This is a genomic window from Dactylosporangium sp. CS-047395, from assembly GCF_050942185.1.
Classification (GTDB): domain Bacteria; phylum Actinomycetota; class Actinomycetes; order Mycobacteriales; family Micromonosporaceae; genus Dactylosporangium.
Genome location: NZ_CP192015.1, coordinates 4,180,710 through 4,238,380, shown reverse-complemented (window position 1 = coordinate 4,238,380; position 57,671 = coordinate 4,180,710). Strand labels below are relative to the sequence as shown.

Here is a 57,671-nt window from a genome sequence, read left to right as displayed (position 1 = left end):
CACACGTGGCCTGTTCGATGTGGTCTTCTGCTGTTCGCCGGCCAAGGCGCTGATCGCCAGCAGCGCGCCGGTGAGGACCGGGATCGACCACTGCACCACCCGCAACCGGCGTTGGGCCGCACCGAGATCGGACGGTGTGCGCGGGTCTGATTCAGTGACTCCCTGGACCGGCGCCCCGCCGGCCTTCTCGATCGTGCGGCCCAACACGCGGCTGTACGCGGTGGCAGCGAGTGCGGCGACCGTGAGGCCCGTCTTGGTCGCGCTCATCGCCGCCACACGCTTATCGCCGGCGACCCGGTCGGCGTTGCTCGCAAGCAGGCCGGCGGCGCCGACGAGGTGGCTACCGATCGCTGTGGCGTTGACTGGCGTCCAACGGCCCCACCCGGCAGAGGCGATCTTCAGCCGCTCGGTTGGATCGTCCGCTGTGGCGGCAGCTCCGTTGAGCCCGACCGCGCCCATCAACGACCCGCCGAACCAGGTAGCGAGCCCGGCGTCGTGCATCGATCGCAGAACCGTGTTGCGCTCAGACATGTGCACCCCCGTACGTGAAATCCGTTGCCATTGCCGGCGCCTACCCGCCCGGAGACGAACCATGCCCGCCACCGCCGATGACTACCCGTGCTCGCCGCGGTGGCCCCAACAGGTATGCGAGCTGCTAGGTGAGGGGACCGCGGAGAAGCACCGGCCTTGCGCCCAGCGAAGGACGTCGGCTCCGCGGTAGCGAACTCGGGTCCGGCCGGGGCCCGTCCGAGCCGGGCCGGATCTGCCGCCGGCGTCGCAGGGTGATCGACCAGCCCGGCCCACTAGGCACCAGCCCACCTCCGGACCGTTGCGCGAACCGGTGGACGAGCCGCAGCGATCTGCGCCATCAGTGAGGCCGCCGATCGGGGCTGATCACCGTAACGGAAAGTCTCGACAACCCCACGGCGGCGCGACAAATTGCAGCGCAGGACGCGATCGCGCACGACGGGCGACGGTCATCATCGACCTCACAGACCTGCAGGGTGCCGCGTTGTGCAGCATGCGTTGGGTGACGATGAGCTGGACGAGGCGGCAGCCGTCGGGTTCGGTGCGCTCGTCGGGACCTGCTGCCGGAGCGCGCTCGCCGCTGCACGGTGACGAAGTCGGGCAGTCTGCCCGGCTCTGAGCGCGGGCCGACTGTCTGCCTTGGCTGGTCCTTCATCGTATTCACGAAGCGTGGAGTGCTCTTCGGCGGTGCACAGTTGGCGCTTCATGGAAACGCCGCACGAGGGTATGAGTGCATCTCGAACGTGTGGCTGATTGTCGGCGCTCCGCCTTTTGGACATTGTCGTAGGACATGGGGACTGGTTGGCGAAGCAACTTTGAGATCGAGGTGTGGCGGTCGCAGGAAGCCGTCGCTCGATCTACTGAACTCGTCGGCCGTGCGGTAGCGGCGCGGGCTGACTCGGCGATAATTCGCGACGAGGCAACGGCCGGACGTAAGGATTCCAGTAGCCGTCGATGTGGGCCGTGCGCCGAGTCGGCGTGCTGAGCGCCAGCGCCGATTTGGTCGGGCGTTTGCGACAAGTTGTGGAACCGCGGATCGCTGGGGATGTCCCTACGGTCACCTCAAGCGGCAGCTTGGCGTAGAGGCCGTCGACGCGGCGGCGGGCGAGGCAGATGAGGGCGGCGTCGTGGCGCTTCCCGGCGGCGCGTTTGCGGTTGTAGAAGGCCAGTGAAGGCGGATGTGACAAGGACGCGAACACGGCCAGGAGGAACGCGAGTTGCAGCTTTTTTTTCCCGCCATTGGATAGGTGTTCACCGCGGGATGCTGCTGGATGCGGGATGCGGTCCTGACCCCGATGCCGGGCATCGGGGTCAAGGCTGAGGCAAGCGGGTGCGCATCAAGCAGCTTTTCGATGTCACGTGCGAGCTCGTCACGCTGGCGCAGCACCTCGCGCAGGCTTTCGGCGAGCCTCGGCCGGATCGTCTCCGCCGCGGCGGAGACGAAACACCACCGGCCTGCTGCGCGACTACTTCTCCAAAGACACCGACGTCAGCGACTACTTGCCGGCCAGAGTCGAGCACGAACTGAACCACCGCCCTTGAATGGCGTTCAACGAGGAGGCGCCGGCCGATCACTTCGCAACGCTGCCAGCCTCGAGAGGTCCGTCCGTGTTTCAACGTTCACTAGGACCCCAGCCGCTTCCAGGCCAGTTCAACTAAGGCGTGTTGGCAAGCCGGGCCGTCTGATCGCCGGTGTGACGGTGATCGAAAGTAGCGAGGTCTCCCGTTCCTTCAAGCCGGACAACGGCACTGCTGCCGTATTTCGCCGACGTACCTCACGCCGACGCGGGACTGCTCGCCGTCACACGGTCTACCCGTCCCGACCGTGCATGCCTGCGAGGGCATCCAAAACCCCCGCATGGCCGTCTGCTTGCGGAGCAGCTAAGGGTCTCGAGCTCGAAATCGACCGGCGGGTCAAATCCGGCTGAGAATTCCGGCTATCCGCGAGCAACGCTGGCGAGGACCTCGGCCAATACCAGCGGGTTGAGATAGTCGCGGTACGAGACAACCAGACCGTCCTGAATCCGCAGCACGGCAATGATCGTCTGGTGCAGCGGTGCACCTGTGGGGATGACGGTGCCGTACGCCTCGTACTCGACGATCGCCACCTGCGGATCGGTGGTCTCGTAGATGACGGTGTTGCGGTACTCGTCGAACTTGACGAGGGCGCCGGCTTGCCCTATGAGGAACTCGCGGACCTGGTCGCGACCCTCAAGGCGGCCCGGGACGCCATCCGGTCGGTATGGCCACTCGATGAAGCCGTCCGGCGCGAACAGGCTAATGAAGGTTTCCATGTCCTGCGCGAGGCTCGCGCGCAACAACTGCTCGACGACGACCCGTGACGTAACGGTCATGACCACTCCTTTCGTTCAACGCTTGTTGATTGAACGAGCGTAGAACGACCAGAGTCACTAGTCAACGTCCGTAGAATGCAGTTGTGACCGAACCAGGGCCGCGCCTGACCAGAACGCAGCAGCGCCAACAGAGCGAAGAGCGCATCCTCACCGCGGCGCGCCACATGTTCGCCGAACTCGGCTACGACCGGACCACGATCCGGGCTGTGGCCGCGGCCGCCCGCGTCGACGCCGGCCTGGTCATGCACTACTTCGGTAGCAAGGACCTGCTCTTCGCCCGCGCCGCCGAGGTGCCCGCCGACGAACTGCCCGGCGGCAGGTCAGGCGAGGTGGCCGAGGCACTCCTCACGTCCCTGAACCGGCGCCTGAACAGCGAGCCAACGGCTTCCCTGGCCGTACTGCGATCGATGCTCACCAACGCTGACGCCGCAGACCGCTACCGAGCCGCCGCGGAACCCCAGCTCAACCAGCTCACCGAAACCATCACGACGCCCGACGCCGACCTGCGCGCCAGCCTGCTCAGCGCGATCATCCACGGCGTGATCGCCGAGCGGTACCTGCTGCGCCTCACGCACCTCGCAGACGCCTCCCCCGAGCAGATCATCGACCTGCTACGACCGTGCTTCCAAAGCCTGACCACACCCCCACCTACATCAGCAACGTCGTCCAACTGAATACACGGGTGCTGAACGGTTGGCGGTACAACACGTCGGTGCGGAGGACAACAACGCCTTAGCGATGCTGTCGTCCCGGCGTCTGCGGGCAGCAGCCGATGTCGGCTGCGTTGCCAGTGTGATGCGCCGCGAGGTGCGACCTGGTTGCAACTCCGCAAAACCGTTCCGGATGCCGCCCAGGTTGTGTGCACGATCTCCGAGTGCAGCAGCACGACAAGGTGATCGCAGCCTTCCTGCAGATGGCACGGCAGCAAGTCCGGCTGTTGCAGGCAACGGTCCGGCGAATGCAAGACGAGCGTTACCCGATGGCATCCGTCACAGCGGCCGTCGCCGCCGTGGACCAATTACAGGCGGCGGTACGGGAAGCCGAACGCCATCTCAGCCCCGGCCACGTTGGTGTGTCACACCCAAGGCCTGAGGCAGGATGCATATCACGGCTGCGCAACCATGGGTGAGCAGCAATCAATCGGCGCGGTAGGCAGCACGTCGTGTATGGACACCGCCCCATCGGCGTGAATGTACCGTGTTTAGCTATCGCCACCAGCCCAATGGACTGCGTATCCTCCGCAGTTCCACGTTCCGGCCGGGCTTGCGCGGCACCTGCGACGGGTTCGGAGCCGACTGCAATATTCCGAAACCTTCCCTCCGCAAACCCTAAGGTCCGGCCAATGCACGCCGAACTGGAAGGTACAACTAAATATCTCTGGTCCGGATTCCTCATCCGGCCGGCTTTCATGACGCTGTGGCCCGTCTGGACGCAGACGGGCCACAGCGTTGTTTCCATTGCGGTCCCCGCTTGGTTCAGGCACTTGCCGCTTCACCAACGTGCGTCGCCGAACTCGACGCATCCCCCAAACCCGGTTGATGGAGGCCCCGTCCCGGACGACGACACGAGCGGGACGCGCCTTGCCAATTGCTGTTTCATGGCTCGCCGGGCAAGCCACAGCCAGCCGCCGCTTCACCGTCGCGGCGGACGAGTTCACCGCTCGGCTGTCTCCGCGCGTCACCCGCGCCGACCGTCCTGCGTGGGTTTCTCTCCTGGTACGGTGCGGCACTCGCCCGCCGCGTTAGCGGCCGATGTCGATCACACGCTCGGCGTCATACCGCCGGGCAGCGAGAACGTCGCGCTTTACTCCTGGCCCCGCGGCGGCGCCTGAGCCGATGCCATGCCCGGCACCGTCGAACTGCTGCAGCTCGCTGGGTACGCTGACATCGGCGATGCGCATGCCCGCAATACCTACCGACTCTGCGCGCGCCACGACGGCGCGTTGCTGCAGTGCGCCGATCGTGATGGCGCGTTGTCGGAGAACGGTGTCTCGCGGACTAGCATCTGGCTCCGGGGCCGCGCCTGGGCAATGTTCGGTCTCGCTCAAGCCGACCTGAACGATTTGGTCACCTCGACGGCCGACTCGTGGCTTGCCAACACCCCGGCCGACTGCGTGGCCTAACTGGGATTTCTCGTCCACTTCCGTTCGCGATACATCGGCCGCAGCCACCACGGCGGCCACTGTGGCCCGCCTCGGGGACCGTACCGACACGCAGCCCGCGCGACCGTCGATGCCTTGATGAATCGCCACCGCAACGCGGCTGGCATGCCTGGGTCGCAACGCTCCGCGCCTACGGCCCGACCGGTGGCCCCTTCCGCGACGCCGCACCGCTGCCATGGTAGCCGCTGCCCACTCGGGGTTCAGCTAGCTTCCCGAAGGTTTGGCGACGCGGCGGCGAACCTGCTTCATCAGCGCACCCGGGGTCGGCCCATGCACAGTGCGTCCGGTCCGTCCCTCGACGGCGAAGGCGGTCAGATCCCAGTCTGCACGGTGGAGCAGCTCAGCCATTTCGTCCCGGGTCGGCGCGATGGACGGGCCGGACCGCACCATTCGAGCACCCTACGCACCGGCGGCCTGCCGCACCTGAGCGACTTGCCGAACGTCCCCGGCGGCGCCGGATCGTGGCCTAGCTCCGGAGAGGAGCCGGGCGCCCGTACCCACTCGCGCCAGTCCCCCAGGCTCAGCAGCTGGCGCAAACTCCACGGTTACGTCGGCCAACCGCAGCCCGCGCGGGTGCAAAGAGCTGCGCAACTTGGGCTTCGGAGGTGACGACAGACATCAGCAGCCCAGCGTCGGCGTTGCCACGGCGCCCGTCCAGCGAGCGCCCGGCGCGCCGAACAGGAGCGTCTAGTGTCCTGAGTCGTTAAATCGTCGTCAGTGGGTACAGGTGTGTTATGCCGTTGCCGACAGCAGTACCGATCGTGCTTACTGATGACGAGCGAGAGCAGTTGCTAGCGTGGTCGCGTCGTCCCTCGAGTGCGCAGGCCCTGGCGTTGCGGTCGCGGGTGGTCCTTGCCTGCGCGGCTGCCGGCGGGGCCGCGAACGGGCAGATCGCCGAGGAACTCGGCGTTTCGCGTAGCACGGTGACGAAGTGGCGGAACCGGTTCGCCGGTGATCGGCTCGACGGCCTGCTGGACGAGCCGCGGCCCGGCCGGCCCCGCACGATCGCCGACGCTGATGTAGAGCGGGTGATCACCACAACCCTCGAGACGACACCGAAGGACGCCACGCACTGGTCGACCCGCTCGTTGGCTGCTGAGGTCGGTCTGTCGCAGACCGCGATCTCACGGATCTGGCGGGCGTTCGGATTGCAGCCGCACCGGCAGGACGCGTGGAAACTGTCGAAGGACCCGCTGTTCATCGACAAGGTCCGTGATGTCGTCGGGCTGTACCTCGATCCGCCGGAACGCGCCGTGGTGTTGTGCGTGGACGAGAAGTCGCAGATCCAAGCACTGGACCGCACCGCCCCGGTCCTGCCGATGCTGCCCGGCACCCCGGCCCGCGCCACCCACGACTACGTCCGGGCCGGCACCTCAAGCCTCTACGCCGCCCTCGACCTGGCCACCGGCCAGGTGATCGGCTCCCTCCATGCCCGGCACCGCGCGATCGAGTTCAAGAAGTTCCTCCAGACCCTCGACCGGCAGGTCCCGGCGGACCTGGACGTGCACGTGGTGCTGGACAACGCCTCCACCCACAAAACCCCGACCATCAAGCGCTGGCTGACCGCCCACCCGCGGTTCGTCCTGCACTTCGTCCCGACCAGCGCATCCTGGCTCAACCTCGTCGAACGCTGGTTCGGGGAACTGACCACCAAGAAACTCCAACGCGGCACTCACCGCACCGTCCGCGCCCTCAACACCGACATCCGCGCCTGGATCGAGGCCTGGAACAACAACCCAAAGCCCTATGTCTGGACCAAGACCGCCGACCAGATCCTCGAATCCATCGCCCGCTACTGCACACGCATTAACGACTCACGACACTAGCCCGCCTCGCGCACCAAAAGACAAGGCGCCACCGCCGGCGCGACAATGACGGTGCTCGTGGCCGACAGCACGATGCCGTTGCTGCCACAGCTCACCCCGTTACCCCCCTGTCATGAGCGGTACGTCCTCACGGTGGATCCCGTAGCCGGACTGGGTGGCGTGGCCGGCCACCCACTCTCGGCGCGATGTCCCTCGCCGCAGGCGGGATCGGCGTGAACCAAACGCAGCATCTGCCGCCCCGCCCCGCTTCACCAAATTCGTTTGATACGGCTGTGCCGAGACCGCGACGGCAGGACAGCGGATCTCGCTGAGGCCTGTCAACGCAGCGGCATCCCCCCTGTGTCAAGTGTTCGGCGACAGACGGGTGCGCCCTGCAACGATTCGCGCGCCACGTCCCCCCTGGCGACCTAGCCCATCGAAGGCGCCGCAGGTCTCGGCGCACCGCTGCGCGACCGGCTCGCCGCCGACAGCGTCGAGGCCCTGGACGTGCCAGCGAAACTGCCAGACGGGTGCGGATGCGGTCCACCGGTCACGGCCGCGAGACCTACGAAGCCGACGCGTTATCCGTCGGCATCGCGGCGCTGACCGCGACCCGCCTCAACAGCACCCTGACCGACGAGATCATCACCGCGCTGCGAGCTCTCACCGAATACCGCCACGACACGACCTCGTCCGCGCCCGGACCCAGACGTTCACCGGCTCCATGCACTCGTGGCAAACCTGGTCCCGGCAAGATCTCCGTTGACCGGGCCTAGATCGCTGCAATGTCGCGGATCCCGACGACCCGGCTCATACGTAGCCGGCATAACAAGTTGCCGGACTGGCTATTGAGCTGACCGTACGTCCCAGCCCCCCCGGCCGGGACGTAGCGCTCGGCGATCCGGGTCGCCCAGGTGATCAGGTCCGATGGTTCCTCGGCGATGGCGACGCCGCCGCGCACCGCAACGAAGTCGTAAGGGAACCGCTCGACGTCGACGGTCAGCGCGGCTCTGGGGTTGGCGCGCAGGTTGTGCCCCTTCACAGTGTCACGGCCGGTACTGAAGACAATGTCAGGGCCGTCGACGATGAACCAGATCGGCGCCACGTGCGGGTCGCCCGTCGGCCCAGCCGTGGCAAGTTTGCCAGTGTGAGGTTCCTCAGCGAGGAAGGCGATCGCTTCGTTCTCGGTCATTGCTGGCACGCTTGAAGTATGTCGCGACCGGCGGCGTTCACAGGATGAGTGCTGGCATGATGTGGTGGATGCCGGTCTGTTGTGTCCTCCGCCTCCGGGGGACCATCGTCGTCAATCGATCACGACGATGGACCGTCACTGGAGGCCGCTCTGTACCCCTCAAGCCCCTCGTTCTGTCTCATGTCCTCGCCCTCTTCACATCGCAGCGGGCTGCTGGGAGGATGAGGTCGGCGCTGGCTGGGCGCGCCGGCTCCGTACATTCCAACGTCGTGCTCCTCGCCTAACGGTGACCAACACAGCACGCCGCGGCCTTGTGACGCGGCGGCCGGTGTTCACCGCTTGCCGTCGCACACTACGAGCATCCAATCGATGATCTTCGTGGTGTGGAGAAGGATCTTCATCTCAGGTGGCCAGGAGGCGTTCCTGGAGGGCCAGGTCCACGCGTTCACCGCGCTCGGCGGTGTTCCCACCGGCAAGATCCGCTACGACAACCTGCGCGGCGGTCGCCCAGGTCCTCGGGTTCGCGCGCCAGCGGGTCGAAACCGCCCGCTGGACGTCTTTTCGATCCCACTTCGGCATCGAGGCATGGTATTGCCAGCCGGGACTGCAGGGCGCCCACGAGAAGGGTGGGGTCGAAGGACAGATCGGCTGGTTCCGTCGCAACCACCTCGTCCCCGTCCCGGATGTCGAGTCGTTGGACCAGCTCAACGCGATGGTCGACGCGTGGGACGCCGCCGACGGCGCCCGCCGCATCGGCACCCGGGCGCACACCGTCGCGCACACCGTCGCGCACACCGTCGGGGAACTGTTCGCGATCGAGCGGCCGCTGCTCGCGGCGTTGCCGGACGAGCTGTTCGAGACCGGCACCTGGCTCGGCCCGCGCGTCGACCGCTCCAGCCAGGTCACCGTCCGCACCAACCGCTACTCGGTGCCGATGCGGCTAGTCGGCCAGCAGGTCCGCGTCTCTGCACGCTCCCACCTGGTCGTCTATGACGGCCGCACCGAGGTCGCCCGACGCAAACGGCTGATGGCCAAGAGCGGCAGCCGGCTGGACCACGACCACTACCTCGAGGGCCTGCTCCGCAAACTCGGCGCGCTGCCCGGCTCCACCGCACTCGAGCAGGCCCGCGCCGCGGGCAAGTTCACTCCGGTCCCCGACGCCTGGTGGGAAGCTGTCCGCAGAGCCCACGGCGACGCCGCCGGCACGCGCCCTGATCGAAATCCTGCCCCCGCACCGGCGCATGCCCCACGAACACGTCGTCGCCGGCCTGGCCGCCGCGCTACGCGCTGACCGCCGACGCGGTCGCGTTGCAGGCCCGCAAGTTCGCCGAGACCGACGATCACCCGGCCTCTGCCGATCGACCCTCCCAGCAGGTCGGCAACGTAGTCTCGCTCACCCAACGCCGGCTCGCCCAGCTGCCCGCCGACACCCGGCCGCTGCCCACGGTCACCGCCTACGACAAGCTACTTCGCCATCCACGTCGCACCGCAGAGGGGAGCAGGCCATGACGACCCGCCACCGAGGACTCACCGAACACGCCGCCGACGCGGCGATCGACTCCGCCTGCCGGCTGCTGCGCCTGGCGACCATCCGCGGCCAGTTCCCCGAGCTCACTGACGCCGCCGCCCGCAACCAGATGACCTACCGCGGTTCCTCGCCGAGCTACTCATAGCCGAGTGCGACGACCGGGCCCGGCGCCGCTCCGAACGCCGGATCAAAGCCGCCGCGTTCCCGCGCGACAAGAGCCTGCGCGCGTTCGACTTCGACGCCAACCCGCACGTCGACCCAGCTGTCATCCATACGCTCGCCACCTGCGACTGGGTCAAGAAGGCATGCCGCTCTGCCTGATCGGCGACTCCGGCACCGGCACGAGCCACCTGCTCATCGCATCGGGCACCGAGGCCGCGATGGCCGGCTAGCTGGTCCGCTACGTGCTGGCGACGAAACTCGGCAACGAGCTCGTCGAGGCAGCCGATGACAAGATGCTCGCCAAGACGATCGCTCGCGACGGCCGCGTCGACCTCCTTTGCATCGATGAGCTCGGCTACGTGGACTCGACAAAGGCGGCGCGGAGCCGCTCTTCCAGGTGCTGACGGAACGCGAAGAGAAGGCCTCCGTCGCGATCCCGTCCAACGAAGCGTTTCCGGCTGGACGAAGACGTTCACCGACCCCCGGCTGTGCGCCGCGACCGTCGACCGGATCACCTTCGGCGGCAACATCATCGAGACCGGCACCGACTCCTACCGCCTCGCCCAAACCCCCGGCCAACTCGCCAACGCACACCAATGAACCACCCAGTCCCCGACAAGATGATCGTCTACGCCCTCAGCGAACCCATCGACGACTTCACCGCCCCAACCTCGCTGCCAGACTGAATCACCGCCGACCCCGTCCCGCACACCCCCTGGGCGCATCTCCCTGTTCCCGCTCACCCTGCTGTTCCTGACCGCGCTCGGCTTCGTCCTGGAGGCCAACCCGCACCTGCACCAGCAACTCGTGCAGACCGCGGTCGGGGACCTGCCGGTCATCGGCCCGGAACTCGAACGCAACGTCAGCGGGCTGCGCGGCGGCAGCACCCGTCTGGTCATCAGCATCCTCGGCGCCCTGTACGGCGGCCTCGGGCTACTCCTGATTCTTGCAGCCCGCGGTCAGGCGGCGCTCATGCCGCCAGCGACGTTGACGGTCTGGTCGGTCTCGGAGGCGGCATGCCCGCAGGAAGGCGTGCAACGCGGTCGTGTCGCTCACCTCGTCCGGAGTGCCCCAGCCCCGCCGACCCGCCGGTGCTCAGGCCGCCGGGTTGAGCGCCACCTTGACCCAACCGGGCTCGCGGCGGTCGAAGGCGCGGTAGGCGGCCAGGACATCGGTCATCGGTGCGGTCTCAGTGAGGAGCAGCGCCGGGTCGACGCCCCCGCCGGCGATCAGCTGCAGCAGGTACGGCATGTAATGGCGGTGATTGCAATTGCCGGCCTGCACGGTGAGGTTCTTGTTCATCACCTCGCCGATCGGATAGCCGGTAATTGTCTGTGGATAAACCCCGATGACGCCGATAGTGCCAGCCTTGGCCACAGCCTGCGCGGCCCACCGCGACACCTGGCTCGGGGCGTCGCCAGGCACCCACTGCCCGCTCTGGCCGTTGGACGCCGGCGCGGCTTGGCGCTGCTCGGCGTCGAACTGCTCGGCTTGCTCGGCCGGCACGCGGGTGGCAGGGCGCTGCGCGTCGACACCGACGGCGTCGATGACGCGATCGACCCCGACACCGCCGGTGAGCTCACGGATCGCCCCGACGGGGTCCTCGGTGTCGAAGTCCACGATCTCCGCGTGCTGCGCTTGGGCCAGCGCCAGCCGGTCGGCAATATGATCGACGGCGATGACTCGGCCCGCTCCTTGCAGATAAGCCGACAGGATGGCCAGCTGCCCGACCGGACCGGCGCCGAACACAGCGACGGTGTCGCCGTTGCCTACCTCGGCGAGCTTCGCACCGAACCAGGCGGTGGGAAAGATGTCGGAGACCATGATGGCCTGTGCATCGTCGACACCGGGCGGAACCGGGACGAGGCTGCCGTTGGCATACGGAATGCGTGCGTACTGCGCCTGCAGGCCGTCGTAGGCACCGGCTGCCTCCGGACCGCCGAAGAAGGCCGTCCCGGCCAGCTTGCCGCCCGGGTTGGCGTTGTCACACTGCGCCTGGTACCCGGCGCGGCAGTACGAGCAGGAGCCACAGGAGATGGTTGAGGGTACGACGACCCGGTCGCCGGTCGAGAAGTTGCGTACGCCGCTGCCGGTCTCGACGACCTCACCGACCGCCTCGTGGCCGATGATCGTGCCGTCGCGCATGCCGGGCATAGTTCCACGAATCAGGTGCAGATCGGTACCGCACAACGCGCTGGTCGTGATCCGCACGATCGCGTCGGTCGGCGCTTGGATCTTCGGTTCCGCTACGTCTTCGAGCCGGATGTCGCCGACTCCATGCCACACCACTGCCTTCACAGTTACTCCTCGATCGTCTCAACGTGCACGCGCCAAGAACCGCTACCCGCCATGTCGGCAGGTACGCGAAATGGCGTCGGAAATCTGAGATTTCGATGAGGTAGCCGGAAGACTCGATGAAGTAGCCGGAAGATGTGAACGTTCGCCGTGCGACCCGCCGTGTCGGCGGCGCGTGAAAACTCACCCCCAGGCGGCGGGGCGGATTCAACCGGTCGGCGCAACACCTCGAGTTTGGAGGTGTTGATGGGTCGGGGTGGCCGTGTCGATGAAGGCGTTGACGGGAAGGTAACTGATGAAGTCGCCGTGGGCGCCTGCGTTTCGACGGGAGGTGTCCCTATGTGTGTTTTGTCAAGCGGCGAGCGCAGCGTGGCGGGCCTGGTAGTGGGTCTTGGCGCGGAGCATGGCGTGGAGGGCGTCGATGCTGCGGCGCCTGCTGATAGGCCCTGATCGTCCCGTTCCGCCCTCAAAGGCCTGCCACTCCCCAGCTTTGAGGCTTCGCGCGACGACTTTGGTTCTGACCGAAGTCGTCGCTGATCGAAGGAGTTGAGTTATGTCCAGTGTGACGATCCAGCTGGCACAAGTGGCAAGGGGGTGGATGGAGACGCCCGCAATGCCTGGGATCGGGTGCGTCGGCCGGCGCAATAGACGGCGGACGCTATGATTCGAGAGATTCGCGGGTAGCCGCTGGCGAAGTCAAAGCCTCCGCCGGTTCGTGGACTGACAGTGATCGAATTCGGGTGGGTGGGCCGTAGCGGGGTGCGGGACGGACGTAGCAGCCGATGATGCCCGCGTTGCAGGCGCAGGTTAACGCGGCCGACCGGGCTCCGGTAGGGCGTCAGCGTCGGCTCCACCAGCGTCCGATTACATCGGCATCCTGCGGGCCCGCGGCGCCGAGCCGGACGACCGTGCGACGGGCCGGTCGCGAGGTGACCGGACCACGACGAGTGCATCTAATTAGCACGTGAACAGGGCCGCACGGCGTTGCCGATGCCGCCGACAGCGGAGTCTCGCAGGGGCAGCCCGCAGCACGTCCCGGACCCTGCAATCGCATCCCGGTCCCGCTTCCGGGTAGTGGCCGGACACGAACCCACCCGCACCGGGTTCTAGCCGACAAACCCTCCGCGGGACGGGCGCACCGGGGCCACTTAGCTCGACCGACGACGACACGGACGCTGTGTAACACCCGGCATTTCGGTCACAGCCGTAGCGTCCGAGAGGGCGGCTGACCGTAGACGCTGCGGTACAGCGCCGAGAACCGGCCCGGATTCGCGAAGCCCCACCGCTGGGCCGTAGCACGCACCGTTACACCGTCACGAGGACTAGCGTCCCGCAGTTCGCGATGGACACGTTCCACACGGACTCGGCGCAAGTACTCCATCGGGGTACAACCAACGTGCCGTCTGAACGCCACCTGAAGCCCGCGGGCGCCCACCCCGACCTCGCTCGCCACCTCAGCAACGGTCAGTGGCCGGTCAGGATGAGCGTCCATAAACGCGGCCGCCCGACGGACCACGGCCGGGACGACCCGTCCGGCACCTGGCAGGCGCGCGGCAGTCAGCGTGGTGTTTGGAAACACACTGAGCAGCGCAGTGGCACTGAGTCGGCGCAGGTGTTCCAACACCAACAGTGGCAGACTCACACCCGGCGAGGTGAGCTGGCCGCATATGAATGCGGCCACCCCCGCCCAGTATTGCTGCATCCGGTCCGTTACCGGTTGCATTCCTTCGAAGCGGAGGTCGGCGGCTGGAATGCCCGAATCGGCCTCGGCGACGCCAGCAACGTAAGACATCGGTAGCCCAAGCATGGCTAAGGTCGAGCCACCGTATTCACCTTCGATCGGTTGGCCCATGGGTAACAGCAAACCGTCATCGCGTCCGAGCGCATAGTCGCGCCCACCAGACCGCACAGCGATGGAGCCGCTCTGCACCGTTCCGGCGAACAGAAAGCCACCCGGATCATAACTCGCTGCGTAGTGCACCCCGCCGAGCCGGACGCGCAGCGCCTTTATCCCGTCATCGTTCATCGCGCGCACCCAGACATCGGCGTCATCGATATCCCCGAATTCGACACGGGCACGGTGGGGGATGATACGATTCAGTTCACTTGCCAGCGTTGCGCTGTCATGTATACGCAGGTCAACGACAACCGGCCGCGCCGGTTCAAATGATGAGTAATTCACGCAACACCTCCTGATACCAGAGATGTTAACTGCTCGGCGACCAAGGCGGTCCGAACAGGGTGATTATGCACCTCGCGAGACCCTTTGTGGCCACGAAGCGTAGCGCAACTTCCTCACGACCTGCGCAGCTTCCGGTTCGGTGGCGCGCCGATGACCGCGGGCAGCGCACTAACCCCGTCCCGCAGAACCCGTCCCGCGACGACCGCAAACAGCCGGACCTGGGTGGCCGGTGCGACACGCAAGAAGATGGCACAAACGACCCGGATCTGCCGCCCATGGAAGGCGGCGAACGGGAGAGACGGTGCCCATCAGGCGTATGCATCGTGACCGAGGACCGCCTGAGAGTACACCGAGTCTGGGCGGGATCCGCCGAGCTTGCGAACTGACCGAAGCGCACGCCGATTGCGGCCATCCCCGGCAGTGGCGGCTATAGAAGCAGCCCGACCACCAATGCAGCGGTGCCCGCCCCGCAGCCAGCAAGCTCCCCACCCACGAGGGAGGCGAAAAAACACGACTTCACCGACGGCGGCCGACAACTGCCACGGCGCGCCGCCAACAGAATGTGACGTGTCCACCAAGCGCCATCGCGCCGGAAAAGGCCATCCTCGTCAGTTCGCAGCGCCTCGGCAAGCGGACGGTCATAACCGATGGTTGACGTAGCGGTGCACTGGTCGCCTCACGCCGCCGTCAATCTCACGTGTGACCGAGCGACCGTCAACTTCGCCGCTTCACCGGTACAGACCCTGCTCCTCATCCGCAGCGAACCCACCCTGCCCGGATGGGGCCTGGTCTATGCCGATCGAGCAACCGTTGAGGAATACGAAGTCTGGTACCGGGTATCAACTCCTAGATGCAACGACTCATCCCCCAACGGCAGAGCCTCCAACCCTCAAGCTCACTCGCTCGTAAATGATGGGCTGATGGTGATGAGGTATCCGAAACCAACTGATCCGCGTATTCGGCTGACAATTGCAGCCGGGATTGAGCCTGCGACTGAGGCTGTCGACCGTGCGACGGGCGTCGCCTATCGAGCTCGATGGGCACTGCGACGGAACGGAGGCCGACCCGATCCCCGCTGGTCAACTCATGAGCAGTTGGCAGTAGCCCCGGTTCTCGACGATATCGACCATTCGACCGGCCTCGGCTACACGGTCCTGGAGGCTATCGAGACCGTCGCGGACAGTATGCGCTTCCCACCGCCAGGCATAACTGGATGGTTCTCCGACATCCGTGACCAACTCGGCGCATACCCCAGAGGGGGCGAAGCGGAACTGCCGACCATTGCGGACCTGCCGATAGCCAGCCACGTAGATGAACCTCACCAAACAACCAGGCGTAACGCCCATGCTGCGGCGGTTGCCGTCGGACCGCGGTCCCGGCCGCGAAAAGGGGACTAGACGTGCCTGGGTCCGATCGGTGCGGTATGGATAATTTGTAACCCCGTGCGGCTATCTCGCACTCTCTGCACGTTGTCCTCGCCCTCGTCACCGCCACTCGTGCCCTGCTGATCATGGGTTCTGCAGCTGACGCGCCACCGGCCGGTGCAGACGTCACCGACCTCGATGCCGGATTGGTCGCCGAACGACTTAACGGAGACCGCTGTCCATTAATCCACCGGCACACCGAAACCGGACTCGACGGGCGGCGCGGGTCAGCCGATGCGGCGGCCGTCGAGGAAGAGCGCGCCTCTCGGTCCGTCGGCGGGCAGGGTTGCGGCCTTGACGATCCAGCCGGCCGCCACCGAGGGCGGCAGGTCCTCCTCGTCGGAACCGAGTTCGGGATGCGTGTCGGCGCGGCCGGGGTCGACCGTGTTGACGAGGACCTTCGTGGTGCGGAAGGCGGCCGCGAGCATCACGGTGAGGGAGTTGAGCGTGTGCTTGGCGAACGAGTACGCCGGCGCTCCGACGTCGCCGGGGTGCTGCGCCAGATCGGTGATCTGCTGGTAGGCGCCGCTGGAGATGTTGACGACGCGGGCTGCGGGCGCCGCTTCGAGCAGGTGGCGCAGCGCCACAGTGAGTGCCCAGGGGCCGACGACGTTGACGTCGAACGCGGCCCGGATGTCGTCCATCGGCGCGTCGAGCGCGGTGGCGGTATTCATGTCGGGGAACACGCTCGCGTTGTTGACGAGGACGTCGAGGTGGCCGTGAACCTTCCGGATGCGCTCCGCCAGGCCCGGGAACTCCTCGGTCGCGCCGAGGTCGAGGCGGTAGCCCTCGGCGCTGTGCCTTCGGAGCGCAGTGTGCCTGCCTGCTCCTGCGCCTGGGCGTCGGTGCGCGCGGTCACGATGACGTGGAAGCACTGCCCGGCGAGGGCGCGGGCAGTGGCGAGGCCGATGCCGTGGGTACGGCCGGCGCCGGTGACGAGTGCGAGCTTCTGACTTATGAGCAGTTTCCTCTATTGGGTGATGGGTTCGAGCGCGCCGTGTCGCAGGATCCGCAGCAGCACACGACCTACTCGCGGTGCTGCTGGACGAGTTCCTCGTGGGGGTGACCGAGAGGAGGCGACCGGCGGTGCCGGTCAGGACGTGGCCGTAGCCAGCGATGACGAACGCCGCCAGCAGCCCCGCGTCGGCAGAGCATGCGGGACTGCCCCGGAGTTCGCATTCCCGAGAACTTTCAATATCCGCGAGCACGCTAGCAGCCCAAGTCGCTATGCGTTGCGCTGACGCCGATCTGCCTCACTCAGGGTGAAGCGACGCATGGCGAGCTAAGGCGTGTTTGGTAAGTCGCGTCAGAGCCACTCGTTGATCGCGCAGATGATGACGGTGGCCTGGTAGCGCACGGCAAGCTTGTCGAAGCGACTGGCCATGCCACGGTTGCGTTTGAGCTGGTTGATGCCACATTCCACGGCGTGGCGCTGCTTGTAGCGTTCGGGGTCGAAGGCGTGCGGACGGCCGCCTTTGGCCCCGCGCTTGCGCCGGTTCGCGGCGTGGTCAGCCTTGATCGGGATCGTCGCCCGGATGCCGAACCGGCGCAGGTAGGCCCGGTTGGCCTGTCCGGCGTAGGCCTTGTCGGCCAAGACCCGATCCGGACGGCTCCGCGGCCGGCCGCCACCCGGGCGAAGCACCCGGATGCGCTGCAAGACCGGCACAAACTGCGGGCTGTCGCCCCGATGACCAGCGGTCAGCAGCAACGACAACGCCTTGCGCCCCTGCTCGCACGCCAGATGAACCTTCGTAGTCCGCCCACCACGCGACCGGCCCAGCGCATGATCGTCCGGTTCGGTGTCCACGCCGCCCGGAGACTGCCGCTGGCCGGCGCCGTCCCGCCGGGCACCGGCCGCGTGCTGATGCGCCCGGACGCTGGTCGAGTCCACACTGACGTCCCACCGAACCCGACCCGCCGCGTCAGCGTGGGCCTGCAACGCCGTCAACACCAGCTGCCAGGTGCCGTCGCGCTGCCACGTACGGAACAACCAGTACAACGTCTGCCACGGCGCGTACTCGGCCGGCACATCACGCCACGGCGCACCCACCCGGATCCGCCACCGGATCCCGTCAATCAACTGCCGTCTGCTCCACTTCAGCGGCCGCCCACGCACCGACGCCGCAGGCAGCACCACGGCCAAGACCGCCCACTGCGCGTCGGTGAGATCGTGCCGCCTCGTCACCGCTACGCTGGCCACGAGGTCTCCGGTATGAAGGTTTGCTTGGTCGCTAACCCACTTACCGGAGACCTCCCCATCTATCGACCACCGCCACGCCGACGATCAGATGGCTTACCAAACACGCCTTAGCTTGGTCTTTAACCTGTGCGGCGTGGTCGGGGATTCGTCGATTTCTTCTTTCTGGGCCTCGGTTTGCTGGCTTCGTTGCTGGTGACGGTGTGGACGTCGTGGCGGCGGGTGGGATGCCGGTTCGGTTGGCCGGGGGGCCGTCCGGGTCCTGCCCGGGTGGGTTTCGGCGCGTTCGCGGGACAGGTGCTCGTCGCGCGGAGGTGCCGGAAGTCGCGTCGGACGCGGGCCGGGGTGAGTCGTTCGGGTGGTGCTGGCCGTTCCCATGGGCGGCGTAGGTCCGCGGCGATCGGGCGGGCCAGGCGGAGCTGGGTGTGCGCGGCGATGATCAGCCAGGTCCACCGGTCGGCGGCGGCCGGGTCGCGCAGTTTCGGCACGGTCCAGCCGAGGGTCTGTTTGAACAGCCGGAACGTGTGCTCGATGTCGAACCGGCGCAGGAACGCCTGCCATAACAGGTTCACCATCGCCGCGTCGGGTGTGGGGTCGTTGCCGATGCTGGTGGAGCACCACAGCCAGACCGGTTTCGCGGTGGCACCGGAGGGCAAGCGAGCCACCTCGAGGCGGATCAGGGTGCCTTCCAGGATCGGCAGGTCCGGGCAGTCGGCCCAAGCAGCTCGGCGGGTCAACCTGGGGTGCAGCCGATGCCAGGCGCGGGCGGTGGCGGTGCCGTAGCGGCGGGTCTCGGTCATGGTGGTGACGTCGGGGTCGTTCCAGCTGGCCGGGTCGCCGAAGATGAACTCGCCGCCGTGCCGGCGGGGCCGGCCCAGCATGCCGGGCTGCCGCGGTGGGGTGGGCCGGCGCAGTACCCGGTCCGACCGCAGGCGGGCCAGGACCCGCACCGGCAGGTCCCGCAGCAGCCAGGCCAGGCGGGCAGCGTCGTAGCCGGCGTCCATCACGACCCACATCGGCGGGTCACCGGCCCGCCAGTGCCCTGCGGCGATCAGCCGCGTGAGGACGTCCCGAACCTGTCCGGCGGTGACCGCGGCCAGGTCCGCGCCCGGCGCCAGGCGCACCGCGTCCAACGGCGCGGTCCACGAGGTGCGGCCGCTCTCCAACGCGACCACGAACGAGTAGGGCCAGCCCGGCACCCCGATGTGCTGATCCTTGGCCCGTCCGTAGGTGTGACACAGGATCCGCTCCGGCACGGTGTTCGCCTCCGGCCGCAGCCAGCAGGTGACGTCCACCGCGAGGACGATCCGGCCGTCAGCCGCGCGTGGCAACGGCACCGACGCCACCGCGGTCCGCAGCCGATCCACGTCGACCCGCCCAGCACCCAGGGCGTCATACAACGCGCCGTGCCCCCGACGGTGCTCCGCGACCAGCGACAAGGCCGGCAACGACCGCACCGGCCCATCCGCGCACAACACCGCATCCGCCAACTCGAACAACGCATCCCCGCGAGCCGTCAGACAGCGGTAGAACTCCCCACGGAACCAGCCCAGATCCCCGCCCGCCCCACCACACCCGCTATCAGGCACACTGATCCTCCGCAGCCTTTGATGCGATCTTCTTCCCTAGACAAGAGGAATGATCGATCAAGGGCTGCACCCATGATCAGCCGGGGTCGATGCCAGACGGCCCTAGGTTAAAGATCAAGTTAGGCCCCCGCCAGACCTCCTAGCTGCCGGGGGTCCGTCGAACGGCACCTTCTGCCGCGGTCGCGGCGGCACTCGTTGTGTTGCGGGATGCCGTCGTCGTGGATGGCATGGCCGACGTCGTGGCGTCGGCACCCGGCTGCTACATACAAAGGATTGCGGCTACTGCGCCGCGGGTTGTTCGGCCGAGCCCGGTCAATGGGCCTGCTCGACAAGCCGATTCACACAGAGTTTGCGCGGTCGCGGGCGGACCCGGCTACGACCCACAGGGTGAATGCGCAACGAACGGCCATCTCGCAGCGGGTCCGCCTCGACCATCTCCCCTGCCGTCGCCTGCATCGAGGGCTGTGCCGGCACATAGGTCGGCGTCGGCTGGCGCGGTCACAACGCCCATCTGGTGCGGCAACCACGGAACGCTGCCGGGCCAGGCCTCGACGAGTGTGACGATCCCGGTGAGCAGCAAGGCGGCTGCGCCAGCGAGCGTGACGGCTTGTTGTGTAGTCCACCGTTGCCGGGTCCGGCGTGTCGGGGCGAGCGGTGGCAGCGCAGGTCCGCGGAGGGTCGCGGTGGGCGGCGGTTCGGCAGCGTCCCGGCGAGACGGCGCAGGGTGGCCGCCGCGTGGCCGATGCCAGGCAGCGATGCCGGATCGGTGTTGGCCAGCTGATCCGCGAAGGCCAGCAATGCGCGGGGCGGACCGTGACTGTCGGCGCCACCGAGGCTGGCTGCCAGCATGACGCCGAGGGCCCACATGTCCGCGGCGTCGTGGACGTCGTGGCACACGTCGCCGCAGAAGCCGATTGCCTTGGCTCCGATGTCCGTCAGTAGGACTTTGCCCGGGCGAGGCGGACTTGCGTGGTGTGCCGGGAGTGGGCCTGGTGTAGCGCGGCGGCCACGTCCGCGCAGATGCGTACTGCGTCCTGCCCGCGACCGGTCTTGATCCGAGCCGGGCTGCCCGAGAAGATCCGTCGACGAACTCCGTCACGACATACGGCGTGGATCCACTCGCTGGGAAGTCGTAGACGCCGATGTTCTACACGGCGGTCACCTTGGGATGGATCACGTCGGCGCTCGCCATCCAGCCGCCAGGAACCGCTGCCATCCTGGATGCGGTCCGAGCACAGCAGCCGCACGGCGACCGGCCGCTGCAACAGCACGTCGTGACCTCGCCAAATCTGTGCCGGAGCACCCGTACCGATGACATGCTCCAGTCGGTACCGCTGTAGGAAACCCATGGGGCTGTCGTGTCCCTGCCGTCAGGATCGTTGAGCCATTTCGAGTGTGGGTGCGGATAGGCCAGCACACTCCGGAACGCGGAAGTGTCGCGTGATCGCCATATTCGGCGTCCGCGAAACCGCGCAGGCGCCGGTGCCGCGCCCGTGTTGCAGGGCCTTGAGAGTGCAGCGCCAGTAGGATGTGTCGACGCGCCGTCCAACTGCCGGCCGTTAGGAGCTGCGATAACATCTCCGTTACATGCGGATCCAGCCCGCCGGTGACGTTTCCGGTGCGCTCGACGTCGCCACTACCCCACGTCTCCGGCGCTCGCTTCATGCCCTGCTCGACGACCGCCATCGCCTTCCATCGACCTGACCGCGGTGGCATCCCTCGACTCCACCGCCCTAAGCGTCTTCGTCGGCATACATAAACGCCTACGTGGCCTCGGCACTAGCCTGGTTCTGGTCTCCCCGCACGAGCAGCTTCACGAATCCTCGGGCTGACGGGCACTGCATCGGTCTTTACTGTCATTGCCGACGTCAACGTGCCCGACGACTGACCGTCCGTGTCCGAAGCAACACGCCGACTCCGGAGAGTGCAAGGGATCGTCAACGCCACGCCGCGGCGTGAGTCATTGCGGAAGCGGCGAGCAAGCCCATAACACCGCGATCCGCCGCACGCCGCCACAATTCCTGCGGTCTCCCCGGCGCGCCACACCCCTGCTGGCCACCGGCGCCGCAGGTGTGGGGGTCGCCAGACCCCGCACCGGGCGGTCTCGCAAAGTCTGTGCCGTACGAGGGACCTGATGTCTGCGAAGTCAACGAGGGCGGTTCCGAGACCCCACGCCACAGCGACACACCAACGGTAGAAGTCAGGCATCTGCGGCGACTGCGGCGCCGACGGTCGGCGGGCGCTCGTGCAGCCCATACCCGAAATTGCAACCATGTGAACTCAGCATTCAGATCCTGCGACACAGTCTGGTCCGCTACACCTTGTGTATGTCCAGCAGCGTGTCAGGTGTCGGCGCCACCCACTCGGTCCACGTGGGACGCCAAGCGATCTACGACACGGCTGGCGATGTCGTAGCGTACGAGCTGTTGTTCCGACACGAACCGGACGCAACCGAGGCGAAGCAGCCCGACACACACGCAACTACACGAGTAATAGTCTCGACGTTCACGGAATTCGGCGTCGCCGAACTGGTTGGAGATCGCCCGTGCTTCATCAACGTCACTCGTGAGTTCCTCGTCGGCGAGCTGCCGCTGCCGTTCGACGTAGGACAGGTCGCCTTGGAGATCGTCCCTGAGGTGGGTGACGACCGCCGCGTCAGGACCGGCGTCGCTGCCCTGGCCGAACAGGGTTACACGTTCGCAATAGATCGATTCATGCAGAATGATGCACGGCAGGGGCTACTCGAATACGCGACATACGTCAAGATCGACTTTTTGGAGGCAGGCACTGAAGCTGGTGCCGCAGCAATCCGTCAAGCCGTTGCTCTTTGCAAATCCTTCCCCCACGTTCAGTTGATTGCCGAACGACTAGAGCGTCCGGAGGCACTCGACCTCGCCATGCACCTCGGCTTCGGGCTCGTTCAGGGACACCTCTTCGGCCGGCCCCATATCGTCAGTACCGAAGCCTTGAATCCCGCGCGGTTGCAGCGCCTCGCGTTGCTATGCGAACTCGCCAAAGATGACGTCGGTCTTGACCGCACGATCGACTTGGTCCAGACCGATCCGACACTTGCGCTGCAACTCCTGAAGGGCGTCAATGCAGCGAGCACCGGCCTACCACGACAGGTATCGTCGGTCGCCGAGGCCGTTGTGCTACTCGGATCCGATCGAATCCGCCAGTGGGTCACGTTGCTACTGGTTGACGACCTGGCAGAGGGCAACGCCAGCTACCTCGACGAGGTCCTCACATGTGCCCGTCTGTGCCAGATTCTCGCCGAACGCAACGGCATCTCCGGTCAGGTCGCGTTCACCGCCGGGATGCTCTCCACGATCGTCGAGCTGATGGGCCATCGGCCCTCAGACGTGATCGCAGGGCTTCCACTCACAGCAGATGTCATCGACACCATCCTCGACGACGCGAGCGAGCTGGCACGAATCATCGCTACCGCCAGGTCATATCAGCGGGGTCGACTTACGCCTCGCCGACGGATTGACCTCGGCAGAGATCTCCTGTCGGCCATCCGCTGGTCAACACAGCAGCTCCGACAGCTGCCAATCCGCGCATAGGGCGACTACTATCCCCTCGAAATGAACCGATCCTCCTGGGCGTAAAATCGATGCCTCCAAGTAGAATCGTCCATTCGGACAGAGCGATGGTCAGGTTGTTCGGCCTGCACGTTTGAGAATTAATGGTCCGCTAGCCGCACCCTCGAGGCGCGGGGCGCCAATCCGTAGTCACGCCGCTTAAACTCGTCGCAGCCACTACGCTTCCTCAAACGGACGGCAAACCGATCCAGCCTCCAGTGAAACCAACCCCCTTGGTCGTCAGGCAAGCGCTGCCACCTGCGCGGCAACGCCTAACGTCGCAGATCCAGCGGCCAACATCCTGCACGACTAGGAAGTGGACAGCGATGGCCGTTGGGGTCCGCCGTGAGTACGTGACGCAGTGTCGCGCCGACGGCTCGGAGCGCCGGGTCTGCCGCGCAGGACCGCACGATGGCGGCACCAGGCCGCAGACCCGCCGCGAGCTGGTTCGCGTCGGGGACACCGACCTCGACCCCAGCCGGCAACAGGCCAGCGCACGCGCCGGCGAGATCGGCATGGTGCTCGGGCTAGCGCTAGTCGTGCCTCGTGGCGAGTCTCCTTCTCACGAGATCCACGCTCATCTTATAGATCCGGATTGCATCGGCAAGCACGATAACCCGGACCGCATAGCGCTGCCGAAGCGATCTCCAGATGGCATCCAATGTTGCCGGGCGCTCTCAACAGCCAGCCCGTCCCGCCAACGTGAGCAGGTCGCGGCCGGTTCGATACATCCGACCACGACGAACCAACCATACTAAGGTCCGAACCACTCGTACTGCTGCGCTCGGGATCACTGCCGGGTCCTTTGCGACAGTAGTATGACGAAATTACGGAATGCCGCTTTCCCGCTTCGCTTTCGCGACAGCCATGTCATTATGACTGGATGGCGATCTGCGATCGGGCCGTTGTCGCTAGCCGGCGCTCCTTCCCTGACGGCGGACCAGATGCCGGGCCCATAACCAGTGATCACACGGTAACGATTCAGGCCCGACACTACGCGCAGGCAGGTGCGGATCTCGAAGCTTTACTCCGCGCGGCCGAGGCCACACGAGCTCAAATGCATGTCATCATCGCCGAGGCTCGTAACGACCCACGGCAAATGACAGTTTTGAGCCGCATGGATGAGTACATCGCCGGCTTGCAGTCGGTGATTTCGCGCTCCGCAACGACCCAAGCCGACGGCGAGGCGCCGTGGGGTCGCGGGCAGAGGTGGCCGAGCCTGGGTGCCGACCCCCGAGAAATGTAACGCCGAAATCACGTAGCGTGAAGCAGCCCAGACGGGCCGAGCAGCGCGCCACGCGCTGTGGTCGCAAATTTGCGGTGCGCGCCCGGCCCGGCGGTTGCATTGTTCGCCGCTACCCAGCAACAACGGCTACGTCACCGCCAGGCAGCATCAGGCAGCCGACCGCGAGAAACCACGGGCAAATCATCGATCGCCGACGTCAGATCGGCCGACATGCAGCCCTAGCCCGACCCATCAGAGTCATACGGGAGTTCGGCGTACAGAGTAGTGCCTCGACCAGGAGGGCTTAGCACCTTGAAGGTGCCATCGAGGGTCTCGACCCGGTCCTGAAGCCCGAGCAGTCCTGATCCCGCGTCGCGGTAGGCGCCGCCGATACCGTCGTCTCGCACGACGAGCATCAGGCAAGCCTCACGGGCCTCGACGTTTGCATTCACGATGCTGGCCTGTGCGTGCTTGGCCGCATTGGTCAGCGCATCGGAGATGACGTAGTAGGCGGCGACTTCGATCTGTTCCGGCAGCCGCGGGTCGACATTAATGCGAAGCTCGACCGGCAGGCTGCTCCGCCGAGCCAGCGTGCGTATCGCCGGACCGAGATCGTCCTGGGACACATCGCAGCGTGGATGCCCCTGGACAGCTTGCCGGACATCGTCGTTCTCGCCCGGCAGGCCGTCCTGCGCCATTCGCAGCTCCAGTCCCACCGATACGAGACGCTGCTGGGCGCCGTCGTGCAGGTCGCGTTCTAGGCGTCGACGGGCATCGTCCGTGCGGCGACGATCCGTGCGCGCGAGGCGACGAGTTGCTCGCGGCTGGCAGCGTGACGGCACCTGGGACACCATCCTCGCCGCCGCCCAGGCCGGCGCAGACGCGGCCGGCCTGATCGACTGGGACGTCAGCGTCGACTCCACGACCAGCCGCGCGCATCAGCACGCCGGCGGCGCTCGCCGCGATGGCCACCTGCAACAGGAGCCACCCGGCGGTGTCCACGACGAACCCGCCGACCACGCGCTGGACCGGTCCCGCGGCGGCCTGACCACCAAGACGCATCTGGCCTGCGAGCAGGGCCAGAAACCCCTCGCGCTCATCCTCACCGCGGGGCATCGTGGTGACAGCCCGCAGTTCATTCCGGTATTGGCCAAGATCCGCGTCGCTCGAATCGGCGGCGGGCACCCGCGCACCCGCCCGGACCTGGTCCTGGCCGACAAGGCCTACACCTCGAAAGCCAACCGGACCCACCTGCGCTCACGCGGCATCACCGCATGCATCCCCAGCAAAGCCGACCAGGACACCCACCGCAAAGCCAAAGGCTCCAACGGCGGCCGCCCACCCGCGTTCGACCCGATCCGCTACCAGCAACGCCACGCGGTCGAGTGCGGCATCAATCGCCTCAAACGCAACCGCGGCATGGCCACCCGCTTCGACTGCTCGCCGTACGCTACCAAGCCACCGTCACCATCACCGTGATCAACGAATGGCTCTGACCAGACATATGAAACACGCGCTAGGTGTTCTGCCCACGGACGTTGGTAACGCGGCGCATGTCCTGAAATAGGTGAGGACCTCCAGATGAAGTGGAGCTTGCGACAGTTCCACACCACATCCGAGAGGTCCTCGATGCCCCACGCTAATGCCCCGTTGACCGAACTCGGCCGATTGCGGCTGGCCCGGTGCGTCGTGGATGACGGCTGGCCGTTACGCCGGGCCGCGGAACGGTTCCAGGTCAGTCCGGTCACGGCGAAACGCTGGTCCGACCGCTATCGTGCTCAGGGGCCGGCGGGGATGTGTGACCGGTCCAGCAGGCCGCGTCACAGCCCGAACCGCACTCCGCGGCCGGTGGAACGGAAGGTCCTGCACCTACGCCGGAGTCGACGTCTCGGGCCGGCGCGACGTCCATCCTGGGTTACAACGGCGACACCAACGACTGGCGACACCGACGATTCGCGGGGAATCCCGCAGCAGTTCGCAGACGCCACGGTGTGTCCGGCAGCTGCAGCGCGGTCTCGCACGCGGTCCCGGCGACGCAGTGGGGCAGGAGAACCTACGGCAAGCTCACCAGCACATGTCGACATCCCTGCCAGTAGGCACCCCATCCCAGGTGCCGAGTTGCTCACAGGCTGGCAGCTATTCGATTCCGGTCTCGTGGCGATCAGTGACTGACACCCGGACCCGACGATACGAACGACCCCGCCGCAGCCCTCGACATTCGATGGCGTGGCCGGAAGCCACCCGGGGCTTGCGACCCTACCGCCGGCACGCCCCCGACGGTGTTCACCCGTTCGCCGCACGCCGTGGCGCTTGACGTCCGCCGGCATACAAAAACGTCGCGTCGGCGCCTTTGCCGACCTCCACTACATCAAACGAGAGGGTTCGCCGATGCAACTCGAGAACGATGGTGAGCCGCCACGTCACGCCCAGCGAACGCTGGATACAACGGCATGGGTACCGCCCAGGTATCGGCACAACTACGCATGGACATCCGCCGACGCCGGCTCGCCCGCCGACGGCCCACCTGTCCGGGATCGCTGTGACGAATTTGAGAGTGGGTCGGCCGGGAGAGGTTTCAGCTGTTGCGGTACCGATCGGCGCGCTGTAAAGCGCTGAGCAAGACGTCGTCGATAACCTCGCGCTGGGCGTCGCTGCCGCCGAGGCGGACCCACTCCCCCGTCCGGCGGGAGATCAGCTCGACGGTGCGTGCGTAGTCGCCGGCCAGATACGCGCGCAGCGCGCGGACGAGCACCGCGACGAGGTCGAATGCGGGCTCGGTGCGGCCCGCGGCGTAGCTGCCGAGTGCGGCTAGCCCGGCCGGGTCGTCGGCGGCGGCGAGCGCGAGGGCGGCGTGCAGGCCGATGAACGCGGTCCGTGGTTGGCTCAGTAGGTCTTTCGGGACCACGTCGAGGACTTCGTCGATCGTCACCGGCTGCGGCGGTGCGCCGAGCACCCGGCAGCGCCACAGCAGCGACGCCGAGTCGACGAGGGCGCGGACCCCGCCGACGGACGGCGGTGCCAGCTGCCCGTGCAGGCGCGCCGACACGTCGGTCCAGCGTTGCAGGGCGAGCTCGTGCAGGGCGGCGTGCCAGGAGAAGTGCGCGCCCTGGAACGCGGTCCGTCCGGGCCCGTCGATCCAGGCGGTGAGCCACGTGAGGCCGGTGTGGTGTTCGCCGGTCTCGTAGTACACGTGGCTGCGCGCGTGGGCCGCGTGGCCGCCGGCCGGGTCGGCCGCGAGGGCCCGCTCGGCGAGCTCGGCGCTCTGCGTCCAGCGGTGCTGCTCCTGGCGGACGAAGGCGAGCAGCCCGAGGTACCACCAGTCCTCGCCGTACACCGGGGCCAGCCGCTCGACGATCGCCCAGGCGTGCTGCGGCACCTGGGTGGCGCCGCCGAACGCGATCGTCGGGACGCAGGCGTTGACGACGAGCGCGTCGCGGGGGAATTCGTCGATGTGGCGCAGCAGGCCCGCCGGGTCGCCGGAGCGGATCCGGCCGGCGACGGCGCGCAGGAGGCTGCTGGTACGGGCGTCGCTGCGCACCTGCGCGGCCCGTTCGGCCTCGGCCAGGACACCCGGGGCGTCGGCGGCGATGACCCCCTCGACGGCCAGCAGGGCGCGGACGGTGTGGGCCAGCGCGAACGACGGGTCCTCGGCGGTCGCCGCGTCCAGCGCCGCGTCCGCGCCCTGCTGCACGCGCAGCACCCGGCGGACCGCGTCGTCGAAGTGCTCGGCGGCGCGCGCGGAGGTGAGCACGGGCAGGCCGTACCGGTCGCGGCGGACCCGCGGACCCGGCGCCCGGCCGGGGGCGGCGAGACCCTGCAGGCGCTCGGCCAGGGCGAGGGCCTGGGTCCGGATCTCCGGCACGGCGGTGCTCTCCAGCAGCTGGCCCCGGCGGGTGCTGCCGAGCGTCCACAGGCCGGGTACCGGCGCACCGTAGGCGTCGCGCAACTGCCCGTCGGGCGTCGTCGCCCAGCCCATGCCGAGCGGGCCGGTGGTGACGTAGCCCTCGGCGAACAGCTGCTGGATCAGCGGGTTGGTCGAGCCGGCCAGGTCCGGGTCCGGCCCGGTGGTGTTGATGATCCAGCTGCCGGGTTCGGCCCGGGCGATGGCGACCGACGGATGCTCGGCGGCGATCGCCAGCCGGCCCTCGGCCCGCAGCCCGGCGATCGCGTCGGCGACCGGCGGGGCCATGCGGTGCCGCGCGTTGTCCCAGCGGCGCAGGTCCCGCCGCAGGAACTCGCGGCGGTCCGGGTCGGACAGGGAAGACCAGATCCCTTGGGTGTACGGCCGGAGCCCGTCGATCGCCGGCCGCCAGTCACCGGTGGCCGCGATCGACTCGCGGACGCGCCGGTGCACGAGCCGGCGCACCTGCCGGATGCCGGTCGGCAGCGCCACCCCGTCCAGCGGCATCGGCGGGCGGGCCTGCGGCGTGTGCGCGAAGGGCAGCTGGCCGTTGCGGGACGTGGCGGTGATCGGCCGCCGGGTGCGGGCCGAGAGCGTGACGGCGACGTCGACGGCGGTCAGGCCGGTGCCGACGATGAGCACCGGGTCCGCGGGGCCGACGCCGTCCAGCGCGCCGGGCCGCCACGGATCGGCGACGAAGCGGGGACGGGCGCGCAGCCGGCGGGGTACCCACGCCTGGGCCGGCGGTTCGATGCCGATGGCCAGCACCACCTCGGTCGCGACGACCGGCGTCGCGCCGTCGACGGTGATCGTCCAGCCGTCGGGGCCGCGGTGCACGCCGTTGGCCCGGCCCCGGATCAGCCGCACGTCCGCGCTGGACCCGCCCTCGGCCGCGTCGGTGGCCAGGGCCGCGAGGTAGTCGCCGAACACCGCCCGCGGCACGAAGTCCTCGCCGGTCACGCCGTCGCGCCCGGTGGCGGCGAGCCAGCGGGTGAAGTGCTCGGGCCGGTCCGGCCAGGCGCTCATGGCGGCGGCCCGGACATTGAGCAGATGGGCCGGGTCCGTGGTGCGATAGGCGGTGCCGCTGCCGAGCCGGCCGGGGCCGCGGTCGATGAGCGCGACCCGGAGCCGGCCGGCGGCGAGGCGGGTCAGATTGGCCAGGACCAGCGTGCCGGCGGCCCCACCACCGACGATCGCCACATCGACATCACTCACTATTTCCCCACTTTTCCCATTATCATAGGTCGCGGGACCACCCCAGCGCCGAGGCGACGGCGGTCAGGTCGGTCAGCAGCCGGACGTTCTCGGCGAGCCCGAACGCCGGCGGCAGGAACAGCACCAGTTCGTCGGCGGCGGCCAGCCCGGGATCGGCGGCGACCGCCGCGGCCACCGCATCGGGCTCGCCGTGGTACACGGGGCTCATCGCCATGCCGGTCGGCAGGTCCGCGGTCAGCACGGGCTCCAGTGCGCCGGCCGGGCGGGACGCCGCCGGGCCGTGGGCGCGCCGCTGCCGATCGTAGGCGGCGTACGTCTCACGCAGGGCGGCGGTCGGGCCGGGCAGGATCGAGGCGGCGACCGCGACCGGTGGCGGCGGCGTGCCATGGGCGGCGGTCCACGCCTCCCGGTACGCGGTGACGAGCCGCGCCTGGTGCGCCGGGAACGACTCCCCGGCCGGCACGTCGTGCAGGATGGTGCCGGTGATGAGGCGCAGGCCCTGCCGGGCCGCGGTCACCGCCGAGGCGAGGCTGCCGGAGCCGTACCAGATCCGCGACCGCAGGCCGGGGCTCGGCGGGGTGACCCTCAGCTCGGTGCCCGGCGGCGGGCCGCCGACGCCCCGGCGCTCGGTCACGGTGTGCAGGGTCTCGCCGGCGACGGCGGCCAGGAACCGGGCCAGGCGCCGCTGGCCCTCGGTGCGGGCGTCGGTGGCGACCTCCCCGAAGACGGCGTCCCAGACGTCGGTACCGCTGGAGAAGGCCAGCTGGAGCCGCTCGCCCACGAGCAGGTCGGCGGTGCAGGCGGCCTCGGCGAGCAGGACCGGCTCCTGGTAGCGGGCCGGGATGACGGCGCTGCCGAGGGTGATGCGGCTGGTGTGCTGGCCGGCGGCGGCGAAGAACGGGATCGGCGCGGACAGGTAGTTGTCGAAGTGCCGCTGGTAGGCCCACCCGGACTGGTAGCCGAGCCGTTCGGCCACCCGGAACAGTTCGATGCCCTCGCGCAGCCCGCGGGCGGCGGCGCCGCTGGGGAACGAGACCCGGGTGTTGAACCCGAGGCGCGTGATGGTTCGCCGGATCGTCATGTACGGGCTCCTGTCCAGGCGGTGAGCAGGTCGGCGTAGGGACCGGGCAGCGCCGCCAGCCGGGCGTGCGGGCCGGCCTGCACGAGCCTGCCGGCTGCCAGGACCAGCACCCGGTCGGCCTGCTCGGCGGTGCTGATGCGGTGGGCGATCGAGATGGTGGTGCGGCCGCGGGTGAGCGCGGCCAGGGCCCGCTGCACGGCGAGTTCGGTGGCGGGGTCGATGCCGGACGTCGCCTCGTCGAGGATCACCAGGTCAGGATCGGCGAGGGCGGTGCGGGCCAGGGCGACGAGCTGCCGCTCACCGACCGAGAGCCGCTCACCGCGCAGGCCGACCGGGGTGGCGAGGCCGTCGGGCAGGGTCGCGAACCAGTCGGCCAGGCCGAGGTCACGCAGGACCCGCAGCGCGTCGTCGTCGCCGGCGTCGGGCGCGCCGACCCGCAGGTTCTGCCCGACCGTGCCGTCGAACAGGAACGCGTCCTGCGGGACGAGCACGACCCGCCCGGACAGCGACGCCGCCGACAGCCGCCGCAGTGGTACGCCGCTGAGCCGGATCCCGCCCGCGGCCGGTTCGAGGCGGCGGGTGAGCAGCTTGGCGAGGGTCGACTTGCCCGACCCGGTGCGCCCGACCACGGCGACGTGCTCGCCCGCCGCGAGGTGGAACGTCACGTCGCGCAGCACGAGCGGGCCGTCGCCGTAGCCCGCGGCGACCCGCTGGACGCAGACGCTCACCGGCCCGGCCGGCAGTGGCACGGAGCCGCGTTCGTCCCCGGCGTCGGCGATCGGGGTCCGGGCCAGCTCCACCGCCCGCCGCCATCCGGTGCGGGCGTTCTGCGCCTCGCCCAGACTCTGGACGAGCGACTGCAGCGGGCGGACGAAGAAGCCGACGAGGAACACCATCGCGACGACCTGCCCGGCGCTCAGCCGTGGCTGGCCCGCACCGCCCGCCAGCGCCCACCACACGCCGCCGAGCATGGCCGTCACCGTCATCGTGGAGATGGCCGGTTCGCCCAGCGAGGCGTTCGCGTGCAGCGGCGCGAGGGTGCGCACGAGGCTGTCCCGGGCCCGGTCGACGGCCGCGCCGGCGAGGGCCCGGCTGCGTTCGGCGGTGCCGGTGGCCCGGATGACGGCCGCGCCGAGCACCGCCTCGGTCACCGCGTGCTGCAGCCCGGACAGGTCCCGGCGTGCCTGCTCGTAGCGGCGGGCGATGACCCGTTGCAGGGCGAGCATGACGAGCAGGACGAGCGCGGCGAGCAGGAGCACGGGCGCGGCGAGCGGCGGGCTGTACACGAGCATGACGGCGGTGGCGACGAGCAGCTGCGCGCCGCCGGTCAGCACCTGCACGCCGCCGCCCTGCAGGAAGGTGGTCGTCTGGTCGACGTCGCTGGTGAGCCGGGCGGTCAGGTCGGCGCCGGCCATCCGCTCGGCGGTGCCGGCCGCCATCTCGTGCACCCGGCGCAGTCCCCGGCGGCGCAAGCCGGCCAGGGCGTCCTCGAACCGGGCGTGCAGGCGCCGGTTCAGCCAGGCCGAGGCGAGGCCGGCGACGAGGACCGCGGCGCCGCCGACGAGGACCGCGGTGCGCACCGCGGGGGCGGCCAGACCGGCGTCGACGGCGTGCTGGACGGTGAGCGGCGCGACGACCCGGCCGGCCCCGGCCAGCAGCGCGAGCCCGGCGGACAGGGCCGCGCCGCGCAGCAGCGGCTCAGCGGGCACGGCTGGGCTCGCCGGCGACGATGCGGCCCGCGTGCAGCCGGACGACCCGATGGGCGAACGCGACGGCGGCCGGGCGGTGGGTGGCCAGCAGCACGGTCGGCCCGTCCGGCGCGCCGGTGAGCCCGGCGAGCCCGGCCAGGACCCGGCGTTCGACGCCGGCGTCGAGGGCCGAGGTGGGGTCGTCGAGCACGAGCAGCCGCGGCCGGCGCAGGATCGCCCGGGCCAGGCAGATGCGCTGGCGCTGACCGCCGGACAGGGTCGCGCCGCGCTCCCCCACCACGGTGCCGAGCCCGTCCGGCAGCTCCCGGACGAACTCGTCGGCGGCGGCGACGCGCAGCGCCCGCCACAGCTCGGCGTCGGTGTACCGGCCGGCGAGCGCGAGGTTGTCGCGGACGGACTCGGCGAACAGGAATGACGTCTGCGCCACCACGGCGACGGCGCCGCTCACCGCGTCCGCGGCCAGCTCGCGCACGTCGACGCCGTCGAAGGTCACGGTGCCGGCGGCGGGGCGGTCATGCCCGGCGGCCACCTCGAGCAGGGTGCTCTTGCCGGCCCCGACCGCGCCGACGAGCGCGGTGACCGAGCCCGGTTCGAGGGTGAGGTCGACGTCGTGCAGGACGGGCTGCCCGTCGCGGACGACGGCGACCCCGCGCAGCTCGGCCCGCAGCGGCCCGCGGCCGCTCAGGCGCCGGTGTCCGGGCGCGGGCGGGTCGGGATGCCGCAGGACGGCCTCGATGCGAGCCAGGCCGCTCGAGGACATCGGCAGCATCGCCAGGAACCGGCTGATGACGTTGAGCGGGATGGCGATCGTGATGAGCAGGTACACCACGCCCACCAGGTCACCGACGGACAGGTCACCGGAGGCGGTCCGCGGCGCCCCGACGGCCAGCACGGCCAGGACCGCCACGGTCGGCAGCAGCTCCAGCAGCGGGTCGAACACGCTGCTGACGGCGGCGATGCGCAGGTTCGCCGCACGCAACCGCCCGACGGTGGGGGCGAAGCGGGCGTCCTCGGCCGCGACCAGGCCGAGGCCGCGCACCACCGCGCCACCCTCGATCGACTCGTGGGCGACCGCGCCGAGCGCACCGCGGGCGGCCTGGGCGGCGGCGGTGCGCGGCGCGAGCAGCCGCTGGTACACCATGTTCAGCGCCAGGACGAGCACCACGAGCGCGAGGCCGACCAGGCCCAGGGCGGCGTCGCGCCGGAACAGCTCGCCCAGGGCCAGCAGGAGCATGAAGACCATGCCGGCGGCGAAGTACGCGAACTGCATCGGCGACCACACGGCCTCGACGTCCGAGACGGCGTGGGCGAGCAGCCGGCCCGGCGGGTGGCGCCGGTGCCAGTCCGGGCCGAGCGCGAGGTAGCGGTGCACCACGGCCCGGCGGGTGCGGGCCTGGGCGCGGTACTGCACCCGCCCGGTCGCGATGCCGCGCACGAAGATGGTGGCCCAGCGCACCAGCGAGATGCCCAGCACGAGCAGCGCACTGACCCACCAGGCGCCGGCCGGCACCACCCGGCCGGTCAGGGCGGGCACCACGAGGTGGTCGGTCGACCAGCCGACGGCGGCCGCGCCGACCACCATGGTGGCCCCGTTGAGCAGCCCGGCCGCGCTCGCGACGGCGGCCGGGCCGGGGTGCGCCCGCGCGCCGGTGAGCTGAGCGGCCAGCCCCGACGGTCGGCGATCAGCCATGGACGTCCGCCGGGACCCGCCGCACGGCGCGTCCCGGCACGGCGTCGATGAGGTCGCGGGTGTGCTGGGTCCGCGGGCTGGTGAACACCTCGGCGACCGGCCCCTCCTCGACGACCCGGCCGCCGCTCATCACCGACACGGTGTGCGAGATCTCGGCGACGACGGCGAGGTCGTGCGAGACGAACAGGTACGACAGCCCCAGCTCGGCCTGCAGCTCGACGAGCAGCCGCAGGATCTGGTCCTGGACCAGCACGTCGAGGGCCGAGACCGGCTCGTCGAGCATGAGCAGCTGCGGGCGCAGGGCCAGGGCCCGGGCGATCGCCACCCGCTGCCGCTGGCCGCCGGAGAGCTCGGCGGGCCGCCGGTCCAGGTACTGCGCCGGCAGCGCGACCTGATCGAGCAGCTCCCGGGCCCGCGCGGCGCGTTCGCGGCGGCCGCCGACCTTGAACGACACCAGCGGCTCGGTGATCGACTGCCGCACGGTGAAGCGCGGGTCGAGCGCGGCGAACGGGTCCTGGTGCACCAGTTGGGCCTGCCGCCGCAGCGGCCGCAGCTGGTGCCAGCTCTTGCCGGCGATCTCGGTGCCGTCCAGCACGATCGAGCCGGTCGTCGGCGCCTCCAGGCCGAGCGCGATGCGCAGGGTCGTGGTCTTGCCGCAGCCGGACTCGCCGACCAGCGCGTGGGTCCGCCCCCGGGGCACGGTCACGTCGACGCCGGCGAGGGCGTTGAACCCGCGCTGTCCGCGCCGCCGGTCGGTCGCGGCGAAGGTTTTGCCCACCCCGGTGAGGGTCAGGATCGGTTCCGGCACGGGCTGCTCGCGCACGTCGAAGCGGGGCACCAGCCGGCCGCCGTGGGCCAGGCGGGGTGCGGCGGCGATGAGCCGGCGGGTGTACTGCTCGCGCGGCTCGCGCAGGATCGCGCCCGGCTCGCCCTCCTCGACCTTGCGCCCGTCCTGCATGACGACGACCCGGTCGGCGCGGTCCGCGGCGACGGCCAGGTCGTGGGTGATGACGAGCAGCGAGATGCCCTCCTCACGGACCAGCCCGCCGAGGTGGTCGAGGATCCGCCGCTGCACGGTGACGTCCAGCGCGCTGGTCGGCTCGTCGGCGATGATGAGCTTCGGCCGCCCGGCGATGGCGATCGCGATGAGCACCCGCTGGCGCAGGCCGCCGGACAGCTCGTGCGGGTACTGCCGGATCCGCAGTTCCGGGTCGGGGACGCCGGCCTGGGCGAGGTAGCGCACCGTCTCGGCGTGCGCGGCGGCGCCGGCGAACCCGCGCAGCGCGGCCGCCTCGGCGACCTGGGCGCCGATCCGCTTGGTGGGGTTGAGCCCGACCATCGGGTCCTGCGGGATGAGCCCGACCACCGAGCCGCGCAGCCGGCGCAGGGTCCGCTCCCGGGCCCCGGCGATCTGCACGCCGTCCACGATCGCCGAGCCCGCGGTGATCCGTCCGTTCGGCGGCAGCAGGCCGATGAGCGCGTTCGCGGTGGTGGTCTTGCCCGACCCGGATTCGCCGACGATCGCCACCACCTCGCCGGCCCCGACGGTGAGGTCGAGGCCGGTGACGGCCGGGGTGAGCCGGCGGTGGCGGACGTAGCCGATGTCGAGCCCGGTGATCTGCACGAGCGGTTCGGCGGTCAACGGGTCACCTCCTGCAGCGTCTTGGAGATGTGGTTGAGGCTGAGCACGAGCAGCGCCACGAACAGGCCGGGCAGCAGGCTGAGCCACCACGCGGTGACGAGGTAGTTGCGGCCGTCGGCGATGAGGGTGCCCCACTCGGCGGCCGGCGGCGCGGCGCCGAAGCCGAGGAAGCTCAGCGAGGAGATCGCGATGATCGCCACGCCGCCGTCGAGGACGGCGAGCACGGCCACCGGGCCCCACGAGTTGGGCAGGATGTGCCGCAGCAGCACGCGCAGCCACGAGGCGCCGGCCGCCCGGGCCGCCTCCACGTACGGCAGCGTCTTGACCCGCAGGACCTCGGCCCGGGTGGTGCGGGCGAACCCGGGCACGATCCCGACGCCGACGGCCACCGCGACCGGGATCGTGCCGTAGCCCAGCGCGGTCACGATCGACAGCGCCAGGAGCAGGCCCGGGATGGCCAGCAGGACGTCGATGACCCGCATGAGCACCGCGTCGGTGCCGCCGCCGAAGAAGCCGGACACGATGCCGAAGGTCAGCCCGGCGGCCAGGGCGATGCCGAGGGCGAGCAGGGTGGCCTGGATGGTCAGCGGCGAGCCGTACAGCACGCGCGTCCACAGGTCCCGGCCGTAGTTGTCGGTGCCGAACAGGTGCCCGGCCCCGGGTGGCTGGATCGCCGCCTCCGGGTGCGTGTCGAACGGGCCCGCCGCGGTGAACAGCCGCGGCCAGAACGCCGAGACGAGCACGAAGAGCAGATAGCCGGACGCCGCCAGGAAGACCGGCCGGCGCAGGAGGTGCCCGATCACAGCGCCGCTCCTTCCACGGCCGCGGCCACCGGGGGCCGGGACGGGCCGCCCCGCCCACCGGTGTAGGAGATCCGCGGGTCGAGCAGCGGATAGAGCAGGTCGACGGCGAGGTTGACGAGCACGAAGATGCTCGCCGCGATCGTCACGATCGCCAGCACCACCGGCACGTCCTGCGACAACACCGACTGCTGGGCGAGGTTGCCCATGCCCTCGCGGGTGAACACCGTCTCCACCACGATCGAGCTGGTGACGATGAGCCCCACCAGGACGCCGAGGATCGTCATCGCCGGCAGGGCCGCGTTGCGCAGCGCGTGGCGCAGGTGCACCGCCGAGCGGGAAAGGCCCTTGGCCCGGGCCGTGGCCACGTAGGGCTGGGCCAGCGTCTCGTCGAAGGTCTTGATGAGCACCTGCGCCAGCAGCGACGAGGTCAGCACCGAGATCGTGGCGACCGGCATGACCAGGGTCGCCGCTCCCTGGGTGCCGTTGGCCGGGAACCAGCCCAGCTGGAAGGAGAAGAACTGGATGAGGAACAGCGCGATGAAGAACTGCGGGAACGAGGCACCGAGCGCGGGCAGCCGGGTCAGCACCGAGCGCAGCGGGTTCCAGCGTACGAACGTGGCGAAGTACGCCAGGGCCGTGCCGGCGACCAGGGACACCGCGGCGGCGCAGACGCTCAGCAGCAGGGTCTGGCCGATCCGCTGCCCGATCAGCTCGGTGACCGGGATGCCCTGGGTCAGCGAGGTGCCGAAGTCGCCGCGCACCGCGCCGGACAGGTGGTGCCAGTACTGCGCCCAGATCGGCTCGTCGAGCCCGAACCGGTGCCGCATCGCCGCGTACTGGTCCGGGCTGAGGCTGTCCTCCTGGATGCCCGCCGCCGCCAGTTGCAGCTGCATCGGGTCGCTGGGCAGCAGGTAGAGGATCGCGAACGTCAGCGTGAACGCCGCCCACAGCACCACCACGGCCTGCCCGACGCGGCCCAGGACGTACTTCGTCATCAGTCTTTCCAGACGTCGTTGAGGCGCAGGAAGCTCTCGGAGGTGAACGCGAAGCCGTGCACCTTGCTGCTCACGCCCGCCTTCTGCACCCGCTCGAACAGCGGGAAGGTGATGCCGGCGTCGATGAGGTAGTCCTGCAGATCGGCGTAGGCCCGCTTGGTCCCGGCCGCGTCGGTGGACTGGATGGCCTGGCCGAACAGCGCCTGGATCTTGGCGATGCCGTCCGGCGGGGCGGAGCGGCGGGCCAGCGCCTTGGAGTTGGCGACGTCGGGGTTGAGGATGAACTGCAGCGCGCCGGGATCGGCCCGGGTGAAGTAGTTGCCGGTGAGGTCGTACTCGCCGTTGTTGAGGTACGTGGCCTGCTGGGCGGTCGTCAGCGTGCGCAGGCTCAGGTTGATCCCGACCTTCTTCAGCTGCGCCTGCAACAGCTCCGAGCCGGCGCTGAACTGGGTGGTCGGATAGTCCACGAGCAACTGGGCGCCGTTCTTGTACCGGTAGCCGTCCTGCCCCACCGTCCAGCCGGCCGCCTCGAGGATCCGCGCCGCGCCGTCGGGGTCGTGGGCGAGCTTGTCGGCCTGCGGCTTGAAGAACGGCGTGGTCGAGTCGAAGCCACCCGCCACGACGGGGTAGCTCGCGCCGAACACGGTCGCGGCGTACGTCTTGCGGTCGATCGCCTTGTTCAGGGCCAGGCGCACCTGCGCGTCGGCGAGCACCTTGCCCTCGGCCGTGTTGGCGAACAGGGTGTAGGACACGCCCGGCAGGGACCGCTGCTCCACCTTGTGGCCGGAGCGGGTGATGAGCTGCTCGTCCTGCGGCGTGAACGGGTTGCGCGGCCAGGCGATGTCGACGGCCCCGCTGACCAGGTTGCCGGTGCGCACGCTGTCCTCGGCGATGTAGTTGAAGACGACCTTGTCGAGGTACGCCTCGCCCTGGTTCTTCACCAGCCCGGAACCCCACTGGTAGCCGGCCCGCCGGGTGAGCACCGTCTCCACCTTGGCCGTGTAGTGGTCGAGCACGAACTGCCCGGAGCCGACGACCCCCTTGCCCGTGCACCGCTCGGCCGGTGTGAGCCGGTACTCGGCCGGGTCCGTGATGGCCAGGTTGGTCGTCGACGTCGCCTGCAGGAACGACGAGTTGGGCCGGCTGAGGTGGAACGCCACGGTGCTCGGATCGACCACCGTGGCGCCGGTGAGGCCCTGCACGTAGGAGGCACCGTAGGCGGCGCCGTTGGTCGCCTTCACCGTCGCGATCCAGCCCGCGGCGTTGTCGGCGACGGCCTGGGCGTCGAGCTTGCCGCCGTTGGCGAAGGTGACGCCGTCGCGCAACTTGAACGTGTACGTGAGCCCGTCCGGGCTGATCTGCCAGCTCGTGGCGAGCCAGGGCACGATGTCGCCGGTCTGCGGGTCCTGGTCGGTCAGCGAGTCGGCGAAGTTGCGGATGATCGAGCGACTCTCGATCCAGTACACCTGGAACGGGTCGATGCACGAGAACGACGGGTTGTCCGGGAAGTACGACACCTTCAGCGTGCCGCCCTTCTTGGGCGGCCCGGCATCACCGCCGGCGGCCGGCGCCGCGCCGGTGCCGCAGGCGCTGAGGGCCAGCAGCGCGGCACCGGTGACGAGCAGTCGAAGCTTGGGCATGAGCAGTTCCTTCTGGTCGGGTGGGGGCTCAGGTGCCGAGGATCCGGCGGCCGCTCGCGAGCAGGACGGCGTCCTCCTGCGGCGGGTGGACGCGGACGCAGAGCGCGTCGCGCAGGTGGCGCTCCAGCGGGTGGTGCCGCGACAGGCCCGGATTGCCCAGCGCCGCGACGGCCGCCTGTGTCGCGGCGATCACCGAGCGGCCGATGGCCACCTTGATCGCCGAGAGCTGGGGCAGGATCGTGGTGTCGCCCGCCTCGATGCGCAGCAGGGCACCGTGCAGCAGCGTCTCGGCCTGCACGACCTGCAGGTCGATCTCGCCGGCGACGGCCTGGATCCGCTCGGTCCGCGCGATCGGGCGGCCCAGCGCCGAGGGCACCCGCTCGCGGGCGAACGCGGCGAACGCCGACCGGGCGGCCCGGGCCACGCCGAGGTAGAGGGCGGGATGGCCGAAACTGCCGGGACCGGCGGCCGCCGCCGGGTCGCGGTAGACGCCGTCCGGTCCGCGCGGGATCTCGGCGAACGCGTCGGCCGGGACCTCGACGTCGCGGTACACCACGTCATGGGTGTTCGACGCGCGCAGCCCGAGGTGGTCCCAGGTGTCGACCCAGCTGATGCCGGGCCGGTCGCCGGGGACGATGACGTGGCCGACCCGCGGGTGCGCCGGATCGGCGCCGGGCTCCTCCGCGACGGCCCACACCACGTGGTATGCCAGGCCGGCGCCGCCGGTCGCGTAGGCCTTGTGCCCGTTGAGCACCCAGCCGCCGGCCGTGCGGGTCGCGGTCGTGCGGGGCAGGCCGCCGCGGGCCGGCGCGCCCAGTTCGGGCTCGGCGCGGATCGCGTTGACCAGCGCCGGGCCATCGTGCGAGCGGCGGAGCAGGTCCCGGTAGGTCGCCGCCGGCCAGGTCGGGTGGGCGGCCTGGGCGGCGTGGGTGAGGAGCAGGTTGGCCGCGAGCAGGCCGACGGAGGCGTCGCCCTCGCCGAGCGCGGTGAGGATGCGGGCCACGTCGCGCGGACCGGCGCCCGGGCCGCCGTACTGCCGGCCGACGGCGGCGGTCAGCAGCCCGGCCCGGTGCGCGGCGTGCAGCCCCGCCCAGGGCAGCTCGGCGGTGCGGTCGTACTCGGCCGCGGTCACCGCGACCTCGGCCGTGACCGCCGCCAGCGCCGCATCGGACAGGTCCGGCGCGAGGAAGACCGGCGCCTCGGTGCCGACGCCGCTCACGAGCTGGCCGCCGTGGCGAAGCGGGCGTACTCGGCGCCGTAGTTGCCGGGGTGCTCGGCCTGCAGCGTGCCGCGGCGACCGGTCGCGGCCCGGTGGGCAAGCTCCTGGCGGACCAGCGGCAGGACGTACTTGCCGTAGTCGACGGCGTCGGCGAGCGTGTCGTAGCCGCGGATCGACACCAGCGACGCGCCGTGGTCGACGTAGTCGAGGATCGCCGCGGCGACCGTCTCGGGCGAGCCGACCAGGGCGGTCGAGGCGCCGGCGGCGTTGGTCACCGCGGCGGTGCGGGTCCACAGCGCCCGGTCGTAGAGCTCCGAGCGCTCCGCGAAGGCGAGGGCGCGCTGCGAGCCGACGTTCTGCGGGGTTCCCTGCACGTGGCGCTGACCGCCGAGGCCGTGCTGGGCGAACGTCGCGGCGACGCGGGCCACGTACTGCTGCGCCTTCTGCCACGCCAGCTCGTCGGTGCGGGCGATGATCGGCCGGAACGTCACCCAGATCCGGGGCAGCGTCGTGCGCCCCGCCGCCCGGGCGATCGCGTGGACGCGGTCGATCTCGGTGCGCAGGTCGGCCAGCGGCTCGCCCCAGAAGCTGAAGATGTCGGCCTGGGCGCCGCCGACCGCGAACGCCTCGTCGGACTGCCCGCCGATCGAGATCGGGATCGGGCCGTCGTAGGGCGCGAAGCCGGGGCCGAAGCCGTCGAACTTGTAGAACGCGCCGTCGTGGCTGAACGGGGCGGGCTCGCTCCACGAGCGGCGCAGGATGTCGATGTACTCGGCGGTACGGGCGTAGCGGCGGTCCTTGGGCAGGTAGTCGCCCTGCCGCGCCTGTTCGGCGTCGTTGCCGCCGGAGATCAGGTGTACCACCGCGCGGCCCTCGGTGAGCTGGTCGAGGGTGGCGAGCTTCTGCGCGCCGACGGTCGGGAACGTGGTGTTGGGCCGCAGCGCCACGATCGGGCGCAGCCGCTCGGTCAGCTGGCCGACCGCGCTGGCGACGACGAACGAGTCCGCGCCGGCCGACCCGTAGGGCAGCAGCGTGTAGTCGTAGCCCGCGTCCTCCAGGGCCCGCACGTACCGGCGGAAGTAGGGCAGGTCGATGCCGCGCGTGGGCCGCGGCTCGAGCTCGGTGGACGGGTTGAGGTGCGACAGGCTGATGAACTCGACGGCCGGTGCCGCGGCGGGCGGGATCGTGGGATCGAAGGCGGGCGCGCCGCTCATGCCGGTTCCTCTCGGTCTGATCTCCTATTTTGTCTATCAGACTGATAGGAAATAGGCCCGGTGTCCAATGCGAATCCGAGGTCGGCATCGACCGCGATTCTCGATCGGTCGAACCCTTGCCGAATCCTATGGATCGAGTAGGAAAATGGAGGCATGGGCATGAACGCGGTATTGCACTCAGCCGACCTGCGCCGGGTCTTCGGCGCCTTTCCCAGCGGCGTCACCGCCGTGGCGGCGATCGTCGACGGGGTGCCGGTCGGGCTCGCCGCGAGCTCGTTCACCTCGGTGTCGCTGGACCCGCCACTGGTGTCGATCTGCATCGCGCACTCGTCGAACACCTGGCGGGCGCTGCGGCTGGCCCGGCGGCTCGGCGTCAGCGTGCTCGCCGCGGACCAGGAGCACCTGGGGCGGCAGTTCAGCGCCCGCGGCGTCGACCGGTTCGCCGGGGTGACCTGGCGGGCCACGACCGAGGGCGAGATCCTGCTCGACGGCGCCTGCGCCTGGCTGGACTGCAGCATCGAGCGCGAGATCCCGGCCGGCGACCACGACATCGTCCTGCTGCGGGTGCACGCGCTCGACGCCGACCGTACCGTCGCGCCCCTGGTCTTTCACCAGAGCCGCTTCGGCCGCCTGGATCGCGCCGCTTGACGGCCCCGTAACCCCGGACACCGCCGGCCCGATCGGTGCCGCGGGCCGGCGGTGTCCTGGGGACGGCTCAGGCGACCGGAAGCCCGGCCGCGGACCAGGCGGCGAACCCGCCCTCGACGTGCACGACGTCGGTGAAGCCGAGCCGGATCAGGCCCTCGGCGACCGGGCGCGAGCCGTCCACCGAGCCGCACACCACGACGATCGGAGTGTGCAGGGAGACGACCGGGGCGTGCCGGTCCGGCGAGTCGATGCCGAACTCGGCGGGCAGGTTGTTGCGATCGCCGATGATCGCGCCCGGGATGGTGCCGTCCGCGGCACGGCGGGGCTCGCTGCGCACGTCGACCAGGATCGCGCCGCCCTCGACCCGCCGCGCCGCCTCGGTCGGCGGGACGAGCGGCGGCGGCGGGAAGGGCTCCGCACCGGTCGCGACCGGGCGGCCGGGCAGCGTCGCCCACTGCGACCACGAGCCCGGGTACAGCACGACGTCCTCGATGCCGGCCAGCTGCAACGCGGCGATCTCGTGGGCGGCGGTGACCCCGGACCCGCAGTAGACGCCGACCGTGCGGCCCGGCTCGACCCCGAGGCCGGCGAAGCGCTCGGCGAGCTGGGCCGGGTCGCGGAAGGTGCCGTCGGCGGCGAGGTTCTCCGTCGTCGGGGCACTGACCGCGCCGGGGATGTGGCCCGGGCGCCGGTCGATCGGGTTGGGCTCGCCGCGGTACCGCTCGGCCGCCCGCGCGTCGAGCAGCACCCCACCGCCGGCGACCAGCCGCACGACGTCGTCCGGGCCGGCCACCGCGAGCCGGCCGCCGGTGAGCACGACATCGCCCGGCTCGGCCTTCTCCTCGCCGCCCACGGTCGGCCGGCCGGCCTCCCGCCAGGCCGCCAGGCCCCCGTCGAGCAGGCGGACGTCGGCGATGCCGGCCCAGCGCAGCAGCCACCAGGCGCGGGCGGCGGCCAGGTTGCCGTTGTCGTCGTAGACCACGACCGCATCACCCTCGTTGATGCCCCAGCGGCGGGCGGCGGCCTGCAGATCGGCGACGTCGGGCAGCGGATGGCGGCCGTGCCCGTCGGCGGACGGCGCGGCCAGGTCGGCGTCGAGGTCGGCGTAGACCGCGCCGGGGATGTGGGCATCGAGGTACTGCGCGTGCCCGGCGGGGTCGCCGAGGCGCCAGCGCACGTCGAGCAGCCGGACGCCGGACGCGGCGGCGAGGTCGTCGGCGCGCACGAGCACGGGAGATGGAGTGGGCATGTCAGAGGGCCTTTCCTGGGTTGAGGATGCCGGCGGGGTCGAACAGGTCCTTGATGCGCCGCTGCAGGGTCACCACGTCCGGTCCGAGCTCCCGCTCGAGCCAGGCGCGTTTGAGCAGCCCGACGCCGTGCTCGGCGCTGACGGTGCCGCCGAGGGCGAGCGCGAGCGCGAAGATCTCCTCGGCGGCCCGGTCCGCGGCGCCGGGATCGGGGTCGAGGCGGATGATCGGGTGCAGGTTGCCGTCGCCGGCGTGGGCGAAGACGTACACGTCGGTGCCGGTGGCCTCGGCGATGGCGTGCACGCCGCCGACCGCGTCGGCGAGGCGGGACCGCGGCACCGCGATGTCCTCGATGAGGACCCGGCCCCGCGCCTCGATGGCCGGCAACGCGTCGCGGCGGGCCGCCGCCAGCGCCGCCCCGGCGGCCACGTCGTGCGTCGTGTCCAGCGCGCTCGCGGTACGGGCCAGCACGGCGGCGACGGCGGCGAGTTCCTCGCCGGCCCCGAAGCCGTCCGTCTGCACGAGCAGCAGGGCGGCGCCCCGGCCGGCATGATCGGTGCCGCGCAGCTCGTCGATGGCGGCGAGGGTCTTGCCGTCGACGAGTTCGAGCACGCTCGGGCGCAGCCCGGCCGCGCCCAGCTCGGCCGCGGCGACGGCGGCGGCGGTCACCGAGGCGAAGTACGCCACCGCCGTGCCGACCCGGGCCGGCCGGGGCAGCAACCGCAGCGTGGCCCCGACGACGACGCCGAGCGTCCCCTCGGAGCCGACGAGAAGGCCGACGAGGTCGAGCCCGACGACACCCTTGACGGTGTCCCGGCCGAGGTGCAGCCGCGTGCCGTCGGCGAGCACGACGTCGAGGGCCAGGACGCTGTCGCGGGTGACGCCGTACTTCGCGCCGCGCAGGCCCCCGGCGTTCGTGGCGATGTTCCCGCCGATCGTGCAGATCGCGACGCTGCCCGGGTCCGGCGCGTACATCAGGCCGTGCGCGGCGGCGGCGCGGTCCAGCTCGGCGGTGATCACGCCCGGCTCGACGCGGGCGATGCCGTCGATCGGATCGATGCCGAGGATCCGGTCGAGCCCGGACACGTCCAGCACGATGGTGTCCGGTCCGGCGGCCGCCCCGCCGGCCAGACCCGTCCCCGCGCCGCGGGTGACGACCGGCGTGCCGGTGCGGCTCGCCTCCGCGAGGGTGCGCTGGACGTCGGCCACGGTCGTGGCCCGCACGACCGCGCGCGGCGGCCCGTCGGGGGCGACGCCCGACCGGTCGGTGGCGAGCTCGAGCGCGCTAGACACCGGCGTCGACCGGCAGCAGCTCGGCGACCCGGTGGGTGCCGGGCGGGGCACCCGCGGCGGCCTGGGCGCCGAGCAGCCGCTGCAGCCGCTCGTTGTGCGGGGTCGGCACGCCGTGGCGGCGGCCGAGGCCGACGATCTCGCCGTTGAGGTGGTCGATCTCGCTGGTGGCGCCGCGGGCGAAGCTCTGCCAGGTCGACAGCCGGCCGGGCACATGGCCGGGGACGGCCTCGATGGACAGCCGGGCGCCGGCCTGGATGGCGTCGGCCGGTGCGGGCACGATACCCGCCGCCGCGTACGCCGCCTCGGCCTCGGCCACGAGCAGCGTGCCGGCCCGGGTCTTCTCCTCGTCGGTACCGTCGAGCAGGTCGAGGCCGTTGCGGACGTTGCCCAGCAGCTTGCGCGCCTTCCAGGCGGAGATGTCCGGGACGCTCGTCGCGGCGAAGCCGGCCGCGGCCAGGTCACGCACGAACCGCTCCTGGTCGGCGTCCGCGACCACCGGGCCGGCCGGGGCCGGATAGCGGCCGAGCCACAGCAGGCCGACCACCGGGTACGACGGGCTCACCACCTCGCCGGGGACCAGATAGCTCGCGGCGACCCCGACGGTCACCCCGTAGACCCGGGCGAACCGGCGCAGCGCCGCGTCCTCGGTCGCGAGCCCGTTCTGCAGCGTCAGGACGGGCAGGTCGGCGCCGGCGCCGGCCACGGCCGCGTCCTGCGCGTCGCCGTCGTGCACCGGCTGCCAGGCCCACGTCGCGAGGGCCGCCTCCGCGTCCTGGGCCTTGGTCGCGAGCACCAGGACGTCGCCGGTGCGCAGCCGCACCTCGTCCGGGCCGCCGGCGGTGGCGAGCCGGACCACGTCGTCGCCGTGCGGGCGGCGGACCCGCAGGCCGCCGGCCCGGACGGCGGCCAGCTGCGCGCCGCGCGCGACGAGGACCACTGACCGCCCGGCCAGCTGGAGCTGCGCGGCGAGCAGCCCGCCGACCGCACCGCCGCCGATCACCACGTACCGGCTCACCGGGCGCTCACCACCGTGCGGCGGGCCAGCTCCTGGCGCACGAGCGGGATGATGTACCGGCCGTAGTCGACGGCGTCGTTGAGGTTGTCGTAGCCGCGGATCGAGATGAGCTCCGCGCCGAGGTCGATGTAGTCCAGGATCGCCGCGGCGACCGTCTCGTAGCTGCCGACCAGCGCCGTGGAGGCGCCGGCCGCACCGGTCGCCGTCGCCGTGGGCGTCCACAGTGCCCGGTCGTGGCGGTCCTGGCGCGCCGCGATGTCCAGCAGCCGCTGCGAGCCGACATTCGCCGGCTGCCCGGTGCCACCCCAGCGCTGCTTGCCCGACCACAGGCCCGCCCCGCCGCGGCTCCGCAGAATCTGCAGGATGCGCTCGGCCTTCTCCCAGGCCAGCTCGTCCGTCGCGGCGACGATCGGGCGGAAGGTGACCCAGATCCGCGGGGTGTCGTCGCGGCCGGCGCGACGTGCCTCGGCCGCGATGCGGTCGATCTGCTCCCTGGTGTCGGCGAGCGGCTCGCCCCACAGGCCGAAGATGTCGCCCAGCGCTCCGCCCACGCGGTACGCCTCCGCCGACGACCCGCCGACGGACACTGGGATCGTGCCGCGCACGGGACGCACGAGCGAGACGAAGTTCTCGAACGAGTAGTACTTGCCCGCGTGGTCGAACGGCTCGGTCGCCGACCACACCCGCCGGAGGATCCGGATGTACTCCTCCTCACGCTCGTAGCGCTCGGTCTTATCCAGCCGGTCGCCCTCCCGCGCCTGCTCGGCGTCGCTGCCGCCGGCGATGAAGTGCACGACCGCCCGGCCGCCGGAGAGCTGGTCGAGCGTGACGAGCGCCTTCGCCGCCACGGTGGGATACATCGTGTTGGGCCGCAGGGCGACGATCGGCCGGAGCCGCTCGGTCACCTGGGTGAGCGCGACGGCGACGCCGAAGGGGTCGTGGAAGGCGGAGTTGTACGGCACGAGCGTGTAGTCGAAGCCGCCGTCCTCCAGCACCCGGGCGTAGCGGCGCAGGAAGGCGACGTCGATGACCGGGTCGCCGCGGCCGTTGACCTCGTTGCTGTCGTTGACGTTGATGGCGCTGATGAACTCGACCGGCATGCCAAAAGCCTATTAAAATGATGGGAATTCAGCCAACGCGGATTCCGGTTCGCCACCGATCGCGACCGTCGATCGGTGGCGGATCTCAGGCGGATCTCAGGCGGATCTCAGACGGATCTCAGGCCGCGCTGCGCAGGTGGCCGTGGGAGGCGAAGAAGCCCTCGATGACCTCGCAGGCCATCCGCTCCAGCTCCCGGTCGATGCCGCGCCGGGCCGCCACCTGCAGCCCGACCGTCCCGACCGCGGGCAGGCGCCGCAGCGGCACCAGGCCCGCCGGCGCCCGGCCGGTGCTGGGCAGCAACGCCACGCCCAGGCCGGCCCGGACCGCGGCGACGACACCGTCCAGGCTGGTCGCCTCCGCCACGATCTCCGACGCCTCACCGGCCTGCTCGAGCGCCTCCAGCGCCCGCCGGCGCAGGCCACACGGTTCCTCGAATGCCACCACCGGCCACGCCGACCCGTCGGCGGGCAGCGCGAACTGCGGCGCGGCGTACCAGCACAGCGGCAGCTCCGCGACCGTCGTGCCGGCGGGCTCAGCCCCGGCCAGCACCACGGCGAGATCCAGGCCGCCGCGCCCGACCACGTGGGCCAGCTGGGTGGAGCGGTCGATGCGGAACCGCACGGAACGTCCGGGAAAGCCGCGCCGGATCGCGTCCAGCAACTGCGGCAGCACCTTGTCGGCCGCGTGCTCGGTGCAGCCGACGACGATGACCCGCTCCCCGGCGACCTCGAGCCGGCGCAGCGACTCGTCGTGCACGGCCAGGATGCGCCGCGCCTCCACCAGCAGCGCCTCGCCGTGCGCGGTGAACCGCACACCCCGCCCGGCCCGCTCCACGAGGGGCTCCTTGAGCCGCCGCTCGAGCAGCCGGACATGCTGGCTCACCGTCGACTGGCTGACCCGCAGCGCCGCGGCGGCCCGGTGGAAGCCGCCACAGTCGGCAATCGCCAGCAGCGTGCGCAGGTGCACGAGGTCCAAGGGGTCAGGCATGCGGCGACTCCTAGCGCTGGCGCCGACGGACGTCACGATGCCGGCCGCACCGCCGCGTCGTGCACACAACCCTAGCAGACATATCGACTAATCATATCGGCGAAGTATAGAACTAACGGCGATCCCTATCACTGACCCTGCACCGCCACCCCCGAGGGACAAGCCATGAGCGACTACACACCCGCGCCGCCGGCGAAGGTCAGCCGCGCCAGCCGCCTCGCGCTGACCGAGGACTGGGCCGCAGCCATCGCCGGCCTGGTCCTGCTCGCCCTGATCCTCGCCAGCGCCGTCACCACCGGGCTGGTGCCTTGATGTCGACAGCCGACGGCACGACACGCGCCGCCGAACCGGCCGATCCCGCGAACGAATCAACGGAACCGACCGAGCCGACCACGGCCGCGGTGCCATGGCCCTGGATCGCGCTCGGCCTGACCATCCTCTTCGGCCTCGCCATCGGCACCCGCTAGCTCGACCATCACATCCCCTTGGATGTGAAGGGCAAGAGCTACGCGAAGTACGTCACCGCGATCGAGTACCCCGTTACGCGATCATCCTCGGCCTACTGGGCAATGTCGTACTGACCGTGCTCGGCATCCGCGACAAAGTCGCGGGCGCATTTCGCACCGAGTTCTTCATCAAGACCGGCCTGGTCCTGCTCGGCGCGTCCATCAACATCAGCCTGATCTGGCAGGCCGCCGGGCCCTCCATCGTCCAGGCGCTGCTCCTCATCGCCTCCGTCTTCCTGTTCGCCTGGTGGCTGGGCGGCGTGTTCGGCCTGGACAGCAAGCTGCGGGCACTGCTGTCCTCCGCCGTGTCCATCTGCGGCATCAGCGCCGCGATCGCGGCGGCGGGCGCGGTCAAGGCGACCAAGGAACAGCTCGCCTACGCCGCCAGCCTCGTCATCGCGTTCGCGCTGCCATCGATCTTCATCCTGCCCTGGCTCGCCGACGCCTTCGGTCTGAGCGATCCGGTAGCCGGCGCCTGGATCGGCGGCAACATCGACACCACCGCCGCCGTCACCGCCGCCGGAGCACTGGCCGGCGAGGACGTCCTCAAGATCGCAACCATTGTGAAGACGACCCAGAATGCGCTTATCGGCGTGGTCGCCGTCGCGCTCAGCGCCTACTTCGCCTTCCGCGTCGAACGCGACCCCGGTGTCCGACGGCCGGGACTGCGGACGCTCTGGGACCGCTTCCCCAAGTTTGTCCTGGCCTTCGTGGCCGCATCGGCGATCGGCACCTGGTACGCCAACGCCGTCAGCGCCGCCGAGGCCAAGACCACAATCGGCGTCGTCAACGACTGGCGGATTTGGTTCCTCGTCCTCGCCTTCATCAGCATCGGCCTGGAGTTCCGGGTCAAGGCGCTGCGAGAAGCCGGCTGGCGGCCCATCACCGTCTTCGCCGGCGCCACCGTCGCCAACCTCGCCGTCGGACTGGCCCTCGCCAGCCTGCTCTTCGCGAACTTCACACCGTAAGCACGTCTGGCACGTCAGGTTAGTCGCCGGCTGTGGAGCGCTGCATCCGCGGTTCCCGTCGTTCCGGTCCGGTCGCGCGCATTGCGTGCGACCGGACCGCGCTCTTTCGGGGCTGCCAGGTACGCGGCTTCGCAGCCGACACCCATTCTGGGCGAGGAGTCACCCTGCCGCACCGGCCCGGGCGAGGGCACGGCTCACCGCGGGCGATCAGGCACGCCGGACCCGGTTGCGCGGCCTGGGGGTGCGGAGGCCGGCGGCTACCATGATGCGGCCGACGGCCGCCGCGATCAGGGCGGGGATCAACCAGTCGGTCCGGACGAACGGCGTGCGTGTTGCGGCCGGCGCACCCGACTGGGTGCCCACACCGGAGAACAGGCCGGGCGACGTCGGCGGTGGCCGGACAGTCAAGGCTTAGGTGAGGGCTTCGGCCTTGCCTGCGGTGGGCTCGGTCCAGCCTGGCGGCGGATTGGTGAGCGGCTCGGCGTAGGTGAACCGCAGGATGCCCTTGACGGCCTCGCCGGGCGACCGACGACGAGCAGCTCGAGGCGGAGGGCAAGAAGGACCATGCATCCAGCAGCATCAAGCAGGCTGGCGAGAAGATCAAGGCCGTCTTTCAGGACTGATTGAGCCAACTCAGAATGACACGGCAGATGTCTGGCGATCCGGAAGCCTGCCTGTGCCATATGCTTCGGGTTCAGGCGCGGCCCCTTGTCGGGGCGCCATCCTGAGTTAACTTCCGCTCCGCACCGCAGGCGCCGTCGGTGAAGCTGTGATGCTGCGACGCGGCACATCGAGCATCGCCGAACCGCACCTGCTCCAAGATGCCTGGCACTTGTCCGCGCGGACCTTGTCCCGGCAGCCACGGCCCTACAGATCCTTGTGTCTGTGATTGCGGTCGCTGCCGTCCGGTCCACTGCGCGCCGGATGGAGAGTTCTGGCCATATCGGCCAGCGACGGGCGTCAACGCAGCGAGGTCAGAATTCGGGCTTAGGTTCTCTCGCGTCGGCGATTGGCGCGCCGGTTACGCACCTGACGCCGATTTCGCTCGTGTTTGGCGGCCAAGACGAGACGAGCACCGCTTTAACCTCCGCTGTGAAGCCGGGCCTGTGTTCCCGGGCGGAATATCCGTAGGCGAAGTCGAGACCTACGCTCAGCGTCTTCCGGCCATTGCATGGACCGCAATACCGTTGTCAGTGCGGAGACTGCCACGACGTTCGAGGTTCCCGGCCCGCCAGGTGGCGGTCCGGGTTTGGTCGGTGCGTGGTCAGCGGCGGATGCGGAGGGCACGATCATTGGATTCTGCCCGGGCCGAAGGTTCGGCTAGATGGCGCGTGCCGCGAGCCCCGCCACGCCGTCCATACTTGATCTTGCGCATCCAGGCTGGTGCGGGCACATGGACCGAATAGCGGCGGATCGCCGCAGCGTTCCGCCGAGGTGCTCATTCCAGGAACCGGACCTTCCAAGGAATGCAGATCGGGACTTCGCACCCAGCACGGCGGTGGCCGGGCGATATGGTGGCGCATACGAACACGGCTGTCGTCCAATCCGTTATCACTAACACAAGCACCGCTGGGGATCATTCCCCTTCAGCTTTGCGGCAGCCACGAATCGACCTAGCCTTTATACGAAGGGATTATCACTTCGCCGAACCGCTCCGCTAGTTTCGCCTTCCACACCACGGTGAGCCGATACACTGCCGTCGTGAGCGGAAGACATTCAGACATGGCGCACGTCGCCTACGCCAGCGCCGCCTGCTCTCCACTGAGCGGCGAGGAGCTCAGTGGCCTTCTGCTGCAAGCTCGCCGACACAACGCGAGACGTGGGGTAACTGGGATACTGCTATACCATCGGCAGTCATTCTTCCAGGTTTTGGAGGGAAATGGGGTGCGGGTCAACGAGCTGTATGAACGCATATGCAAAGACCCCCGCCACACGAATGTTGTGAAGCATATCCAGGAACCTATCGAACAGCGCATGTTCGGAGACTGGACCATGGGCTTCGCACGTATGGGCTGGGGTGAGCTGGAGGAATCTCCAGGTGTAGACGATTTTTTTCGACACGGCCTGCCTTTCTGGCAGTTGAGCGAGGGCCATGCCCGGAGTCTTCTGAGCGCATTCCACGTAGATAGGTGGCGGCGGACACTCGAGGAGTGACGCCAAGGCACGTCGACACCGGCTACCGACGCAGGAGACGGTGCTCCGCGTCATCGGAATGGCTCTGCCATCCCATCCGAGTTGTCAGGCATGACTACGCGCCGCCCATCGGCGCCTTCGGATGGGGTTTCAACTGACGGGTTCAACTCAACTGACAGACCAGGAATGCCCGGTGGGACCGCGAGAACGCAGGGTACATGTGGCAAACGGAGACGAAGACAGCTGTGCGAGGTTCCTTGGGACGCCGCCCCTCGGTCGGTTGGGCCGATCGTTCGCGGGTAAATGAAATCCTTGGGGCCGGGAAATGCCAACTGCCTGTGATGACCACGGCACCAGGGGGAACACGTTCCGGATGGTCGAGGCCATACCGGGACCGAACGACGAGGAACATATCGGACAGCCCACGACCGAGGGCCTGCAGATTGCTGATGACACGAACGCCGTACGGACCGAGGGGTCACACCACTGCGCGTCGAAACCGCAGGGCTGACCACACGGTCACAGCAGAAGACGAGCATCCGGCCCGATTCGTTCGGGTGCATCGCGGCTCCGGGCATCACCAGCCGCCAGCCGGACAGCAACGCGAACAACCGGTGTGTGAGGAGGCACCGCATGCACAACGTCAAGCACAGCGACATTGACCGATTCGGCCGTGAAGCGGGCCAGGCCGCAATGCAACAGCTCGGCCTGTGCAGCCAGGTAGCGGCATGGGAGAACGGCTGCCGTGAGCCCCCCCGGTCCAGAACACCTTGAGTCGTGGTATCTCGACGCCCGCCTCGATGACGGCACCGTCGTCACGATTACCTTCGCGAGTCGGCACCGGATTTGCCGGCCGGGTCACGGCTGTAGCCGCGAGCCGACCGCAACCGTTTGTGTCAACTACTTCGCGCCGGACGGAACGCACATCGCAGCGGAGACTACATCCGGAGAAGACGCCTACGCCGCCGCCGATCAGTGTGACGTCCGTATCGGCCCGCATCGCCTCACCGGTGGCCTAGTCTTCCATCACGTCATGGTCTGTGATCGCCGGGTTTCGCTTGACCTGGCGTTTACCGGAACCATCCCTCCGACGCGGATCGGCACCGGCCGTGATGTCGTCAGCGGTACTGGGCGGCATACCGGCTGGCTTGTCATGGCTCCGCACGCCGATGTGACCGGCACCATCAGCACGCTGGGCCGCACCATGCACGTCCGCGGCGACGGCTACCACGACCACACGTGGTCAGACATCGCCCGAGCCAGCTACCTCCGCACCAGATATCGCGCCCACGGCCGACTCGGCCAGAACACCCTCGTCTTCGGCGCCGACGAAGGCACTCCAGCCACCGGATCGATCACCCTGCCCTTCCGGATGCTCTTCCAGCCGCCGCTTAACCAGATCGTCACCGACCGGGGCCCCGATTTCACCGTCCTGGGCAGGCGCACCGGTTCGGACCTAATCGCGGACCGACTTCGCTTCACCTGCCACCACGCACCCCATGTCGTCACCATTGACGTCGACAGCCTCCAGCCGCTGCGGTCCTATCGGCAGCCGGGGCTTGCAGTACCGCCAGTTCACCGCCCACGCCACCCTCAATACCAAAATCGACCACCGGCCACAACCACCATATGAAGGACCAACCCTTCTCGAACACGCCACACTCTCCGGCACAATTCACCCCCCGGCATGAGCAGACCGCTGCCGTTCCTCACGTACGTTTCGACCAACCCGTGCGTAAGGTCGACCATTGTCCCGGCAGCGACCGTTACCGCCGGACGCTTCCCACGGTATGGCCGACGCCACCCACTCGTCGGCGACTGGCGCTATCGCGCCTCCAGGCACCTTCATCGCCTCACCTGTCAGCGATCCTCTAATTTCGGGAGGCCCGGTGACCTCACCTACAAAAAGGTCTGACCGTTTAGATGAGGTCACGGGTTGATACTGGAACGCTACGGTGCGCTAGAGGTGATGCACGTGCAGATGAACGTGAACTTGGCAGGAATTCCGCGTTGACTTACGACGCCGATGAGAACGGCAGCAAGCAGGCGCGGCGGCTGCTGCGACTCCGAGAGAACGACTATCGGTTCGGAGCGGGCGCCCTGATCCTGCGGGTGGAGCACGTCAGCGTCGATGCACCGATGATCGACGAAGGCGAGCCATGGTATCGAGTGCGCGGGATCGAGATTACAGGTAGTGGCCATTCGCGCGGCCCACGCGAGGCATGGGTTCGGGCACGAAGCCTTCCGCAGGGCCTACGTCCCGACGACGCCAACGGCTTCGCAGGCCCATCCTGATCCGTCGCGACGCCACTGAAAGGGCATGCTCGAAGCGCCGCCAGGGCTAGTCAGGAGAGGGTGGGCGCCTAGCGCGTGTTTCAGAAGTGTGGCTGAGCGGTGAGGTCACGGCGTGGCGGTGATCGATAACTGAAGAGGTCTCCGGTAGATGGTTCAGCGACCAAGCAGAACTTCATGCCGGAGGCCTCGTGAATCTCCTATGTCGAGTTTTCAGGCAGGGGGCTTGTGCGGCGGCGTGGATAAGCTGCTGATAAACGACGTCGGCCAAGTGTCGACGGAGGATGCGTATGGCTTCGGTTTTGGAGTTGCCCTGTTTGACGCGCCGTTCGACCAGGGCTCGGGCTGGTGGGTGCATGCGCAGCTGGGTGACTGCGATGCGGTGCAGGGCGGTGTTGAGTTGGCGGTTTCCGCCGCGGTTGAGCCGGAAGCTGGTTCGGTTGCCGGTCCAGACCGGGATCGGTGCGGTTCCGGCGTGCATGGCGAAGGCTGCGGATGAGCGGAATCGGGTCGCGCCCGCTGTTTCGGCGATGATCTTCGCGGCGATGCAGCCGGGCAGCTCAAGGAAGTCCGGGGCCAGATCCTCGATGCGTTCGGCGATTTGGCGTTCGAGCTCGTTGACTCTGCGGGTCACTGCGGCGGCGCGGTCAATCAACTCGAGCGCGATCTCCGCTCGGATGCATTGCGGTCGTTGCAGCACCTGGTCGCGGAGGCGAGTCAGCGCGATCAGTCTGTTGGCGACCTGACGGGCAGGGTAGTCGATGTCAAGATTGTGCAGGTGCCAGCGCAGGCGGTTCAGGGTCTTGGTGCGCTCTGCGACGAGATCCTCTCGGTGGTCGAGCAGCAGCTTGACAGCTAGCGCAGCCGGGTCGAGATGGGCCTCAGGCAGGTCAGGTTCGCGCAGCGCGGCGCGGGCGACTGCCAAGGCGTCGATAGGGTCAGACTTTCCTTGAGGCGGGCCGGAGGCCCGCGACTGAGCCATTAGCTTCGGCGGTATGAGGACCACAGCTTCGCCTGTGCCGGGCAACGCTCGAAGCGGCGCGCCAGCGACATGGCGGCAGTCCGCGATCGCCCACCGGGGCGAGTCGCCCTGTTGGCGGCCCCAGTCCAGCAGCCGGATCAGTTCCGGCGCTGTGTTGCCGACAGTGATCTGCGAAAGGCGCTGACCGTTGTGGTCGACGGCGACCGCGGTGTGGCTGCGCTTGTGCGGATCGATGCCGACTACGAGCATGGACCTTGTCTCCTTCGCCGGATGGCGGATGAAGGTCCGGTCGGCGGACACTCCTCAGCCGGGAGGACGTGGCCTCGTTCTCCTACCAAGTCACGCCGGCCGGACCGACTCCGGTCGTGGTGGACGATTCACGAGAAAGCCAACCCGCAGGCGGCAGACACCTTATGAGTCACTCCACGACCGGAGTCGATCCATCACCTACAACGGTGACGACGCCAGCCTGACACTGAGGCCACCTTAGCGGTGACGAGGCGGCATGACCTGACTAATGCGCAATGGGCGGCGCTGGCGCCGCTGCTGCCTGCGCAGCGGTCGTTGGGGCGTCCGCCGAAGTGGGACCGACGGCATCTGATCGACGGGATCCGCTGGCGTATCCGGGCCGGGGCGAACGGTTCACCCGCAATCGCACCCTGATTCTCAGCGGCGTCACCACCACCGTGGTGCCGCTAAACGAACGATGACCGCGAGGCTTGGACCATCGTTCCAGGCCCGCTGAACGACAGGACAGCGACGCCGCTGCGATGCCTCCAATGAGGCGCTAAAGGGATGGGCTCGGCACTTCACGATCCCGGCTCTGCGTCGGAGATCACGGCTGTAGTTGCGTTCGGGGCAACATCATTCAGTCTGGCACTGACTCGACCGTACCCGAAGCTATCATGCACGGTTACTCCGGACTGTTCAGCGCACGTCTTGGCTCAACTGGTGAGCCTGCGACGCAGAAAGGTCAACGAATGGGCGAGAAGGCGCGAGACGTGCATCTGTGACATGCCGACCTGCTCGGCGATGTCCCTCTGGCTCAGGTTGCCGTAGAAACGCAGCTCCAGAATTCGCTGCTCACGGACAGGAAGCTGCGCGATGTGGATGCGGAGGGCTTGGCGGGATTCTACAAGCTCGTAGTCGGCAACATCGTCGGCGATGGTCTCGGCCAGGGTGACATCATCGCTGCCACCACCCGCGCTCGGTGCGTTCAGGGACAGCGGGTCCACAGCGTTGCCGGCGGCCAGAGCGTCAAGAATTTGCTGCTGCCCGACGTCGAGGTGCTCGGCGAGGTCGGCAACCGTCGGCTCTCGGCGGAGAGTCTGATGAAGGGTGTCGCGGGTGTGGTGGATAGCGAGTCGCAGGTCGTGTAGCGGCCGAGGTAGCCGCACGGCGCTGGTACGGTCGCGGAAGTAGCGTTTGAGCTCACCGGTGATGGTCGGCGTGGCGTATGCGGCAAACTCAATTCCTCTCTCCGGGTCGTATCCGTCTATCGCTTTGACCAGGCCGAGTGCGGCAACCTGCTGCAAATCGGCGTAAGATTCGCGGGCGTGGTGGTACCGGCGAGCGAACCGGTATGCGGTTGGCAGACACGCCTCAATGACTGACTCGCGCGCACGTTGACGGGCTGGATCGTCGGGGTGCAGCGCGTGCAGGGCGGCCAGCCGCTCTGTCGCCTGCGGCGGGAACCGGCCTGTACCGGCACGGAGTTCCTCGAGCGACACGACCGTGCGTGGTTGATTGCGGGGCCAGTCGACCGTTCGATAGGCACCGAGTTGTTTGGCGACCCCAAGGATCTCCAGCGTCTGCAACGTCGTGTGCCCTACGCCGGCAAGGTGGATGTCGATACCGTCTCGCTCACCGCGGTGACGCAGATACTGCAGTACCTTGACTGAGGATGCGTCAAGCAACCGGAGTCCCGTGGCGTCGACGATCACCTCAGTGGCGCCAGCGTCCAACTGCTGGAAGATCGCCTGGCGCAGATAGGGCGCAGATACGACGTCCAGGACACCGGTCAGTGCTAGCAGATGTCGGCTGCCGTCGATCGAGACCGTCAAAGACAGCTCCATCAGCGTCTCCTAACGGCAATATCTGTGGGTGCCGGACAAGAGCCGCTACCCGCGGGTGAGAAGCACAAACACCCGATCCGCAGCACGGAGCCGCACGGCGACGGCCGGCCGAGCGCCTTCGTCGGCGTTCACACACCGCCCGGACAGCCCCGCTGCACTCCGCCATGCGGAGCCCAGCCAGTTCCACGGACGGACAATCGGCTCGTTGCCGCGCTTCGCGGAATCGGATTTGGGCCTGCGGCCGCGGGCTGGTCGACGTCATAAGTCTGCTGACTCCCACACACCGCCACAGTCGAACCCGATCGAGCAGAGGGCATGATCTGGTAACTTCTGGCGGTTTCGTCAGCTCCGCGAGGGCAGTCTGGACCCGTGCCCGAGAGGTCTGACAGTGCGATGTGGTGGTGCCCGATATGCGGCCGCTCCGAGACACCGTCCTGGCTTGGTGTTCGCGGCCAGTTGCCCTACCACGTGTTCGGCGAGCCGCCGTTCGCATCGCGGCACGCATTGGTCACCCCCTCAGGTGCTGGCGCCGACAGCAACGCCGGCAGGGCACGCTCGGGCAGTGCTCGTCCCGTTTCGCCAGCCGCAGTAGCGGAGCCGGCGACCAGCTAAGTCCTCCACGTCGATGCGGGCGAGGGATGATGTCTTCAGGAGCCCAGCACAGCAGTACGGGTCACACGCCGGCCGTCCAGATCTTCCCCAAACCCGAGAAGCTCCCAGCTCTGCCCGATCACGTTGCGCCTGGCCACCCGTCCGGCCGTCCATGCGGAGCGGCTCGCCGAACACCTCTGGGTCGCCAAAGCGCCTCAGGCGCAGTATTACCGTCGACAAGGCCGGGACGGCGATGCACGCCGCCCCACGAACAGCCGGTCACAAGGGATAATGGAACAGAAATCAGGAAGGCCAGCGCGAAGATCCACGACCGGATTAGGCAACCCTGAAAACCTCGATTGGCGCCGCCCGCTAAAAGAGTCCGGCGCTACGGATGTGCAGGATCATCTGGCCAAAGACGACACTGTGGTTGTGCCATCGGGTGGCCCTGCGCAGCAGGGTTCAATGTGGAGCCGGAACCTGCTTAAGACGCCACCC

Annotated in this window: 46 protein-coding genes and 6 pseudogenes (1 of these 52 only partly in view); 23 read left to right on the top strand and 29 right to left on the bottom strand. The window is 69.3% G+C overall.

Going from position 1 to position 57,671, the window contains the following annotated elements; all coding sequences use genetic code 11:
* The 4 genes and pseudogenes from ACQP00_RS19895 to ACQP00_RS19880 form a co-directional block, all read right to left on the bottom strand.
* On the bottom strand, positions 1–531 hold the 5' portion of the coding sequence (locus tag ACQP00_RS19895) for a hypothetical protein (protein WP_433221180.1). 30 nt of this gene lie to the left of the window's left edge; only the first 531 of its 561 coding nucleotides appear in the window; its start codon is at positions 529–531; the stop codon falls past the left edge of the window.
* 1,067 nt (positions 532–1,598) lie between these two features.
* Positions 1,599–1,790 (bottom strand): annotated as a pseudogene (locus tag ACQP00_RS19890) (IS110 family transposase); the annotation flags it as partial.
* Between the two features lie 8 nt (positions 1,791–1,798).
* A pseudogene (locus ACQP00_RS19885) lies at positions 1,799–1,957 on the bottom strand (IS110 family transposase); the annotation flags it as partial.
* Between the two features lie 508 nt (positions 1,958–2,465).
* Positions 2,466–2,882 carry a nuclear transport factor 2 family protein gene (locus ACQP00_RS19880; protein ID WP_433221178.1) on the bottom strand — a complete coding sequence of 139 codons (417 nt, stop codon included), beginning with the start codon at positions 2,880–2,882 and terminating at the stop codon, positions 2,466–2,468.
* Between the two features lie 83 nt (positions 2,883–2,965).
* Between ACQP00_RS19880 and ACQP00_RS19875 the strand changes: the two genes are divergently transcribed.
* The 5 genes from ACQP00_RS19875 (at position 2,966) to ACQP00_RS19855 (ending at position 7,624) form a co-directional block, all read left to right on the top strand.
* A complete protein-coding gene (locus ACQP00_RS19875) occupies positions 2,966–3,556 on the top strand; it encodes a TetR family transcriptional regulator (protein WP_433221176.1) in 591 nt (196 codons plus the stop codon).
* 200 nt (positions 3,557–3,756) lie between these two features.
* Positions 3,757–4,011: a hypothetical protein gene (locus tag ACQP00_RS19870; protein WP_433221174.1), complete on the top strand. Its 255-nt coding sequence runs from the start codon at positions 3,757–3,759 to the stop codon at positions 4,009–4,011.
* Positions 4,012–4,722: 711 nt separating this feature from the next.
* Positions 4,723–5,004, top strand: a complete 282-nt coding sequence (locus tag ACQP00_RS19865) for a hypothetical protein (protein ID WP_433221172.1) — start codon at positions 4,723–4,725, stop codon at positions 5,002–5,004.
* A 773-nt stretch (positions 5,005–5,777) separates the two neighbouring features.
* On the top strand, positions 5,778–6,869 hold the full coding sequence (locus tag ACQP00_RS19860; protein WP_433207943.1) for an IS630 family transposase: 1,092 nt from the start codon (positions 5,778–5,780) through the stop codon (positions 6,867–6,869).
* Between the two features lie 515 nt (positions 6,870–7,384).
* Positions 7,385–7,624, top strand: a complete 240-nt coding sequence (locus tag ACQP00_RS19855; RefSeq protein WP_433221170.1) for a hypothetical protein — start codon at positions 7,385–7,387, stop codon at positions 7,622–7,624.
* On the opposite strand, the gene ACQP00_RS19850 is transcribed toward ACQP00_RS19855, so the two are convergent.
* Entirely contained in the window at positions 7,621–8,040 is a 420-nt protein-coding gene (locus tag ACQP00_RS19850) for a PPOX class F420-dependent oxidoreductase (RefSeq protein WP_433221168.1), read from the bottom strand. The genes ACQP00_RS19855 and ACQP00_RS19850 overlap by 4 nt on opposite strands.
* Before the next feature lie 402 nt (positions 8,041–8,442).
* Positions 8,443–8,619, bottom strand: a complete 177-nt coding sequence (locus ACQP00_RS19845) for a hypothetical protein (protein ID WP_433221166.1) — start codon at positions 8,617–8,619, stop codon at positions 8,443–8,445.
* A 115-nt stretch (positions 8,620–8,734) separates the two neighbouring features.
* Between ACQP00_RS19845 and ACQP00_RS19840 the strand changes: the two genes are divergently transcribed.
* The 4 genes from ACQP00_RS19840 to ACQP00_RS19825 all read left to right on the top strand — a co-directional run bounded on the left by ACQP00_RS19840 (position 8,735) and on the right by ACQP00_RS19825 (position 10,134).
* Positions 8,735–9,331 (top strand): Mu transposase domain-containing protein, encoded by a 597-nt coding sequence (locus tag ACQP00_RS19840; protein WP_433221164.1) that lies wholly within the window; start codon positions 8,735–8,737, stop codon positions 9,329–9,331.
* Between the two features lie 214 nt (positions 9,332–9,545).
* Entirely contained in the window at positions 9,546–9,713 is a 168-nt protein-coding gene (locus ACQP00_RS19835; RefSeq protein WP_433221162.1) for a hypothetical protein, read from the top strand.
* Positions 9,710–9,889, top strand: a complete 180-nt coding sequence (locus ACQP00_RS19830) for an ATP-binding protein (protein WP_433223912.1) — start codon at positions 9,710–9,712, stop codon at positions 9,887–9,889. Before ACQP00_RS19835 ends, ACQP00_RS19830 begins: the two co-directional genes overlap by 4 nt.
* A gap of 83 nt (positions 9,890–9,972) precedes the next feature.
* Positions 9,973–10,134, top strand: coding sequence for a hypothetical protein (locus tag ACQP00_RS19825; RefSeq protein WP_433221160.1), 162 nt, complete (start codon positions 9,973–9,975; stop codon positions 10,132–10,134).
* Between the two features lie 691 nt (positions 10,135–10,825).
* On the opposite strand, the gene ACQP00_RS19820 is transcribed toward ACQP00_RS19825, so the two are convergent.
* The 5 genes and pseudogenes from ACQP00_RS19820 to ACQP00_RS19800 all read right to left on the bottom strand — a co-directional run bounded on the left by ACQP00_RS19820 (position 10,826) and on the right by ACQP00_RS19800 (position 19,423).
* Positions 10,826–12,028 (bottom strand): zinc-dependent alcohol dehydrogenase, encoded by a 1,203-nt coding sequence (locus ACQP00_RS19820; RefSeq protein ID WP_433221158.1) that lies wholly within the window; start codon positions 12,026–12,028, stop codon positions 10,826–10,828.
* Positions 12,029–13,223: 1,195 nt separating this feature from the next.
* Positions 13,224–14,207, bottom strand: a complete 984-nt coding sequence (locus ACQP00_RS19815) for an AraC family transcriptional regulator (protein ID WP_433221156.1) — start codon at positions 14,205–14,207, stop codon at positions 13,224–13,226.
* A gap of 1,651 nt (positions 14,208–15,858) precedes the next feature.
* A pseudogene (locus ACQP00_RS19810) lies at positions 15,859–16,541 on the bottom strand (SDR family NAD(P)-dependent oxidoreductase).
* A 396-nt stretch (positions 16,542–16,937) separates the two neighbouring features.
* On the bottom strand, positions 16,938–17,831 hold the full coding sequence (locus ACQP00_RS19805; RefSeq protein ID WP_433221154.1) for an IS5 family transposase: 894 nt from the start codon (positions 17,829–17,831) through the stop codon (positions 16,938–16,940).
* Positions 17,832–17,950: 119 nt separating this feature from the next.
* On the bottom strand, positions 17,951–19,423 hold the full coding sequence (locus ACQP00_RS19800) for an NF041680 family putative transposase (protein WP_433223634.1): 1,473 nt from the start codon (positions 19,421–19,423) through the stop codon (positions 17,951–17,953).
* 729 nt (positions 19,424–20,152) lie between these two features.
* Between ACQP00_RS19800 and ACQP00_RS19795 the strand changes: the two genes are divergently transcribed.
* The 4 genes from ACQP00_RS19795 to ACQP00_RS19780 all read left to right on the top strand — a co-directional run bounded on the left by ACQP00_RS19795 (position 20,153) and on the right by ACQP00_RS19780 (position 22,983).
* On the top strand, positions 20,153–20,359 hold the full coding sequence (locus ACQP00_RS19795) for a hypothetical protein (protein WP_433221152.1): 207 nt from the start codon (positions 20,153–20,155) through the stop codon (positions 20,357–20,359).
* A gap of 200 nt (positions 20,360–20,559) precedes the next feature.
* Entirely contained in the window at positions 20,560–20,757 is a 198-nt protein-coding gene (locus ACQP00_RS19790; RefSeq protein ID WP_433221150.1) for a hypothetical protein, read from the top strand.
* A gap of 369 nt (positions 20,758–21,126) precedes the next feature.
* Positions 21,127–21,249: an STAS domain-containing protein gene (locus tag ACQP00_RS19785; RefSeq protein WP_433221148.1), complete on the top strand. Its 123-nt coding sequence runs from the start codon at positions 21,127–21,129 to the stop codon at positions 21,247–21,249.
* 495 nt (positions 21,250–21,744) lie between these two features.
* The gene (locus ACQP00_RS19780; protein WP_433221146.1) at positions 21,745–22,983 is read left to right on the top strand and encodes an EAL and HDOD domain-containing protein; all 1,239 of its coding nucleotides are present in this window, start codon (positions 21,745–21,747) and stop codon (positions 22,981–22,983) included.
* A 1,482-nt stretch (positions 22,984–24,465) separates the two neighbouring features.
* On the opposite strand, the gene ACQP00_RS19775 is transcribed toward ACQP00_RS19780, so the two are convergent.
* Positions 24,466–24,942 (bottom strand): sensor histidine kinase, encoded by a 477-nt coding sequence (locus tag ACQP00_RS19775; protein WP_433221144.1) that lies wholly within the window; start codon positions 24,940–24,942, stop codon positions 24,466–24,468.
* Positions 24,943–25,045: 103 nt separating this feature from the next.
* Here ACQP00_RS19775 and ACQP00_RS19770 point away from each other — a divergent pair.
* Both ACQP00_RS19770 and ACQP00_RS19765 read left to right on the top strand, forming a co-directional pair.
* Positions 25,046–25,722 (top strand): annotated as a pseudogene (locus ACQP00_RS19770) (IS5 family transposase); the annotation flags it as partial.
* Positions 25,723–25,855: 133 nt separating this feature from the next.
* Positions 25,856–26,128, top strand: a pseudogene (locus ACQP00_RS19765) (leucine zipper domain-containing protein); the annotation flags it as partial.
* 673 nt (positions 26,129–26,801) lie between these two features.
* Here the strand turns inward: ACQP00_RS19765 and ACQP00_RS19760 are convergent.
* Genes ACQP00_RS19760 through ACQP00_RS19715 form a run of 10 tightly spaced genes read right to left on the bottom strand, consistent with a single transcriptional unit; the run spans position 26,802 to position 41,335 of the window.
* Entirely contained in the window at positions 26,802–29,342 is a 2,541-nt protein-coding gene (locus ACQP00_RS19760; RefSeq protein WP_433221142.1) for an FAD/NAD(P)-binding protein, read from the bottom strand.
* 22 nt (positions 29,343–29,364) lie between these two features.
* Entirely contained in the window at positions 29,365–30,423 is a 1,059-nt protein-coding gene (locus ACQP00_RS19755) for an LLM class flavin-dependent oxidoreductase (RefSeq protein ID WP_433221140.1), read from the bottom strand.
* Positions 30,420–32,132: an ABC transporter ATP-binding protein gene (locus ACQP00_RS19750; RefSeq protein ID WP_433221138.1), complete on the bottom strand. Its 1,713-nt coding sequence runs from the start codon at positions 32,130–32,132 to the stop codon at positions 30,420–30,422. Before ACQP00_RS19750 ends, ACQP00_RS19755 begins: the two co-directional genes overlap by 4 nt.
* Positions 32,122–33,822 (bottom strand): ABC transporter ATP-binding protein, encoded by a 1,701-nt coding sequence (locus tag ACQP00_RS19745; protein ID WP_433221136.1) that lies wholly within the window; start codon positions 33,820–33,822, stop codon positions 32,122–32,124. Before ACQP00_RS19745 ends, ACQP00_RS19750 begins: the two co-directional genes overlap by 11 nt.
* Complete coding sequence (locus tag ACQP00_RS19740) at positions 33,815–35,464, bottom strand: dipeptide ABC transporter ATP-binding protein (RefSeq protein WP_433221134.1); 1,650 nt, start codon at positions 35,462–35,464, stop codon at positions 33,815–33,817. Before ACQP00_RS19740 ends, ACQP00_RS19745 begins: the two co-directional genes overlap by 8 nt.
* Entirely contained in the window at positions 35,461–36,267 is an 807-nt protein-coding gene (locus tag ACQP00_RS19735) for an ABC transporter permease (RefSeq protein WP_433221132.1), read from the bottom strand. Before ACQP00_RS19735 ends, ACQP00_RS19740 begins: the two co-directional genes overlap by 4 nt.
* The gene (locus ACQP00_RS19730) at positions 36,264–37,262 is read right to left on the bottom strand and encodes an ABC transporter permease (RefSeq protein ID WP_433221130.1); all 999 of its coding nucleotides are present in this window, start codon (positions 37,260–37,262) and stop codon (positions 36,264–36,266) included. Before ACQP00_RS19730 ends, ACQP00_RS19735 begins: the two co-directional genes overlap by 4 nt.
* A complete protein-coding gene (locus tag ACQP00_RS19725; protein WP_433221128.1) occupies positions 37,262–38,902 on the bottom strand; it encodes an ABC transporter substrate-binding protein in 1,641 nt (546 codons plus the stop codon). Before ACQP00_RS19725 ends, ACQP00_RS19730 begins: the two co-directional genes overlap by 1 nt.
* 28 nt (positions 38,903–38,930) lie before the next feature.
* Positions 38,931–40,121 (bottom strand): acyl-CoA dehydrogenase family protein, encoded by a 1,191-nt coding sequence (locus ACQP00_RS19720; protein WP_433221126.1) that lies wholly within the window; start codon positions 40,119–40,121, stop codon positions 38,931–38,933.
* Positions 40,118–41,335 carry an LLM class flavin-dependent oxidoreductase gene (locus ACQP00_RS19715; protein WP_433221124.1) on the bottom strand — a complete coding sequence of 406 codons (1,218 nt, stop codon included), beginning with the start codon at positions 41,333–41,335 and terminating at the stop codon, positions 40,118–40,120. The genes ACQP00_RS19720 and ACQP00_RS19715 overlap by 4 nt, the downstream gene beginning before the upstream one ends.
* Before the next feature lie 159 nt (positions 41,336–41,494).
* Between ACQP00_RS19715 and ACQP00_RS19710 the strand changes: the two genes are divergently transcribed.
* Positions 41,495–41,983, top strand: coding sequence for a flavin reductase family protein (locus ACQP00_RS19710; RefSeq protein WP_433221122.1), 489 nt, complete (start codon positions 41,495–41,497; stop codon positions 41,981–41,983).
* A 67-nt stretch (positions 41,984–42,050) separates the two neighbouring features.
* On the opposite strand, the gene ACQP00_RS19705 is transcribed toward ACQP00_RS19710, so the two are convergent.
* From ACQP00_RS19705 to ACQP00_RS19685, 5 genes are all read right to left on the bottom strand, one after another.
* Entirely contained in the window at positions 42,051–43,232 is a 1,182-nt protein-coding gene (locus ACQP00_RS19705) for a rhodanese-like domain-containing protein (RefSeq protein ID WP_433221120.1), read from the bottom strand.
* 1 nt (position 43,233) lies between these two features.
* A complete protein-coding gene (locus tag ACQP00_RS19700) occupies positions 43,234–44,523 on the bottom strand; it encodes an FAD-binding oxidoreductase (protein WP_433221118.1) in 1,290 nt (429 codons plus the stop codon).
* The gene (locus ACQP00_RS19695) at positions 44,516–45,538 is read right to left on the bottom strand and encodes a ketopantoate reductase family protein (protein ID WP_433221116.1); all 1,023 of its coding nucleotides are present in this window, start codon (positions 45,536–45,538) and stop codon (positions 44,516–44,518) included. The genes ACQP00_RS19700 and ACQP00_RS19695 overlap by 8 nt, the downstream gene beginning before the upstream one ends.
* The gene (locus ACQP00_RS19690; protein WP_433221114.1) at positions 45,535–46,638 is read right to left on the bottom strand and encodes an LLM class flavin-dependent oxidoreductase; all 1,104 of its coding nucleotides are present in this window, start codon (positions 46,636–46,638) and stop codon (positions 45,535–45,537) included. The genes ACQP00_RS19695 and ACQP00_RS19690 overlap by 4 nt, the downstream gene beginning before the upstream one ends.
* Positions 46,639–46,756: 118 nt before the next feature.
* Complete coding sequence (locus ACQP00_RS19685) at positions 46,757–47,626, bottom strand: LysR substrate-binding domain-containing protein (protein ID WP_433221112.1); 870 nt, start codon at positions 47,624–47,626, stop codon at positions 46,757–46,759.
* Positions 47,627–47,791: 165 nt separating this feature from the next.
* Here ACQP00_RS19685 and ACQP00_RS19680 point away from each other — a divergent pair, with 165 nt between their 5' ends.
* The 6 genes from ACQP00_RS19680 to ACQP00_RS19655 all read left to right on the top strand — a co-directional run bounded on the left by ACQP00_RS19680 (position 47,792) and on the right by ACQP00_RS19655 (position 53,528).
* Entirely contained in the window at positions 47,792–47,938 is a 147-nt protein-coding gene (locus ACQP00_RS19680; protein WP_433221110.1) for a hypothetical protein, read from the top strand.
* The gene (locus ACQP00_RS19675; protein ID WP_433221108.1) at positions 47,938–48,093 is read left to right on the top strand and encodes a hypothetical protein; all 156 of its coding nucleotides are present in this window, start codon (positions 47,938–47,940) and stop codon (positions 48,091–48,093) included. Before ACQP00_RS19680 ends, ACQP00_RS19675 begins: the two co-directional genes overlap by 1 nt.
* A 116-nt stretch (positions 48,094–48,209) precedes the next feature.
* Positions 48,210–49,100 (top strand): YeiH family protein, encoded by an 891-nt coding sequence (locus ACQP00_RS19670; RefSeq protein ID WP_433221106.1) that lies wholly within the window; start codon positions 48,210–48,212, stop codon positions 49,098–49,100.
* Between the two features lie 1,722 nt (positions 49,101–50,822).
* A complete protein-coding gene (locus ACQP00_RS19665) occupies positions 50,823–51,254 on the top strand; it encodes a BLUF domain-containing protein (RefSeq protein ID WP_433223910.1) in 432 nt (143 codons plus the stop codon).
* A gap of 724 nt (positions 51,255–51,978) precedes the next feature.
* A complete protein-coding gene (locus ACQP00_RS19660) occupies positions 51,979–52,866 on the top strand; it encodes a lipocalin-like domain-containing protein (protein WP_433221104.1) in 888 nt (295 codons plus the stop codon).
* A gap of 377 nt (positions 52,867–53,243) precedes the next feature.
* A complete protein-coding gene (locus ACQP00_RS19655; protein ID WP_433221102.1) occupies positions 53,244–53,528 on the top strand; it encodes a hypothetical protein in 285 nt (94 codons plus the stop codon).
* Between the two features lie 172 nt (positions 53,529–53,700).
* On the opposite strand, the gene ACQP00_RS19650 is transcribed toward ACQP00_RS19655, so the two are convergent.
* A complete protein-coding gene (locus tag ACQP00_RS19650) occupies positions 53,701–54,756 on the bottom strand; it encodes an IS110 family transposase (protein ID WP_433221100.1) in 1,056 nt (351 codons plus the stop codon).
* 243 nt (positions 54,757–54,999) lie between these two features.
* On the opposite strand from ACQP00_RS19650, the pseudogene ACQP00_RS19645 reads away from it, so the two are divergent.
* Positions 55,000–55,143, top strand: a pseudogene (locus ACQP00_RS19645) (transposase); the annotation flags it as partial.
* 308 nt (positions 55,144–55,451) lie between these two features.
* Here ACQP00_RS19645 and ACQP00_RS19640 read toward each other — a convergent pair.
* Positions 55,452–56,582, bottom strand: a complete 1,131-nt coding sequence (locus tag ACQP00_RS19640; protein WP_433221098.1) for a sigma-70 family RNA polymerase sigma factor — start codon at positions 56,580–56,582, stop codon at positions 55,452–55,454.
* Positions 56,583–57,671: the final 1,089 nt, after the last annotated feature.

Excerpts from the sequence above, each read along its gene's own strand:
- ACQP00_RS19880 (WP_433221178.1), bottom strand. The coding sequence starts at position 2,882 with ATGACCGTTACGTCACGGGTCGTCGTCGAGCAGTTGTTGCGCGCGAGC.
- ACQP00_RS19865 (WP_433221172.1), top strand. The coding sequence starts at position 4,723 with ATGCCCGGCACCGTCGAACTGCTGCAGCTCGCTGGGTACGCTGACATC.
- ACQP00_RS19860 (WP_433207943.1), top strand. The coding sequence starts at position 5,778 with ATGCCGTTGCCGACAGCAGTACCGATCGTGCTTACTGATGACGAGCGA.
- ACQP00_RS19855 (WP_433221170.1), top strand. The coding sequence starts at position 7,385 with ATGCGGTCCACCGGTCACGGCCGCGAGACCTACGAAGCCGACGCGTTA.
- ACQP00_RS19850 (WP_433221168.1), bottom strand. The coding sequence starts at position 8,040 with ATGACCGAGAACGAAGCGATCGCCTTCCTCGCTGAGGAACCTCACACT.
- ACQP00_RS19845 (WP_433221166.1), bottom strand. The coding sequence starts at position 8,619 with ATGCCGAAGTGGGATCGAAAAGACGTCCAGCGGGCGGTTTCGACCCGC.
- ACQP00_RS19835 (WP_433221162.1), top strand. The coding sequence starts at position 9,546 with ATGACGACCCGCCACCGAGGACTCACCGAACACGCCGCCGACGCGGCG.
- ACQP00_RS19790 (WP_433221150.1), top strand. The coding sequence starts at position 20,560 with ATGTTCTACACGGCGGTCACCTTGGGATGGATCACGTCGGCGCTCGCC.
- ACQP00_RS19780 (WP_433221146.1), top strand. The coding sequence starts at position 21,745 with ATGTCCAGCAGCGTGTCAGGTGTCGGCGCCACCCACTCGGTCCACGTG.
- ACQP00_RS19755 (WP_433221140.1), bottom strand. The coding sequence starts at position 30,423 with ATGACGATCCGGCGAACCATCACGCGCCTCGGGTTCAACACCCGGGTC.
- ACQP00_RS19745 (WP_433221136.1), bottom strand. The coding sequence starts at position 33,822 with ATGGCTGATCGCCGACCGTCGGGGCTGGCCGCTCAGCTCACCGGCGCG.
- ACQP00_RS19730 (WP_433221130.1), bottom strand. The coding sequence starts at position 37,262 with ATGACGAAGTACGTCCTGGGCCGCGTCGGGCAGGCCGTGGTGGTGCTG.
- ACQP00_RS19725 (WP_433221128.1), bottom strand. The coding sequence starts at position 38,902 with ATGCCCAAGCTTCGACTGCTCGTCACCGGTGCCGCGCTGCTGGCCCTC.
- ACQP00_RS19715 (WP_433221124.1), bottom strand. The coding sequence starts at position 41,335 with ATGAGCGGCGCGCCCGCCTTCGATCCCACGATCCCGCCCGCCGCGGCA.
- ACQP00_RS19710 (WP_433221122.1), top strand. The coding sequence starts at position 41,495 with ATGAACGCGGTATTGCACTCAGCCGACCTGCGCCGGGTCTTCGGCGCC.
- ACQP00_RS19705 (WP_433221120.1), bottom strand. The coding sequence starts at position 43,232 with ATGCCCACTCCATCTCCCGTGCTCGTGCGCGCCGACGACCTCGCCGCC.
- ACQP00_RS19690 (WP_433221114.1), bottom strand. The coding sequence starts at position 46,638 with ATGCCGGTCGAGTTCATCAGCGCCATCAACGTCAACGACAGCAACGAG.
- ACQP00_RS19685 (WP_433221112.1), bottom strand. The coding sequence starts at position 47,626 with ATGCCTGACCCCTTGGACCTCGTGCACCTGCGCACGCTGCTGGCGATT.
- ACQP00_RS19680 (WP_433221110.1), top strand. The coding sequence starts at position 47,792 with ATGAGCGACTACACACCCGCGCCGCCGGCGAAGGTCAGCCGCGCCAGC.
- ACQP00_RS19675 (WP_433221108.1), top strand. The coding sequence starts at position 47,938 with ATGTCGACAGCCGACGGCACGACACGCGCCGCCGAACCGGCCGATCCC.
- ACQP00_RS19665 (WP_433223910.1), top strand. The coding sequence starts at position 50,823 with ATGGCGCACGTCGCCTACGCCAGCGCCGCCTGCTCTCCACTGAGCGGC.
- ACQP00_RS19650 (WP_433221100.1), bottom strand. The coding sequence starts at position 54,756 with ATGCTCGTAGTCGGCATCGATCCGCACAAGCGCAGCCACACCGCGGTC.
- ACQP00_RS19640 (WP_433221098.1), bottom strand. The coding sequence starts at position 56,582 with ATGGAGCTGTCTTTGACGGTCTCGATCGACGGCAGCCGACATCTGCTA.